The organism is Sphingomonas sp. AC522, assembly GCF_979258125.1.
In genome coordinates, this window is the sequence record NZ_OZ409836.1 from 612,484 (window position 1) to 665,901 (window position 53,418).

General features: G+C 64.4%; 61 protein-coding genes and 1 pseudogene (2 of these 62 cut by a window edge). 29 read left to right on the plus strand and 33 right to left on the minus strand.

The window, feature by feature from the left end:
• A protein-coding gene (gene msrA, locus ACZZZM_RS03095; RefSeq protein WP_463593647.1) for a peptide-methionine (S)-S-oxide reductase MsrA crosses the window boundary here: on the plus strand, positions 1-305 show its end. Its footprint begins 352 nt before the window's first position; 305 of the gene's 657 nt are visible here — the last part of the coding sequence; its start codon lies beyond the left edge, outside the window; it ends in the stop codon at positions 303-305.
• Here the strand turns inward: msrA and ACZZZM_RS03100 are convergent.
• A complete protein-coding gene (locus ACZZZM_RS03100; protein WP_463593648.1) occupies positions 302-703 on the minus strand; it encodes a DUF1489 family protein in 402 nt (133 codons plus the stop codon). The two genes, msrA and ACZZZM_RS03100, sit on opposite strands and share 4 nt — an antisense overlap.
• Positions 704-734: 31 nt before the next feature.
• Positions 735-2,138 carry a magnesium transporter gene (gene mgtE, locus ACZZZM_RS03105; protein WP_463596365.1) on the minus strand — a complete coding sequence of 468 codons (1,404 nt, stop codon included), beginning with the start codon at positions 2,136-2,138 and terminating at the stop codon, positions 735-737.
• 109 nt (positions 2,139-2,247) lie between these two features.
• Between mgtE and ACZZZM_RS03110 the strand changes: the two genes are divergently transcribed.
• On the plus strand, positions 2,248-2,700 hold the full coding sequence (locus ACZZZM_RS03110; protein WP_463593649.1) for a peptidylprolyl isomerase: 453 nt from the start codon (positions 2,248-2,250) through the stop codon (positions 2,698-2,700).
• Positions 2,701-2,739: 39 nt separating this feature from the next.
• Here ACZZZM_RS03110 and ACZZZM_RS03115 read toward each other — a convergent pair whose 3' ends face one another.
• Complete coding sequence (locus ACZZZM_RS03115; RefSeq protein WP_463593650.1) at positions 2,740-3,129, minus strand: MAPEG family protein; 390 nt, start codon at positions 3,127-3,129, stop codon at positions 2,740-2,742.
• 190 nt (positions 3,130-3,319) lie between these two features.
• Between ACZZZM_RS03115 and rpmF the strand changes: the two genes are divergently transcribed.
• From rpmF to ACZZZM_RS03140, 5 genes are all read left to right on the plus strand, one after another.
• Entirely contained in the window at positions 3,320-3,499 is a 180-nt protein-coding gene (gene rpmF / locus ACZZZM_RS03120; RefSeq protein WP_463593651.1) for a 50S ribosomal protein L32, read from the plus strand.
• Positions 3,500-3,524: 25 nt separating this feature from the next.
• Positions 3,525-4,556, plus strand: a complete 1,032-nt coding sequence (plsX, locus tag ACZZZM_RS03125) for a phosphate acyltransferase PlsX (RefSeq protein ID WP_463593652.1) — start codon at positions 3,525-3,527, stop codon at positions 4,554-4,556.
• Positions 4,553-5,521 carry a beta-ketoacyl-ACP synthase III gene (locus ACZZZM_RS03130; RefSeq protein ID WP_463593653.1) on the plus strand — a complete coding sequence of 323 codons (969 nt, stop codon included), beginning with the start codon at positions 4,553-4,555 and terminating at the stop codon, positions 5,519-5,521. The genes plsX and ACZZZM_RS03130 overlap by 4 nt, the downstream gene beginning before the upstream one ends.
• Positions 5,522-5,634: 113 nt before the next feature.
• Complete coding sequence (locus ACZZZM_RS03135; protein ID WP_463593654.1) at positions 5,635-5,934, plus strand: integration host factor subunit alpha; 300 nt, start codon at positions 5,635-5,637, stop codon at positions 5,932-5,934.
• Between the two features lie 8 nt (positions 5,935-5,942).
• Positions 5,943-6,287 carry a MerR family transcriptional regulator gene (locus tag ACZZZM_RS03140; protein WP_463593655.1) on the plus strand — a complete coding sequence of 115 codons (345 nt, stop codon included), beginning with the start codon at positions 5,943-5,945 and terminating at the stop codon, positions 6,285-6,287.
• Here the strand turns inward: ACZZZM_RS03140 and ACZZZM_RS03145 are convergent.
• Together ACZZZM_RS03145 and ACZZZM_RS03150 are read right to left on the minus strand one after the other, a co-directional pair.
• Complete coding sequence (locus ACZZZM_RS03145; protein ID WP_463593656.1) at positions 6,284-6,823, minus strand: SixA phosphatase family protein; 540 nt, start codon at positions 6,821-6,823, stop codon at positions 6,284-6,286. The two genes, ACZZZM_RS03140 and ACZZZM_RS03145, sit on opposite strands and share 4 nt — an antisense overlap.
• On the minus strand, positions 6,820-9,537 hold the full coding sequence (locus ACZZZM_RS03150) for an ATP-dependent DNA helicase (protein ID WP_463593657.1): 2,718 nt from the start codon (positions 9,535-9,537) through the stop codon (positions 6,820-6,822). The genes ACZZZM_RS03145 and ACZZZM_RS03150 overlap by 4 nt, the downstream gene beginning before the upstream one ends.
• A gap of 547 nt (positions 9,538-10,084) precedes the next feature.
• Here ACZZZM_RS03150 and ACZZZM_RS03155 point away from each other — a divergent pair.
• The 3 genes from ACZZZM_RS03155 to ACZZZM_RS03165 are packed head-to-tail and all read left to right on the plus strand — an operon-like array spanning position 10,085 to position 13,364.
• Positions 10,085-11,674, plus strand: a complete 1,590-nt coding sequence (locus ACZZZM_RS03155) for a lysine--tRNA ligase (RefSeq protein WP_463593658.1) — start codon at positions 10,085-10,087, stop codon at positions 11,672-11,674.
• Positions 11,671-12,801 carry a Na+/H+ antiporter NhaA gene (gene nhaA, locus ACZZZM_RS03160; RefSeq protein ID WP_463593659.1) on the plus strand — a complete coding sequence of 377 codons (1,131 nt, stop codon included), beginning with the start codon at positions 11,671-11,673 and terminating at the stop codon, positions 12,799-12,801. Before ACZZZM_RS03155 ends, nhaA begins: the two co-directional genes overlap by 4 nt.
• Positions 12,798-13,364: a demethoxyubiquinone hydroxylase family protein gene (locus ACZZZM_RS03165; RefSeq protein WP_463593660.1), complete on the plus strand. Its 567-nt coding sequence runs from the start codon at positions 12,798-12,800 to the stop codon at positions 13,362-13,364. Before nhaA ends, ACZZZM_RS03165 begins: the two co-directional genes overlap by 4 nt.
• 50 nt (positions 13,365-13,414) lie before the next feature.
• Here the strand turns inward: ACZZZM_RS03165 and ACZZZM_RS03170 are convergent, their stop codons facing one another.
• Genes ACZZZM_RS03170 through sucC form a run of 3 tightly spaced genes read right to left on the minus strand, consistent with a single transcriptional unit; the run spans position 13,415 to position 16,336 of the window.
• Positions 13,415-14,344, minus strand: coding sequence for an electron transfer flavoprotein subunit alpha/FixB family protein (locus tag ACZZZM_RS03170; RefSeq protein ID WP_463593661.1), 930 nt, complete (start codon positions 14,342-14,344; stop codon positions 13,415-13,417).
• Positions 14,341-15,093 (minus strand): electron transfer flavoprotein subunit beta/FixA family protein, encoded by a 753-nt coding sequence (locus tag ACZZZM_RS03175; RefSeq protein WP_463593662.1) that lies wholly within the window; start codon positions 15,091-15,093, stop codon positions 14,341-14,343. The genes ACZZZM_RS03170 and ACZZZM_RS03175 overlap by 4 nt, the downstream gene beginning before the upstream one ends.
• A gap of 43 nt (positions 15,094-15,136) precedes the next feature.
• Positions 15,137-16,336, minus strand: coding sequence for an ADP-forming succinate--CoA ligase subunit beta (gene sucC, locus ACZZZM_RS03180; protein WP_463593663.1), 1,200 nt, complete (start codon positions 16,334-16,336; stop codon positions 15,137-15,139).
• A gap of 118 nt (positions 16,337-16,454) precedes the next feature.
• Here sucC and ACZZZM_RS03185 point away from each other — a divergent pair, with 118 nt between their 5' ends.
• The 4 genes from ACZZZM_RS03185 (at position 16,455) to ACZZZM_RS03200 (ending at position 20,058) form a co-directional block, all read left to right on the plus strand.
• Positions 16,455-16,910 carry a hypothetical protein gene (locus ACZZZM_RS03185; RefSeq protein WP_463593664.1) on the plus strand — a complete coding sequence of 152 codons (456 nt, stop codon included), beginning with the start codon at positions 16,455-16,457 and terminating at the stop codon, positions 16,908-16,910.
• Between the two features lies 1 nt (position 16,911).
• Entirely contained in the window at positions 16,912-17,412 is a 501-nt protein-coding gene (locus tag ACZZZM_RS03190; RefSeq protein ID WP_463593665.1) for a sterol desaturase family protein, read from the plus strand.
• 33 nt (positions 17,413-17,445) lie between these two features.
• Positions 17,446-17,841 (plus strand): peptide-methionine (R)-S-oxide reductase MsrB, encoded by a 396-nt coding sequence (gene msrB / locus ACZZZM_RS03195; protein ID WP_463593666.1) that lies wholly within the window; start codon positions 17,446-17,448, stop codon positions 17,839-17,841.
• Between the two features lie 204 nt (positions 17,842-18,045).
• Positions 18,046-20,058 carry a transglycosylase domain-containing protein gene (locus ACZZZM_RS03200; RefSeq protein ID WP_463596366.1) on the plus strand — a complete coding sequence of 671 codons (2,013 nt, stop codon included), beginning with the start codon at positions 18,046-18,048 and terminating at the stop codon, positions 20,056-20,058.
• Here ACZZZM_RS03200 and ACZZZM_RS03205 read toward each other — a convergent pair.
• From ACZZZM_RS03205 to ACZZZM_RS03215, 3 genes are read right to left on the minus strand one after another with little or no spacing between them, the layout of a single operon-like run.
• Positions 20,037-20,708 carry a M48 family metallopeptidase gene (locus ACZZZM_RS03205; RefSeq protein WP_463593667.1) on the minus strand — a complete coding sequence of 224 codons (672 nt, stop codon included), beginning with the start codon at positions 20,706-20,708 and terminating at the stop codon, positions 20,037-20,039. The genes ACZZZM_RS03200 and ACZZZM_RS03205 overlap by 22 nt on opposite strands.
• Complete coding sequence (locus ACZZZM_RS03210) at positions 20,705-21,151, minus strand: YcgN family cysteine cluster protein (protein ID WP_463596367.1); 447 nt, start codon at positions 21,149-21,151, stop codon at positions 20,705-20,707. The genes ACZZZM_RS03205 and ACZZZM_RS03210 overlap by 4 nt, the downstream gene beginning before the upstream one ends.
• On the minus strand, positions 21,139-21,717 hold the full coding sequence (locus ACZZZM_RS03215) for an SCO family protein (RefSeq protein ID WP_463593668.1): 579 nt from the start codon (positions 21,715-21,717) through the stop codon (positions 21,139-21,141). Before ACZZZM_RS03215 ends, ACZZZM_RS03210 begins: the two co-directional genes overlap by 13 nt.
• Before the next feature lie 81 nt (positions 21,718-21,798).
• Between ACZZZM_RS03215 and ACZZZM_RS03220 the strand changes: the two genes are divergently transcribed.
• Positions 21,799-22,401, plus strand: a complete 603-nt coding sequence (locus tag ACZZZM_RS03220; protein WP_463593669.1) for an ankyrin repeat domain-containing protein — start codon at positions 21,799-21,801, stop codon at positions 22,399-22,401.
• Here ACZZZM_RS03220 and ACZZZM_RS03225 read toward each other — a convergent pair.
• From ACZZZM_RS03225 to ACZZZM_RS03275, 11 genes are all read right to left on the minus strand, one after another.
• Complete coding sequence (locus tag ACZZZM_RS03225) at positions 22,398-22,859, minus strand: MmcB family DNA repair protein (RefSeq protein ID WP_463593670.1); 462 nt, start codon at positions 22,857-22,859, stop codon at positions 22,398-22,400. The two genes, ACZZZM_RS03220 and ACZZZM_RS03225, sit on opposite strands and share 4 nt — an antisense overlap.
• Before the next feature lie 72 nt (positions 22,860-22,931).
• On the minus strand, positions 22,932-23,579 hold the full coding sequence (locus ACZZZM_RS03230) for a cell wall hydrolase (protein ID WP_463593671.1): 648 nt from the start codon (positions 23,577-23,579) through the stop codon (positions 22,932-22,934).
• A gap of 153 nt (positions 23,580-23,732) precedes the next feature.
• Complete coding sequence (locus tag ACZZZM_RS03235) at positions 23,733-24,071, minus strand: DUF1491 family protein (RefSeq protein WP_463593672.1); 339 nt, start codon at positions 24,069-24,071, stop codon at positions 23,733-23,735.
• Complete coding sequence (locus ACZZZM_RS03240; protein ID WP_463596368.1) at positions 24,071-24,532, minus strand: PaaI family thioesterase; 462 nt, start codon at positions 24,530-24,532, stop codon at positions 24,071-24,073. Before ACZZZM_RS03240 ends, ACZZZM_RS03235 begins: the two co-directional genes overlap by 1 nt.
• Positions 24,525-24,992 carry a PTS sugar transporter subunit IIA gene (locus ACZZZM_RS03245; protein WP_463593673.1) on the minus strand — a complete coding sequence of 156 codons (468 nt, stop codon included), beginning with the start codon at positions 24,990-24,992 and terminating at the stop codon, positions 24,525-24,527. The genes ACZZZM_RS03240 and ACZZZM_RS03245 overlap by 8 nt, the downstream gene beginning before the upstream one ends.
• A gap of 20 nt (positions 24,993-25,012) precedes the next feature.
• The gene (gene hpf / locus ACZZZM_RS03250; RefSeq protein WP_463593674.1) at positions 25,013-25,600 is read right to left on the minus strand and encodes a ribosome hibernation-promoting factor, HPF/YfiA family; all 588 of its coding nucleotides are present in this window, start codon (positions 25,598-25,600) and stop codon (positions 25,013-25,015) included.
• A 52-nt stretch (positions 25,601-25,652) separates the two neighbouring features.
• Positions 25,653-26,345 (minus strand): DNA polymerase III subunit epsilon, encoded by a 693-nt coding sequence (dnaQ, locus tag ACZZZM_RS03255; protein WP_463593675.1) that lies wholly within the window; start codon positions 26,343-26,345, stop codon positions 25,653-25,655.
• Positions 26,346-26,352: 7 nt separating this feature from the next.
• The gene (gene coaE, locus ACZZZM_RS03260) at positions 26,353-26,946 is read right to left on the minus strand and encodes a dephospho-CoA kinase (protein ID WP_463593676.1); all 594 of its coding nucleotides are present in this window, start codon (positions 26,944-26,946) and stop codon (positions 26,353-26,355) included.
• Positions 26,943-27,746: a shikimate dehydrogenase gene (gene aroE, locus ACZZZM_RS03265; RefSeq protein WP_463593678.1), complete on the minus strand. Its 804-nt coding sequence runs from the start codon at positions 27,744-27,746 to the stop codon at positions 26,943-26,945. Before aroE ends, coaE begins: the two co-directional genes overlap by 4 nt.
• Entirely contained in the window at positions 27,743-28,339 is a 597-nt protein-coding gene (locus ACZZZM_RS03270; RefSeq protein ID WP_463593679.1) for a Maf family protein, read from the minus strand. Before ACZZZM_RS03270 ends, aroE begins: the two co-directional genes overlap by 4 nt.
• Positions 28,336-29,157 (minus strand): pyruvate, water dikinase regulatory protein, encoded by an 822-nt coding sequence (locus tag ACZZZM_RS03275; RefSeq protein ID WP_463593680.1) that lies wholly within the window; start codon positions 29,155-29,157, stop codon positions 28,336-28,338. The genes ACZZZM_RS03270 and ACZZZM_RS03275 overlap by 4 nt, the downstream gene beginning before the upstream one ends.
• Positions 29,158-29,485: 328 nt before the next feature.
• Between ACZZZM_RS03275 and hemE the strand changes: the two genes are divergently transcribed.
• The 4 genes from hemE to ACZZZM_RS03295 all read left to right on the plus strand — a co-directional run bounded on the left by hemE (position 29,486) and on the right by ACZZZM_RS03295 (position 33,101).
• Positions 29,486-30,484: a uroporphyrinogen decarboxylase gene (hemE, locus tag ACZZZM_RS03280; protein WP_463596369.1), complete on the plus strand. Its 999-nt coding sequence runs from the start codon at positions 29,486-29,488 to the stop codon at positions 30,482-30,484.
• On the plus strand, positions 30,481-30,933 hold the full coding sequence (locus ACZZZM_RS03285) for a CopD family protein (RefSeq protein WP_463593681.1): 453 nt from the start codon (positions 30,481-30,483) through the stop codon (positions 30,931-30,933). Before hemE ends, ACZZZM_RS03285 begins: the two co-directional genes overlap by 4 nt.
• Positions 30,934-31,069: 136 nt before the next feature.
• The gene (rho, locus tag ACZZZM_RS03290) at positions 31,070-32,326 is read left to right on the plus strand and encodes a transcription termination factor Rho (protein WP_463593682.1); all 1,257 of its coding nucleotides are present in this window, start codon (positions 31,070-31,072) and stop codon (positions 32,324-32,326) included.
• Positions 32,327-32,396: 70 nt separating this feature from the next.
• Positions 32,397-33,101 (plus strand): YjbE family putative metal transport protein, encoded by a 705-nt coding sequence (locus ACZZZM_RS03295; RefSeq protein ID WP_463593683.1) that lies wholly within the window; start codon positions 32,397-32,399, stop codon positions 33,099-33,101.
• Here ACZZZM_RS03295 and ACZZZM_RS03300 read toward each other — a convergent pair.
• Both ACZZZM_RS03300 and ACZZZM_RS03305 read right to left on the minus strand, forming a co-directional pair.
• Positions 33,098-33,805 carry a dienelactone hydrolase family protein gene (locus ACZZZM_RS03300; protein WP_463593684.1) on the minus strand — a complete coding sequence of 236 codons (708 nt, stop codon included), beginning with the start codon at positions 33,803-33,805 and terminating at the stop codon, positions 33,098-33,100. The genes ACZZZM_RS03295 and ACZZZM_RS03300 overlap by 4 nt on opposite strands.
• Positions 33,802-34,287 (minus strand): methylated-DNA--[protein]-cysteine S-methyltransferase, encoded by a 486-nt coding sequence (locus ACZZZM_RS03305; protein WP_463593685.1) that lies wholly within the window; start codon positions 34,285-34,287, stop codon positions 33,802-33,804. Before ACZZZM_RS03305 ends, ACZZZM_RS03300 begins: the two co-directional genes overlap by 4 nt.
• Positions 34,288-34,333: 46 nt before the next feature.
• On the opposite strand from ACZZZM_RS03305, the gene ACZZZM_RS03310 reads away from it, so the two are divergent.
• The 6 genes and pseudogenes from ACZZZM_RS03310 to ACZZZM_RS03335 all read left to right on the plus strand — a co-directional run bounded on the left by ACZZZM_RS03310 (position 34,334) and on the right by ACZZZM_RS03335 (position 40,043).
• A complete protein-coding gene (locus ACZZZM_RS03310; protein ID WP_463593686.1) occupies positions 34,334-34,567 on the plus strand; it encodes a DUF6489 family protein in 234 nt (77 codons plus the stop codon).
• The gene (gene mnmE / locus ACZZZM_RS03315; RefSeq protein ID WP_463593687.1) at positions 34,564-35,856 is read left to right on the plus strand and encodes a tRNA uridine-5-carboxymethylaminomethyl(34) synthesis GTPase MnmE; all 1,293 of its coding nucleotides are present in this window, start codon (positions 34,564-34,566) and stop codon (positions 35,854-35,856) included. The genes ACZZZM_RS03310 and mnmE overlap by 4 nt, the downstream gene beginning before the upstream one ends.
• 55 nt (positions 35,857-35,911) lie before the next feature.
• Complete coding sequence (mnmG, locus tag ACZZZM_RS03320) at positions 35,912-37,744, plus strand: tRNA uridine-5-carboxymethylaminomethyl(34) synthesis enzyme MnmG (RefSeq protein ID WP_463593688.1); 1,833 nt, start codon at positions 35,912-35,914, stop codon at positions 37,742-37,744.
• Positions 37,741-38,364: a 16S rRNA (guanine(527)-N(7))-methyltransferase RsmG gene (locus ACZZZM_RS03325; RefSeq protein ID WP_463593689.1), complete on the plus strand. Its 624-nt coding sequence runs from the start codon at positions 37,741-37,743 to the stop codon at positions 38,362-38,364. Before mnmG ends, ACZZZM_RS03325 begins: the two co-directional genes overlap by 4 nt.
• A pseudogene (locus ACZZZM_RS03330) lies at positions 38,361-39,144 on the plus strand (ParA family protein). Before ACZZZM_RS03325 ends, ACZZZM_RS03330 begins: the two are co-directional and overlap by 4 nt.
• Positions 39,141-40,043, plus strand: coding sequence for a ParB/RepB/Spo0J family partition protein (locus tag ACZZZM_RS03335; protein WP_463593690.1), 903 nt, complete (start codon positions 39,141-39,143; stop codon positions 40,041-40,043). Before ACZZZM_RS03330 ends, ACZZZM_RS03335 begins: the two are co-directional and overlap by 4 nt.
• Here ACZZZM_RS03335 and holA read toward each other — a convergent pair.
• The 4 genes from holA to ACZZZM_RS03355 are packed head-to-tail and all read right to left on the minus strand — an operon-like array spanning position 40,040 to position 44,549.
• On the minus strand, positions 40,040-41,056 hold the full coding sequence (holA, locus tag ACZZZM_RS03340) for a DNA polymerase III subunit delta (protein WP_463593691.1): 1,017 nt from the start codon (positions 41,054-41,056) through the stop codon (positions 40,040-40,042). The genes ACZZZM_RS03335 and holA overlap by 4 nt on opposite strands.
• Positions 41,053-41,559 (minus strand): LPS assembly lipoprotein LptE, encoded by a 507-nt coding sequence (gene lptE / locus ACZZZM_RS03345; protein ID WP_463593692.1) that lies wholly within the window; start codon positions 41,557-41,559, stop codon positions 41,053-41,055. Before lptE ends, holA begins: the two co-directional genes overlap by 4 nt.
• Entirely contained in the window at positions 41,556-44,069 is a 2,514-nt protein-coding gene (gene leuS, locus ACZZZM_RS03350; protein ID WP_463593693.1) for a leucine--tRNA ligase, read from the minus strand. The genes lptE and leuS overlap by 4 nt, the downstream gene beginning before the upstream one ends.
• Positions 44,070-44,117: 48 nt before the next feature.
• Entirely contained in the window at positions 44,118-44,549 is a 432-nt protein-coding gene (locus ACZZZM_RS03355) for a DUF3576 domain-containing protein (protein ID WP_463593694.1), read from the minus strand.
• 185 nt (positions 44,550-44,734) lie between these two features.
• Between ACZZZM_RS03355 and ACZZZM_RS03360 the strand changes: the two genes are divergently transcribed.
• Entirely contained in the window at positions 44,735-45,457 is a 723-nt protein-coding gene (locus tag ACZZZM_RS03360) for a hypothetical protein (protein WP_463593695.1), read from the plus strand.
• Between the two features lie 13 nt (positions 45,458-45,470).
• On the opposite strand, the gene ACZZZM_RS03365 is transcribed toward ACZZZM_RS03360, so the two are convergent.
• Positions 45,471-45,995, minus strand: a complete 525-nt coding sequence (locus ACZZZM_RS03365) for a thiamine phosphate synthase (RefSeq protein WP_463593696.1) — start codon at positions 45,993-45,995, stop codon at positions 45,471-45,473.
• Between the two features lie 22 nt (positions 45,996-46,017).
• On the opposite strand from ACZZZM_RS03365, the gene ACZZZM_RS03370 reads away from it, so the two are divergent.
• Both ACZZZM_RS03370 and ACZZZM_RS03375 read left to right on the plus strand, forming a co-directional pair.
• The gene (locus ACZZZM_RS03370) at positions 46,018-46,686 is read left to right on the plus strand and encodes a YggS family pyridoxal phosphate-dependent enzyme (RefSeq protein ID WP_463593697.1); all 669 of its coding nucleotides are present in this window, start codon (positions 46,018-46,020) and stop codon (positions 46,684-46,686) included.
• Positions 46,683-47,345 (plus strand): HAD family hydrolase, encoded by a 663-nt coding sequence (locus ACZZZM_RS03375; protein ID WP_463593698.1) that lies wholly within the window; start codon positions 46,683-46,685, stop codon positions 47,343-47,345. Before ACZZZM_RS03370 ends, ACZZZM_RS03375 begins: the two co-directional genes overlap by 4 nt.
• On the opposite strand, the gene ribA is transcribed toward ACZZZM_RS03375, so the two are convergent.
• The 4 genes from ribA to ACZZZM_RS03395 all read right to left on the minus strand — a co-directional run bounded on the left by ribA (position 47,342) and on the right by ACZZZM_RS03395 (position 52,397).
• Positions 47,342-48,388, minus strand: a complete 1,047-nt coding sequence (gene ribA / locus ACZZZM_RS03380; protein ID WP_463593699.1) for a GTP cyclohydrolase II — start codon at positions 48,386-48,388, stop codon at positions 47,342-47,344. The genes ACZZZM_RS03375 and ribA overlap by 4 nt on opposite strands.
• A complete protein-coding gene (locus ACZZZM_RS03385) occupies positions 48,385-49,167 on the minus strand; it encodes an exodeoxyribonuclease III (RefSeq protein WP_463593700.1) in 783 nt (260 codons plus the stop codon). Before ACZZZM_RS03385 ends, ribA begins: the two co-directional genes overlap by 4 nt.
• Positions 49,168-49,390: 223 nt before the next feature.
• The gene (locus ACZZZM_RS03390; RefSeq protein WP_463593701.1) at positions 49,391-50,002 is read right to left on the minus strand and encodes a LolA family protein; all 612 of its coding nucleotides are present in this window, start codon (positions 50,000-50,002) and stop codon (positions 49,391-49,393) included.
• A gap of 82 nt (positions 50,003-50,084) precedes the next feature.
• Positions 50,085-52,397, minus strand: coding sequence for an FtsK/SpoIIIE family DNA translocase (locus ACZZZM_RS03395; RefSeq protein WP_463593702.1), 2,313 nt, complete (start codon positions 52,395-52,397; stop codon positions 50,085-50,087).
• Positions 52,398-52,515: 118 nt separating this feature from the next.
• Here ACZZZM_RS03395 and ACZZZM_RS03400 point away from each other — a divergent pair, with 118 nt between their 5' ends.
• Positions 52,516-53,418, plus strand: partial view of a UbiH/UbiF/VisC/COQ6 family ubiquinone biosynthesis hydroxylase gene (locus ACZZZM_RS03400; protein ID WP_463593703.1) — the 5' portion only. The gene runs 327 nt beyond the window's last position; the window shows 903 of its 1,230 coding nt (coding positions 1-903); the start codon lies at positions 52,516-52,518; the stop codon falls past the right edge of the window.

The following is a 53,418-nucleotide window of genomic DNA, read 5'->3' on the forward strand; positions in this document are numbered from 1 at the left end:
CGGTCGCGCACGATCCGACCCAGCTCAATCGCCAGGGCCCCGACACCGGCCCCAGCTATCGCTCGGCGATCTTTCCTCAGGATGCTGCGCAGCGCCGCGTGGCGACCGCCTATATCGCCCAGCTTGGCCGGGCGAAGTCGTTCGCGCGCCCGATCGCGACCAAGCTGGAAACCGGGCAGTTCTTCACCGCCGAAGCCTATCACCAGGACTTTTTCTGGCGGAACCCGAGCCACCCCTACATCGTGCGCTGGGACAAGCCGAAGGTCTCGGCTTTCCGAAATGCGTATCCGCAGCTGGTGAACTAAACCAACCCCATCGCCGCCAACTCGCCCAGCAACGCCGGCGGCAATTCCTCGGCGCCATCGCCGCCTTCGCCCAAGTCGACCGGCGCATTCTCCCCTTCGAGGTATCGCCAGCCCTGGTGCGCGCGCTTGGGGAGAGGGTGGACCAGCACCAATCTCGGCTCGAGATAGATTGCCACGCGCCCGTCCTCGGCCTCGCCGAAGCCGGTGATCGGGGAGCGGCCGATCAGCTGGTGCTTGATGATCCAGAACAGCGAGCCGCCTTGGATCTCTTCATGGCGCTTGGGCAGATAGCGCGTCGTCAGGAAGGCGGGCTGGTGCGCGGCCTTGAGGGCGAGACGCTCGGTGAGATAATTGATGCTGTCGCAGCCATAGGCGACTTTGGTGAGATGCAGAGGCACGGCTTTTATCTGGGTGCGCGTACCGCCGGGATCAACCGACAAGACCGCTCATGCTGGCGAGCCCAAGGAATACAAGGAAGCCCATCGAATCGGTGGTCATCGTAACGAACACCGAGGATGCCACGGCCGGATCGGCATCGAACCGGTCCAGCGTCAGCGGCACGATCACCCCGGCGAGCCCGGCAATGATGATGTTGGCAAGCATCGCGACCGCGATCACCGCGCCCAGTTCGGGGTGGCCATAGAACAGCCCCACTGCCGTACCGATCACGATTGCGATGGTCAGTCCGTTGAGCAGGGCGATCGAAATCTCCCGGCGGATTGCGCGCCAGGTGTTCGATTGGGTCAGCTGATTCATCGCCAGTGCGCGAACGGTCACAGCCATGGTCTGGGTGCCGGCATTGCCACCGACACCGGCAACGATCGGCATCAAAGCGGCGAGCGCGACCATCTTGCTGATCGTGCCTTCGAACATCGTGATAATCGTCGCCGCGACCAACGCCGTGCCGAGATTGGCGATCAGCCAGCGGACCCGCGCCTTGTAGCTGGCGAGCACCGATTCATTGATGTCGCCTTCGCCCGCGCCCGACAGACGCAGGATATCCTCGCCGGCCTCTTCCGAAATGATGTGGACCACGTCATCGACCGTAATCACACCAACGAGCCGCCCGTTGGGATCGACCACCGCCGCCGAGATCAGCGCATATTTCTGGAAGCGCAGCGCCACTTCTTCTTGGTCCATGTCGACCGGGATCAAGGTCTGCTCGCGCTTCATGACGTCGGCGATCTTGACTACACGCGGCGTGCGCAGGATCCACGACAAGGCGCAGGTGCCGACGGGCTTGTGCGTCGGATCGACGACGAAGATTTCCCAGAAGTCGGTCGGAAGCTCTTCCTCGCCACGCAGGAAATCGAGCACATCACCGACAGACCAATGTTCGGGCACCGCGATCAGCTCGCGCTGCATCAGGCGGCCAGCGGTTTCTTCGGGGTAGGATAGAGCTTCCTCGATCGCGGCACGGTCATCGGGATCGAGTGCCTTGAGAACCTCACGCTGGTCCTCAGGCTCCATGTCTTCGATGATCGCTACGGCGTCATCGGTATCGAGCTCGGAAGCGAGATCGGCGACCTGGGTCGCAGTAAGCGCATCGATGAGCACTTCGCGGACGTGCTCGTTCATCTCGGCGAGGACGTCGCCATCGATCAGGTCTGCGATCGCCGCCACCAGCGCGGGACGATCTTCCGCCGGCGTTAGCTCGACCAGATCGGCGATATCCGCGGGATGGAGCGGCTCGACGCGGGCGTGCGCGGTCTCGAAATCGCCGGCCTCGACAGCCTCGAGCACGGCACTGACGAAGGCGGGCCGCAGCCGATCGTCTTCGTCCAGCTCGCTTTCGGGCGCAGTGGTCACGTCGTGAAGTTCGGTCTCGCTTATCGTCCGACCTCCCTTGTCATGGCCCGTCCCGCCGCTGCCACCTGAACCCATGATTTGCAAGTCGGGTCGGGCACGCTTAGGTGCGCGGCGACATCACGGGAGTAACAACGTGTCCGAATTCACCAAGCTCAACCTTACGCTCGACACTGGCGAGGTCGAGATCAAGCTTCGCCCCGATCTGGCGCCTGCGCATGTCGAGCGCGTTGGCACGCTGGCCAATGAAGGCTTTTACGATGGCGTGATCTTCCACCGCGTTATCGATGGTTTCATGGCGCAGGGCGGCGATCCCACCGGCACCGGCATGTCGGGTTCGGACAAGCCCAACCTCAAAGCCGAGTTCAGCCGCGAGCCGCATGCGCGCGGCGTCTGCTCGATGGCCCGGACGATGGATCCCAACACTGCCAATTCGCAGTTCTTCATCTGCCTTGATGATGCAGGCTTCCTCGATGGCCAGTACACCGTCTGGGGCGAAGTCACCTCGGGCATGGACGCAGTCGATGCACTCCCCAAGGGGGAGCCGCCGCGCAATCCCGGCAAGATCGTCAAGGCCCGCGCGGAGTAATAGCCTCTTGGCCCCTCCCGCACGGGAGGGGCTTCGAGTTCAGATCACGCGATAAGCGAGCAGCGCCGCATAGACTGCGAGCCCGATCATCGTCAGCATCGTCGTCGCGGTGCCCGCGGCGCGGCCGAAGGTGAAGCCGTCCATGCCGAATGCATGGAGCACGCGGCCAACGATATAGATCAGCGCGACCGCCCACAGATACAGGCTCTCCCCACGCGCCAGCTCGACCAGAGCGAGCAGGATCAGCACGATCGGCGTGTATTCGGCGAAATTGAGCTGGGCACGCATCCGCGCGATCAGGCGGAGATTGCCGCCATCGCCCACCGAGATCTTCTCGGCGGCGCGGACCTGGCCGACGCGCAGCCCCAGCCAGAAATTGATGAGCGCGGCAGCCGCGGCGGTAGTGAGCGTGACGGGCAGCAAGATCATGATTTCGGGTTCCCCTTTGAGATCACCACCCTACACAGCCTTGCAAGCGCGGCAAGAATCGCTATAGGCGCGGCTCGCTTCGTGACCAGTCCGCCGGTCCGGCAAGCGTGAGGCCATCCTCTCGCTTGCGGGCTAGTCCATGCGGGCGTATCGCGTGTTTGACTGATTTGTTTCGTGAAAAGGTGCCGAAATGGCCGTCCCCAAGAGAAAGACCTCGCCCTCCAAGCGCGGCATGCGCCGGTCGCACGACTCGCTGACCGTTGCGGCATTCCAGGAATGCCCGAACTGTGGCGAGCTGCGCCGTCCGCACAATCTGTGCACCGGCTGCGGTCATTATAATGGTCGTGAGATCATCTCGGCCGAGGGCTGAATCACGCTGAACGGGGCTGTCCGGCATGACTAATCCCTCGCGAATCGCCGTCGATGCGATGGGCGGAGACGAGGGGACCGCCGTCATGCTGGCGGGCGTCGCACGTGCACGCCGCCGGTTCGAGGGGATGGAATTCATCCTTGTCGGCGACGAAGCCCAGATCCGCGAGGGTCTGAAGGACCATCCGAATCTGACCGCCGCGTCGGAAATCGTCCATGCCCCCGGAGTGGTTGCATCGGACGAAAAGCCCGGCGTGGCCCTTCGTCGTGCCAAGACGACATCGATGGGAATGGCGATCGACCTAGTCAAACAGGGCCGCGCCGGCGCTGCGGTTTCCTCGGGGAATACTGGCGCGCTGATGGCGATGGCCAAGCTGTCGCTTCGCACCATGCCCGGGATCGACCGCCCGGCGCTCGCGGCTCTCATGCCCAGCCTCGGCGAAAATGACACGGTGATGCTCGATCTGGGCGCCAACACCGAAGTCGATGCGCGCAATCTGGTCCAGTTCGCCGTGATGGGCGCAGCCTATGCGCGCACTGCGCTCGATCTCGCCAATCCCCGCGTCGCCCTGCTCAACATCGGCACCGAGGAAATGAAGGGCACCGAGAATATCCGCGACGCCGCTGCGATATTGCGCGAAGCCGACCATCTCCGGCTCGATTTCCGTGGGTTCATCGAAGGCAACAAGCTTTCGCGCGGCGATGTCGATGTGATCGTGTGCGACGGCTTTTCCGGGAATATCGCATTGAAGACCGTCGAGGGCACTGCGCGGTTCGTCGCGGACCTCCTCAAGCGCGCTTTCTCGAGCTCGACTCGCTCGAAGATCGGCTTCCTGATCTCGCGCCCGGCCACCGAATTGCTGCGCCACCATCTCGATCCGAACAACCATAACGGCGCGGTCTTTCTCGGCCTCAACGGCATCGTCGTGAAAAGCCATGGCAGCGCCAACGAGATCGGCGTGGACACCGCGATCGGCTTTGCAGCGAAGATGCTGCGCGACGATCTCAGCCGCCGCATTGCCGAAGATCTCGGGAATTTCGAAGCGAAGGCAGCATGATCCGCTCGGTAATCATCGGAACCGGCTCGCAACTCCCGGCGCGCCGCGTATCTAACGCCGAACTGGCCGAGCAGGTCGACACGACCGACGAATGGATCGTCGAACGCACCGGCATCCGTTTCCGCCACATTGCAGCGCCCGAAGAGACCACCGCAACCCTCGCGACTCAGGCATGCCGTGCGGCGCTGGCCTCGGCCGGTATCGAGGCGGACAGCATCGACCTGATCGTGCTCGCCACTGCGACGCCCGACCAGACCTTCCCGGCCAGCGCCACCAAGGTCCAGGCGGCATTGGGCATCAACGACTGCGTCGCGTTCGACGTGGCCGCGGTGTGCTCGGGCTTCCTCTATGCCCTCCAGGTTGCCGACTCGATGATCCGAGCGGGCGCACACAAGCGCGCGTTGGTGATCGGCGCCGAGACCTTCAGCCGCATCCTCGACTGGGAAGACCGCACCACCTGCGTACTGTTCGGCGACGGGGCGGGCGCAGTCGTGCTCGACGCGCAGGAGAGCGACGACGCCGGCGGCCGCGGCATTCTGGCGACGCGGCTGCACGCGGACGGGCGGCACAACGAACTGCTGTTCGTCGATGGCGGCGCTTCGACCACCGGCACGATCGGCAAGCTGCGCATGAAGGGCCGTGAAGTCTTCCGCCACGCCGTGGTCAATCTGGCCGCCGTGATGACCGAATCGCTTGCTGCCGCAGGACTAGAATCGACCGAAGTCGATTGGGTCGTGCCGCACCAGGCGAACGCCCGCATTCTCGACGCGACTGCCCGCAAGCTGGGCCTCGCACCCGAGAAGGTGATCGTCACGGTTGATCAGCATGCCAACACATCCGCCGCCTCGGTGCCGCTCGCGCTCGACACTGCGGTTAAGGACGGACGCATCAAACAAGGCGATCTGATCGTGCTCGAGGCGATGGGCGGGGGCTTTACCTGGGGTGCTGCAGTCGTCAGATTCTGATTTCCTGCAGAAAAACGCAATTATTATTTCATTAGCGTAATGTTCCCGTTTGCCGGGTGCAGACAATCTGCTAGCAGCATCGATGTAGATCAATATTTAGGGGACGCGCCACGATGTCAGCCGCGGGTACGCTGACCAGGGCCGATCTGGCAGAATCGCTTCATCGCGAAGTTGGTCTCTCGCGCGCAGACGCTGCGCGGCTCGTCGAACAGATCCTGACGCACATGTGCGAAGGCCTTTCAAAGGGCGAAAACGTCAAGATTTCGGGCTTTGGCAGCTTCATCCTTCGCGACAAGGGTGAGCGAGTCGGGCGTAATCCCAAGACCGGCGTCGAAGTGCCGATCGCCCCGCGGCGGGTCCTCACTTTCCGCGCCAGCCAGATGATGCGCGACCGCATCGTCTCGGCGGGCTGAGAATCGCCATGCCGGCGTCCGAAAAGGCCGCTGGCGCGCTTCGCACCATCGGCGAGCTGGCCCAGGAAATCGGCCGCCCCCAGCATATCCTGCGTTATTGGGAAACGCGTTTCCCGCAATTGCGCCCGCTCACCCGCGCCGGAAACCGCCGCTATTACCGGCCCGACGACGTCGAATTGGTCCGGCGGATCCACGATTTGCTCTCGAACCAGGGCTACACCATCCGCGGGGTTCAGAAGCTCCTCGTCGAGGAGAAGGGCAGCCGCATCGCTGCCAGAAGTGGCAGCAAGGCCGAGGAGTTCCGCGCCATCCGCGACGCACTGGTCCGCGCATTGGATGAAGACGCCGGCTAGAGCGTGTCGGGACCCAGGCTCGGATCGAGATCGCGCGGGCGGACGAAGCGGTCCAGTTTGCCCTTGCCCGCCGCCACCTTGTCCCAGCTATCTACATCGAAGCGCATCACCACCAGGCTGGCGGTCGGAAACTTGACTTCGACATCGTCGCGCGCCGGATTGCGATCGTCGGGGACGAGCAGCAGCACGAGCTCCTCCAGCCCAGGATTATGCCCCGATATCAGCACGCTATCCGCGCCATCAGGAAGCTCATGGACCAAATCGAGCAGTGTCGCGGCGGAGGCAAGATAGAGCCGCTGATCCCAGGCCGGCGCCAGGTCGCTGCCATAGCCGGTGCCCACATGCGCGAGGGTTTCCTTGACGCGAACTGCAGGAGACGCGGTCGCCGAATCGAATTCCAGCCCGAGCGAGCGCATGTGGCGCCCCATCATCGCCGCGGCGCGCTGACCTTTGGGATTGAGCGGACGATCGAAATCGCGAGAGACCGGATCGTCCCAACCCGATTTGGCGTGCCGCAGCAGCGTGAGCGTCTTCATGCGTCCCCAAGAGCAACCGGTGCCCCGGCCTCATGCCGCAAGCGCCGGTCTAATGAAAGTCGAACCCGCTCGACTGCTTCATCCAGCGTGACGCGCGACACGGGCGTGCCGGGCGGGAAGGCATCGAGCAGGCGCGAGGGGCTGGCGGCGGAAAGAAGCACGAAGGTGCCGCGATCGTCGGCGCGGCGAATCAGCCGGCCGAACGCCTGGGCCAGCCGCGCGCGCACGATCCGATCGTCAAATGCCGTGCCCCCGCCCGCCAGGCGTCGCGCCGAATGGAGTACGGTCGGCTTGGGCCAGGGCACACCCTCCATCACCACGAGTCGCAGCGAATGGCCGGGGACATCGACGCCGTCGCGCAGCGCATCGGTGCCCATCAGCGAGGTGCGCGGATCATCGCGGAAGATGTCGACTAGCGTTCCCGTGTCGATCGGATCGACATGCTGGGCGAGCAAGGGCAGTCCCTCACGCGCCAGTCGATCAGCGATGCGGGCATGGACTGCGCGGAGCCGGCGAATCGCAGTGAACAGCCCGAGCGTGCCGCCCTCGGCGGCGACGATCAGCCGCGCATAGGCATTGGCGAGCGCGGGCAGGTCACCACGCTTCACATCGGTGACGATCAGCACTTCGGCCTGCGCCTGATAATCGAAGGGACTGACCGCTTCGAAGCGCTGCGCGGCGCGCTGAAGGTGCGATGCCCCGGTGCGCGCTTCGGCGACGTCCCAATCGCCGCCGGCGCGCAAAGTCGCCGAAGTGATCAGCGCGCCATGCGCCGGCTCGAGCACTGTTTTGGCAAAGGGCTTGCTCGGATCGAGCCAATGCCGGTGCAGCCCGACATCATACTCGCGACCCTCGACCCGATCGACCGCGAGCCAATCGACATATTCCGGATCGGCGGGCCCGCCGATTCGCGCAATCAGCGCCAGCCAGGCGCCGACGGTATCGGTGCGCCAGCCCAGCGAGGCGATCGCGCCTTCGATTCGCGCGCGGGCGGGGCCGTCCATCCAATCGGGTGCTTCGGCGAGTACCGCCTCGAGCCGGCGGCCGAGCGTGACCAGCGGCCGCATCAATGCGTCGAGCGCGAGCGCCGCGGGCGCGGCCGCCTCGACTAAAGCCGGATCGGGCTCGGCCAATTCGGTTTCGAGCCCGTATCCAGCATCGCCCGAACCATTGGTGTCGCGTGCATAGACCAGCCCGCGCACAGCGCCGAGCAAGCGCTCGACGGGGCCGAAGGGATCGCCTTCGTTCAGCCGCTGGAGCCAGCCGTCGCTGGGCAGCGCATGTGCCGCCTCGACAGCCTCGCCGATCGCGCGGCCGCCTTCCTCGTCATAGCTTGCGACATCGGAGAGCCGCGCCGCCAATCCGCGTCGACGGCCGCGGGACCCCGATTCGGGGCCGGTGACCCAACGGCGGATCTCGATCGCTTCCTGTCCGGTAAGCGCCGCCGAAAACATCGCATCGGCGGCGTCGAACAGATGATGTCCCTCGTCGAACACATAGCGAGTCGGGCGGTTCGCGGCTTCGCGGCCGCGGGCGGCGTTGACCATCACCAAAGCGTGATTGGCGATGACGATATCGGCTTCTGCGCTGTTGCGGGCGGCGCGCTCGATGAAGCATTTCCGGTAATGCGGGCAGCCGGCATAGATGCATTCGCCGCGCCGATCGGTGAGCGCCGTCGAGCCGTTGCGGCGGAACAAAGTCGGCAACCACCCGGGCAAGTCGCCGCCAATCATGTCGCCATCCTGGGTATACGCCGCCCAGCGCGCGACCAACTGGGCGAGGATCGCCGCGCGGCCGGCAAAGCCGCCCTGGAGCGCGTCTTCCAAATTGAGCAGGCAGACGTAATTCTCGCGGCCCTTTCGCGTGACGATCCGCTGCTTGCGAGTCGCTTCGTCGCCAAACAGCTTCTCGCCCTCATGCGCGAGTTGACGCTGCAGCGCCTTGGTGAAGGTCGAGACCCATACGGCGCCCTCGGCCTCACGCGCCCAGAGCGAGGCAGGGGCGAGATAGCCCAGCGTTTTGCCGATACCCGTGCCCGCTTCGGCGAGAACCAGATTGGGCGAGTCGCGCATATCGCGCGGGGCGAAGGCACCTGCGGCGGCGGCGGCGTAATCGCGCTGGCCCTGCCGCCGCTCGGCGCCCGACCCGGTGAGCGTGGCCAATCGCTCGGCAATTTGCGACTCGTGGAGAGTGACGGTGCGTGGTGCCGGCCTGGGCGCGCGCTCTTCCCATTCGGGGAGCCTGGAGAACAGCCAGCGTTCGGCTTCCACCGGCTTGGTGACGATGTGGCTGACGACAGGCGCCCAGGGCCAGCGCAGGCGGAAGAGCGATTGGACGCTGTTCCACGCGCCTTCGCGCTCGGCCCAGTCACCCTGGGGAATCGCCAGCAGCTTTTGTGCCGCGTCGCGGAGGAAGGCTGCGATCTGGGCATCGTCGGCGGGCGGCTCGAGCCCCGCGGCGCGCGCCAGCCCCTTTGGTGTCGGCACCATGAAACGCGCGGGGCGGAGAAACGCGAAGAGCTCAAGCAAATCGAGCCCGTTCAATTCGGGATGGCCGAGCCGCTGCCCGACCAGCGGCGCATTGAGCAGGATCACCGGCGTATCCGCCGCGATCCGGATCGCGTCGCCGCGACTGACGGCGCGGGTCTCCTCGGCGGTGGCGATCCATACGCCGCCATGGCTGGCGTGGAGCGCGGGATAAGGGAGCGGCGTCATCACCGCGATTCGTACCCTGTTCGTTCCACTGCGTCAGCCGGTTTCTTGATGAAGTTTAGGGTTTTGAGGGGGTTTTGCCCGGATGCACCTGCGAAGCGCCCACAAGGCGTCTGCGAGGCGGCAGCGACGCGCCAACCGCGCGACACTGACGCGTCACCCGCGCGCCAGTTTGTCGACAAAAAGCGACTCCGGCGGGCCGGGAACGCGCCACCTGGACCGCGATTTGCGCTTCGGGCGGATGCAGCGAGTCGAAGGGAGGCTGACAGGGTCACCGCCAGTCTATGCGAAACGATTTCCTACATTGGAAGGGGCTGCTTCACTCTTGGAAGCAGCCCCCGGCGTGTCAGCAGCCGCAATCGCTGCAGGTGCAACGCAAGCAGGTGCAGCGAGTCGCGGTTGTGGCTTGATGGGTTTCAATCATGGTCTTTCTCCTGAATGCCCGAGAGTGGGCAAAAGCGCTTATGGCTTCCGTACCGAGGTACGGAGTCAAGCGGCTTTCCCGCAAAAGCTGGCGAGGCACGCTGCTCTCGGTTAGACGCGCGGCATCATGACCGACATGCAAGCTCTCCGCGCCGCCGCACTCGAATCCAAGGCCTGGCCTTACGAAGAGGCGCGCAAGCTGGTGAAACGCTATCCCGAGGGGAAGCCCGCCAAAGACGGAAAAGCGTCGCCGATGCTGTTCGAGACCGGCTATGGCCCGTCGGGGCTGCCGCATATCGGCACCTTCCAGGAAGTGCTGCGCACGACGATGGTGCGCAAGGCCTATGAGGAGATGACCGGGCTGCCGACGCGGTTGATCGCGTTCAGCGACGACATGGACGGCCTCCGCAAGGTGCCCGACAATGTGCCGAACAAGGAGATGCTGACGACGCATCTCGGCAAGCCGCTGAGCCGCATTCCCGATCCATTCGGCACGCATGACAGCTTCGCGGCGCACAACAATGCGATGCTGCGCGAATTCCTCGATCGCTTCGGCTTCGAATATGAGTTCGCGTCCTCGACCGAATATTATGCGAGCGGGCGCTTCGACGAGAAATTGCGTGAAGTGCTGCGCAATTACGACGCGATCATGAGCGTGATGCTGCCGACGCTGCGCGCCGAGCGCCAGGCAACCTATTCGCCGGTGCTGCCGGTGAGCCCGACGAGCGGCGTGGTTCTGCAGGTGCCGGTCGAAGTCGTGGACGCCGAAGCGGGGACCATCCGCTTTATCGATGACGGCGAAACCGTCGAGCAGTCGATCTTTGGTGGGAAGGCCAAGCTGCAGTGGAAGCCCGATTGGGGGATGCGCTGGGCGGCACTGGGCGTCGATTACGAGATGTATGGCAAGGATCTGATCGATTCGGGCGTGCTCGGCGGCCGGATCGCGCAAGTCTTGGGCGGGCGGAAGCCGGAGGGGCTGATCTACGAGCTGTTCCTCGACGCCAAGGGCGAGAAGATTTCCAAGTCAAAGGGCAATGGCCTGTCGATCGAACAATGGCTGACCTATGGCCCCGACGAATCGCTCGCTTTCTACATCTATCGCGAGCCCAAAAAGGCCAAGGCGCTGCACCTTGGGCTGATCCCGCGCGCGATCGACGATTATTGGCAGTTCCGCGGCAATTACCCGGCGCAGGAAGTGACACAGCAGCTCGGCAATCCGGTGCATCACATCCATAATGGCCCGCCGCCCACCGAGGCGCTGCCGGTGACCTTTGGGCTGCTGCTCAATCTGGTCGGCGTGATGGGCGAGGCGAGCAAGGCCCAGGTCTGGGGTTATCTGGCCAATTATGTGCCCGATGCGACTCCCGAGGCCTATCCGGCGCTCGACGACCTGATCGGCTATGCGCTGGCTTATGTGCGCGATGTGGCGGACAAGCCCGTGCGCCGGGCACCGGAGGGCGTCGAGGCCGATGCACTCCGCGATCTCGATGCGCAGCTTGCAGGGCTGGGAGCCGACGCTTCGGCCGAGGACTTGCAGAACGCAGTCTACGAGATCGGCAAGGAGCGCTTTGGCAAGGAACGCTTACGTGACTGGTTCAAGGCGCTCTACGAGACCCTGCTCGGATCCGAACAGGGGCCGCGGATGGGCAGTTTCATTGCACTCTATGGCGTGGCGAACAGCCGCAAGCTGATTGCCGAGGCGCTGGCGCGAGCATGAAGCGTCTTCGCGCTTCGCTGCAGGATTTCATCGCGAGCGAAGCGGCGGGCGGAATCGTGCTGATGACGGCATCGGCCCTCGCGCTGGTTGTCGCCAATTCGCCATGGTCGCATCTTTATGCAGAACTGATCCACGTGAAACTGGGGCCGCTCAGTACTCAGCACTGGATCAACGATGCGCTGATGGCGGTGTTCTTCCTGCTCGTGGGACTCGAGATCAAGAGCGAGTTCGCCGGGGGCCGGCTGGCGACGTGGCAGCAGCGGCGCCTGCCGGTGGTTGCCGCAGTGGCAGGGATGATTGTACCGGCTCTGGTCTATCTGGCAGTCACCAGCGGCACGCCGGGTCTGACGCGCGGATGGGCGATTCCCGCGGCGACCGACATCGCCTTCGCAATGGCGCTGATGGCGTTGCTCGGCAGCCGGGCTCCGGCCTCGCTCAAGCTGTTCCTCACCACCGTCGCGATCGTCGACGATATGGGCGCGGTGGCGATTATCGCGTTGGTCTATACGGCACATCTCGACTGGCTCTCGCTCGCGGTGGCGGGCGGGCTGCTGCTGGCGATGGCGGGGCTGAACCGCGGCGGCGTGGTGCGGCTGTGGCCCTATCTGCTGCTGGCAGCCTTGCTCTGGCTGTTCGTGTTCCGCTCGGGCGTGCACGCCACCGTCGCAGGCGTGCTCGCGGCGATGGCGATACCGGCGGCGGCGGGCGAGCGGCTCGAGCATGCGCTCAATCCCTGGGTGGCGTTCGCGGTTCTGCCGCTGTTTGGCTTCGCCAATGCCGGGGTTTCGTTTGCGGGACTGTCCCCCGCGGTGCTGCTCGCGCCGCTGCCGCTTGGCATCGCGCTGGGGCTGTTCCTCGGCAAGCAAGGCGGGATCTTCGCTGCTGTGTGGGTGGCCGCCAGGACCCGTTTCGCATCTCCGCCCGAAGGTGCAAGCTGGGCACAGCTCTATGGCACTGCGCTGCTCGCCGGCATCGGCTTCACGATGAGCTTATTCATCGGCGGACTGGCATTTCCGGGGCGGCCTGAGCTTGCTGATCAGGTGAAGATCGGGGTGTTGGCGGGTTCGGTGTTGTCGGCGCTGGCGGGCTACGCCGTGCTGCGGTTCGCGCGGGTGCGAGTGGGATGACGAACAAGTCGGCGTCGATTACGCGCGATATCTTGCGCGTTGATCATGCCGGGGAACATGGCGCGATTCGGATCTATCGCGCGCAGATCGCCAAGGCCCGGCGCATCGCTCCTGACCTGCTGCCTTTACTGGAAGGCGCGCTCGCGGATGAAGTACGTCACTGCGCGATGTTTGAAAGTGCTCTTCACACGCGCAACGAGCGGCCATGCAACATGCTGCCACTATGGGGGGTCGGCGGCGCGTTGCTCGGAGCCGTGACGGCGATGTTCGGGCGTGAGGCAATACTGGTGTGCACCCAGGCAGTGGAGCGCACGGTCCACCGACACATGACGGAACAGGTCGCGTGGCTGACGTTGCACGATGCCCCGCTCGCAGACGCAATCGCGGCAATCCGCGAAGAAGAGATCGCCCATCTGGATGGCGCCAATACCGCGCGCACCGGTCCTCCGACCGTATTCTTGCGAGCTCTCGACAAGATCGTGACGAGCGCTACCGAATTGCTCGTCTGGGTTTCCACCTATGGCGCGTCGTCGCGGCTGCACCGCAAGTTGCGCAGCGATTGAGCAAAAAAAGGGCGGCCGTTTCCGACCGCCCCTTCTGATTTCAGCATGGCTCAGAGCTTCTCGGTCAGCTCCGGCACCAGCTTGAACAAGTCGCCGACCAGGCCGATGTCGGCGACCTGGAAGATCGGGGCGTCCTCGTCCTTGTTGATCGCGATGATCGTCTTGGAGTCTTTCATCCCCGCGAGATGCTGGATCGCGCCGGAGATGCCGACGGCGATATAGACTTCGGGGGCAACGATCTTGCCGGTCTGGCCGACCTGATAATCGTTGGGGACATAGCCGGCATCGACCGCAGCGCGCGAGGCGCCGACCGCGGCGCCGAGCTTGTCGGCGAGCGGCTCGATGAGCGCGTGGAAGTTCTCGCCATTCTGCAGCGCGCGGCCGCCCGAGACGATCACCTTGGCGGCAGTCAGCTCGGGGCGCGTCGATTCGGCGATCTCGGCCGAGACGAACTTCGAGATGCCCGCATCGCTGGCGCCGCCAACGGCCTCGACCGTGCCGCTGCCGCCGGTCATCGCCGCCTTGGCGAAGGCCGTGCCGCGGACAGTGATCACCTTCTTGGCGTCGCTCGATTGCACCGTGGCGATCGCATTGCCGGCATAGATCGGACGCGTGAAGGTGTCGGCGCTCTCGACCGAGAGGATATCCGAGATCTGCATCACATCGAGCAGGGCGGCGACGCGCGGCGCGATGTTCTTGCCGTTGCTGGTCGCTGGGAAGAGGACCGCGTCATGATCGGCCATCAGGCTGACGATCAGCGGCGCGACATTCTCAGCGAGCGCATGACCCAGCGATGCGTCGTCGGCCAGATGGACCTTGCCCACGCCGGCAATGCCCGCTGCGGCATCGGCCACAGAGGCGCAACCGCTGCCCGCGACGATCAGATGGACTTCGCCAAGCTGCGAGGCAGCAGTGACGACGGCGAGCGTCGCGTCCTTGACCGAGGAATTGTCGTGCTCGACCCAAACCAGCGTCTTCATTTCGCTACTCCCAGGGCCTTGAGTTTCTCGACCAGCTCATCGACCGAGGCGACCTTGACGCCGGCAGTGCGCTTGGCGGGCTCGACCACCTTGAGCGTGGTCAGCCGCGGCGAGACATCGACGCCGTAATCGGCGATGGTCTTCTTGGCGATCGGCTTGGACTTGGCCTTCATGATGTTAGGCAAGGTCGCATAGCGCGGCTCGTTGAGGCGCAGATCGGTCGTGACGATCGCGGGAGCCTTGAGGTCCACGGTCTCAAGGCCGCCATCGACTTCGCGGGTGACCATGATGCGGTCGCCAGCGACTTCGACCTTGGAGGCGAAGGTGCCCTGCGGCCAGCCGAGCAGTGCCGCAAGCATCTGGCCGGTCTGGTTGCTGTCGTCGTCGATCGCCTGCTTGCCGAGGATCACAAGACCCGGCTGCTCTTCGTCGCAGACTGCCTTGAGCAGCTTAGCGACGGCAAGCGGTTCGACTTCATCGTCGGTCGCGATCAGGATGCCGCGGTCGCAGCCCATGGCGCGGGCAGTGAGCAGCACGTCGGTCTCGGCCTTGGCCACGCCGATCGTCACGACGACAACTTCGGTTGCCGCGCCCTTTTCCTTGAGGCGCACGGCTTCCTCGATCGCGATCTCGTCGAACGGGTTCATGCTCATCTTGACGTTCGCCAAGTCGACGCCCGTCCCGTCCGCTTTCACGCGGGGCTTCACGTTATAGTCAAGCACGCGCTTGACCGGCACCAAGACCTTCATGCCACTCTCCTATGCTCCGAACCGTTCCTGGGGAGGAAAAGGTTCAGGCCGCCTGTTTTACTTCGGCGACGATCTTCTTCGCGGCATCCCCGAGATCGTTCGCTGCCACGATCGGTAGGCCCGAATTGGCGAGGATGTCCTTGCCCTGCTGGACATTGGTGCCTTCAAGGCGAACGACCAGAGGAACCGACAGATTCACTTCCTTGGCCGCGGCGACGATCCCTTCGGCGATGATGTCGCAGCGCATGATCCCGCCGAAGATGTTGACGAGGATGCCCTTCACTGCCGGATCGCTGAGGATGATCTTGAACGCCGCGGTCACCTTCTCCTTGTTGGCGCCACCGCCGACGTCGAGGAAGTTGGCCGGGAACATGCCGTTGAGCTTGATGATGTCCATCGTCGCCATCGCCAGGCCGGCGCCGTTGACCATGCAGCCGATATCGCCATCGAGCTTGATATAGGCGAGGTCGTGCTTCGAGGCTTCGAGCTCCATCGGATCCTCTTCGGTCTCGTCGCGCAGCTCCATCAGATCCTTGTGGCGGAACATGGCATTGCCGTCGAACGCGACCTTGGCGTCGAGCACCAGCAGCTTGTTATCGTCGGTGACTGCGAGCGGATTGATTTCGATCTGCTCGGCATCGGTGCCGAGGAAGGCGTCGTAAAGCTTCGAGGCGACATTGGCCGCCTGCTTGGCGAGGTCACCCGTCAGCTCGAGCGCAGCGGCGACGGCGCGGCCATGGTGCGGCATGAAACCGGTGGCGGCGTCGATGTCGATCGAGTGGATCTTTTCGGGCGTGTCGTGCGCGACCGCTTCGATGTCCATGCCCCCCTCGGTCGAAGCGACCATCGAAATGCGGCCGGTGGCGCGGTTGACGAGCAATGCCAGGTAGAATTCCTTGGCAATGTCGACGCCGTCGGTGACGTAGAGGCGGTTGACCTGCTTGCCGGCATCGCCGGTCTGGATCGTCACAAGGGTGTTGCCGAGCATGTCCTGCGCCGCTGCGCGGACTTCGTCCGCCGTGCGCGCCAGGCGGACGCCGCCCTTGGCGTCGGGACCCAATTCCTTGAACTTGCCCTTGCCGCGGCCGCCGGCGTGGATCTGTGCCTTCACGACATAAAGCGGACCGGGCAACTTGGCGGAGGCTTCAACTGCTTCCTCGACGCTGAGGGCGGCAAAGCCCGCTGGAACCGGAACGCCGAACTTGGCGAGCAATTCCTTGGCCTGATATTCGTGGATGTTCATTGGGAGCTAGTCCTGACTTTTCGAAGATCGGGAATGTGGCATGCCTAAAGCACAGCCGCACAAGCGAATCCACCCCTTCGGCCTCGCAGGTGCAGCAAAGCTCAGCTATACACGATCCATGCGTAATGCCGCCGCCGTCATCCTATCCCTCGCCGCCATGATCGCCATTCCCGCTGCGCGTGGATCGCCGGTGCCCTGTCACCCGGAGAATGCCCGAGTCGCGATCATGTCCACGCCCGAGACCGCCGGCGGCCGGCCGCTCAGATTGACTCTGGTGTTCGCCAGCGATCCCGGGCTCGGCCGCTTGCTCGCAGGCATGACTGCGCGCGAATATTTCGCCGCGCAGGCCCGGCTCAAGCAGCAATTCCGGCGCGGATTCGAAGTCACGGATTGGGAGGTTGAGCCCGGCAAGCAGGTCGCCGGCCGGAAGATCCGCGTGCCGTGCAGTCTTGTCTCGGCGTTGCTCTTCGCGAGTTATCCGGGAGGGGGCGCATATCGGCGATCACTCGGGCGCGCGCCGCGGGGAACAGTGATGCTCGGCACCAATGGTTTCGCATGGGTGGCAGACCGCTAGCATGCATCCCATCTCGGCTATCCTGCTGTTTCTTGGCACCATCCTGGCGATGGAGGGCTTTGCTTACGCCGCGCATCGCTGGATCATGCATGGCCCGGGCTGGTTCCTGCATGCCAGCCATCACCGGGCGCGGAGCGGCAATTGGGAACTCAACGATCTTTACGCGGTGATCTTCGCGGTCCCGTCGATCGTGCTGCTCTATGGTGGGGTCCAGCTCGGCTGGTGGCCGGGCTTTACCTGGATCGGAGCAGGAATCGCCGGCTATGGTGCGATCTATTTCGGCTTTCATGACGTCATCGTCCACCAGCGCTTGCCGCACCGTTATGTCGCCCGCTCACGCTATATGAAGCGCATTGTCCAGGCGCATCGGCTGCACCATGCAGTCGAGAGCAAACACGGCACGGTGAGCTTCGGCTTTCTCTGGGCGCCGCCTGCCGATGTGCTCAAGCAACAGCTCAAGACCAGCGGCGGCTTAACCCGGATCAGTACCAAGGCGGATTGACGCAGGGCGGGGGGATGCACACATGCTTGGACCATGGAGCATCTCAACCTGTCCGAATCCGAGTGGCGCAAGCGGCTCACCCCCGAGCAATATGTCGTCCTGCGCGAAGCAGGCACCGAGCGCGCCTTTGCCGGGCGCTTCACCGACAACAAGGCAGACGGCGTTTATGTGTGTGCGGGCTGCAAGCTCGAGCTGTTCGACAGCGCCGACAAGTTCGATTCGGGATCGGGCTGGCCGAGCTTCACTCAGCCGGTCGCGCCGGAGAATATCGTCGAGCATGCCGATACCAGCCATGGGATGCGCCGCGTCGAAGTGCGCTGCGCCAAGTGCGACGGGCATCAGGGCCATGTCTTTCCCGATGGTCCCCCGCCCACGGGCCTGCGCTATTGCATCAATTCGGTGAGCATGGACTTCCGTTCACGCGACTGAAACCGATCAGGCGCTAGCGCGGGGCCTTCCGGCTCGTGATCCTTGTGGGCCGCCAGATTAGGGCTTAATCCCCCCGCCGTGGCCTCAAACCTTCCCGTCATCGTCCGTAACAAGCCCTGGTGGCGCGATCCTGCCAAATGGAAGCGGATCGGCTTCTGGGCTGCGATCGGTGGCGCCGCTCTCGGCGTGCTCGTCGCGCTGGGCATGCTCATCGCGATCTTCTCGACCCGGGCATCGCTGCCGAGCTTCGACGAGCTCAAATCCTCACCCAACGGCCAGATGATCCGGGTCCATGCCGCAGACGGCACGGTGCTGGTTTCGATGGGGCCGAGCTATGGCGAATGGGTCAGTTACGACCAGATTCCCGAAGTGATGAAGGACGCGATCGTCGCCGTCGAGGACCGGCGCTTCGAATCGCATTGGGGCGTCGATCTGTGGGGCCTGGGCCGCGCCGTGCGCACCGGCATCGCCAATCGCGGATCGGGCCGCCGCCTGCAGGGCGCATCGACGATCACCCAGCAGGTCGCGCGGACCATCTTCCTGTCGAACAAATATGATCTCGGCCGCAAGGTCCGCGAGGCGGTGCTGGCGCTGGCGATGGAGCGCAAATTCTCGAAGGAGCAGATCCTCGAGCTCTATCTCAACAAGGTCTATTTCGGCGGCGGCGCCTATGGAATCGACGCTGCGAGCCGCAAGTTCTTCGGTCATCCGGCGAACACGCTGAGCCTCGCCGAAGCCGCGGTGATCGCGGGGCTGGTCAAGGCGCCTTCGCATTATTCGCCGACCGCGGATGCCGAGGCCGCAGTCCAGCGCGCGAGCGTGGTGCTCGACGTCATGGCGGAGACCGGCAAGATCAGCCGCGCCACGGCCGAGGCCACCGATCCGAGCACGGTCAAGCTTGCACCCGAGCCCAAGCAGAACAGCGTGCGCTATTTCACCGATTGGGCGCTGCCCCAATTGGAAGTGCTGATCGACGAGACCGAGGCCCCGCTGGAGGTGTGGACGACGCTCGATCTCGGCATGCAGCGCAGCGCCGACGATGCCATCCGCCGCAATGCGCCGGCCGGAGCGCAGGGCGCATTGGTGAGCCTCGATCGCGACGGCGCGGTACGGGCGATGGTCGGCGGCAAGGATTATGTCGCCTCGATCTACAATCGCGCCACCCAGGCGACGCGCCAGCCGGGATCGGCGTTCAAGCTGTTCGTCTATCTCTCGGCGCTGGAGGCCGGGCATCGTCCGGACGACATGGTCGTCGACGAGCCGGTGACGATCAACGGCTGGACTCCGCGCAACAATTCGCGGCGCAATTCGGGCGAGATGAGCCTGCGCTCGGCCTTTGCCTATTCGATCAACACGATCGCCGCCAAGCTCGGCCAAGAAGTCGGCTTCGGTACCGTTGCCAGCATGGCGCGGCGCTTCGGGATCACGACGCCGGTGAACACCCTGCCATCAATGGTGCTCGGCACTTCGGACGTGCGGCTGATCGATATGACTCGCGCCTTTGCCTCGGTGGCGAGCAAGGGGGTCGCGGTCACGCCCTATGGCATCACCCGCGTCACTGCGAACGGCGCTGTGATTTACCAGCACGAGGTCGATACCAGCCACGTCCTCGTAGCGCCTTATGTGGCGGCGCAGATGACCGACCTGCTGCAGACCGCGGTCAATACCGGCACGGCCAGGGCAGCGCAGATCGGCCGCCCGGTCGCGGGCAAGACCGGCACGACAACTTCGAACAAGGATGGCTGGTTCGTCGGCTTCTCCTCGGGGCTGACCACCGGGGTATGGATGGGCCGCGACGATGCCCGTGTGGTTCCCGGACTTCAGGGCGGCACTGCGCCTGCCCGGGCATTCTCGGCCTTTATGTCGAAGGCCGTGGCGGGGCGCGCAGTCGAGGAATTCGATACCAAGGTGACGCTGCCTGAATGGCAGATCGAGCCCGAGGACAATGCCTATTACGAAGCGCCCGACAATGGCTTGTTCGTCGATGAGGATGGCAATCCGCTGCCGCAGGACGAGGCGCCCGACCCGACCCGCGAAGCAGACCGGCTCGATCAGGACTGGCTCGATCGGATGACGGGCAATGCGCCCCCGCCCGGCAACCCCCAGCCCGCACCGACCCGCGCGCCGCCGCCGCGCCAGCAATCGATTCCGGGGCCGTCAGGTGGCGGACGCGAAGAGCCTCCGCGGGGTGGGAATCAGGAACGCCCGATCCAGTGAAGCGCGGCGCCATTGCGGCGCAGCCAATTGCGCTGTGGCGCGGGATCGGCTTCGAACAACTGCTCGACCAGCCGGTGAAATGCCGGCGAATGATTCATATGGACGCGGTGCGCGACTTCGTGGGCGACGGTGGCACGGCGGACCAGGCTGGGCGCCAGGATCAGCCGCCAGCTATAGCGGATTACCCCAGACGATGCGCAGCTGCCCCAGCGGCCCTTGGCGTCGCCGATCCCGACCTTGGTGACGGTGACGCCGGCGCGCTCGGCATATTCGGCAGTCTCGTCGCTCAGGATGCGCAGCGCCTCGGCCTTCAACCAGCGCTCGACCCGGCGCTCGAGCCCCTCGCGCGGGCCGCCGCAGAGCAGTCGGTCGCCATCGAGCCGGGGCAGGCGCCCGGTGGTGGTCGGCCAGACGATTTCGACTTGGTCATCCTCCAGCGGGATACGCGCGCCCGGTTCGAATGGCCGGGATTGGGGCAGGCTGGCGCGCTGCTTGGCGATCCACGCTGATTGTTCCTCGGCCCAGGCCAGCGCCTTGCGCAGCGATGCGCGCGTCGGGAGTGTCAGCCGCACTGCACCCGAGCGAGGATCGACGGCGAGCCGCATCCGGCGCGAGCGCGCGTTGCGAACCACCTCGACCTCCTGGGTCACAGCTCCCTATCCACCAGATGATGCTCGAAATCGCCGGCATCGTCCTCGCTGATCGTCCAGCCGCGAGTCGATTGCCCGGCGGCGTGGACCGATTCGGGGTCTCCCGAGACCAGATAATGCCAGTTGGGGAGCGGCTCGTTATTGGCGCGCAGGCGATAGGCGCAGGTACTCGGCAACCACTCGATCCCCCCGACATTGTTCACATTGAGCCGCACGCATTCGGAGACATAAGCGTGGCGGTGCTTGTAATCGCTACACCGTCCCATGCGCCGATCGAGCAGGCGGCACGCGACATTGGTGGCGTGGAGCTCGCCGGTATCCTCGTCTTCGAGCTTGTGGACACAGCATTTCCCGCACCCGTCGCACAGGGCCTCCCATTGTGCGCGATCGAGTTTGGCTAGCGGCGTATCTTCCCAGAAGCGCCCGCTGCTCACCGGACCCAGTGCTTCACTTGCTCGGCGATCGCGGCCGCGTCCTTTTCGAGCGGCAACGACGTGATCGGCTTGCCTTCGGCGTCCATCAGATAGGCGATCTGAGTGTGTCCGATCAGATAGGATTCGCCCGCCGGCTCTTTGCGAAACGCGACGGCATAATCCTTTGCCGCCTTTGTAACGGCGTCGAGGCTACCGGTGAGCCCTGTGAAGCGCGGATGGAATTGCTCGACGAACTGCTTGAGCACTGCGGGCGTGTCGCGTTCGGGATCGAGCGAGATCATGATCGGCGCGACCTTGGCGGCAATCCGGGGGTCGCTCTTGTCGAGCAGCTTCATTGCTTGACCGATCTTGAGCATGTCGGTTGGGCAGATGTCCGGGCAGAAGGTATAGCCGAAATAGACGATCCGCCATTTGCCGGCGAAATCGGTGTCGCGCTTCGGCGCGCCGTTCTGATCGGTGAGTGCGAAGGGGCCGCCGATGCGGGCGCCGGCCAGCGGCGGCTCTTCGGCAGGGCTGCTGCACGCCGCCAGCGCCAGCAGCGCCGCTGCGGCAACAGAGTGAAATATCCTATTCATGGCGCCGCTAGCCATGATCTGGTAGAGGCGCGCTGGCAAGTTCGATGCGATCAAGTTTCTCGGCAAGGGTTTGGGCTCAAGATGATTTCACGCACATTCGGCGCTGCAGCCGCCGCCGCTTTGCTGTTCGGCGCAGCGCCCGCCGCCGCCCAGCAAATGTCCGACAGCTACCAGTTCCTGGAGGCCATCCGGAAACCCGATGGCACCAAGGTTACGCAATATCTGCAGGACAAGACGCTGCGGATCGTCAACACCAAGGATCGCTCGACCGGCGAGGCCGCGATCCATATCGTCACGCGGCGCAATGACGCCACCTATCTGCGTTTCCTGCTCCAGCAGAGCGACATCAATCCCAATCTGGGCGACAGTCGCGGCAACACCGCATTGATCATTGCCGCCGAGCGCGGCTGGACCGAAGGCGTCTCGATCCTGCTCAAATACAAGGCGAATGTGAATTTGGCGAATGCGAGCGGGGAGACGCCGCTGATCCGCGCCGTCCAGGTGCATGACGTCGAGGCCGTGGTCGAATTGTTGGCGGCGGGTGCTGATCCCGACCGAACCGATAATGTCACCGGCAAGTCCGCGCGGGATTATGCCGCCGAAGAGAAGCGCTATGCCCGGATCGCCAAGCTGCTCGCCGAAGCGCCGAAGGTCCAGCGCGGCAGCTCAGGTCCCAAGCTCTAGAAGATCTGCCCGGCCTCGGGATCGAGCAGGTTGATCACCCGGCGCGCGGCGCGGCGAGCAAAGGCCAACGTGCATTTCTTGCGGGTGGAAGCGGCGAGCGGCACCGTCGCCGCCTCGCGCATCACGGCGGCATCATAGCGATCGGCAACGATGATTCCGGCGCGCTGGGGCAGGAAGCATTCCTGCTCCAGGGGACGCAAATCGAATCCTTCGGGGACCGCCCAGAAGAAGCGGTCGCAATGCGCGAGATAATCGTTCCATTTGCAATCGCCGAGCAGGTCTGCGCGCGACACCTTGATCTCGACGATGACGATGTTGCCCTGGCGATCGATCGCCATCAGATCAGCCCGCCGCCCGCCATCAAGCGGCACTTCGGCGATCGCCACGCAATCATGGGCGAGCAGCATGCGCGTCACGCCACGCGCGACATCGCCTGCGATCAGCGGAAGCTCGGACATCAAAACAGCCGGGGAGTTCATCCCCGGCTGTTAGAACATTCTGGGAACGCAGGCTAGAGGCCCGCGAGTCGCTCAGCGATAGAAGACGTGATTGCCAATGGTGCCGACGCGCGCGCGCTTCCAGCCGGGACTGACATAGCGGGCATGGAAATAGAGCGCATTGGCGGCAGGCGAATCCCACAAATCCTTCTGCGCGACCTGGGCCACTGCCAGCGCCTTGCGCCACTGGGCATTGGCCGGCGGGGTGGGGAGCTGACCGCCACGGACGAAGGAGAACTGGCCACGCTGCTTGATCACTGAGCAGACCGAGCGCGGGAAGCGGCCCGAAGTCGTGCGGTTGAGGATCACTTCGGCAACTGCCAGCTGGCCGGCCAAGGGCTCACCCTTGGCTTCGTAATAGACGCCGACTGCCAGGCAGTTGAGCTCGCTGTTCAGATCGGCGGGCGCGTCCTGCGCTGCAACCGCTGCCGAAAGCGTAGCGAAATCATCGTCTTGTTCGGGCTCGGGGAGAGGCTGCACGATTTCCGCGGAGCGCGGGATCGCGGCCACACTGGCCTCGGGCATGGGAACCACATGGTGGTCCTGGGGGTTATTGGCTTGAACCGGCACGTCCTGACCATTTGCTTGGGTCAGGCTCGGATCGAGCGTCGCGGCGTTCGCAAATGCGCCAGCGCAAAAAGTCACAGCCGCGATAACCGCGGCGCGTGGCAAAAACTTCATTTTCAATCGACATCATGCGGTTGGCGCGCGGCACGGCCCCCTTTTTATACGGGCCGCCGGGCTACCCCCCGACTGCGTAACCGTTCGATCTCTGACTTCGATCGGCACAACGCGTTTCAAGTGCGTGCCCTTTCTCTTCGCACCTGCACAATGTCAACTATACCCCATCGTTTCAGCGACGAATCGTTCTGCCGATGCGATATCCAGTTCTATAACCCATAAATCGCAATCGCGTGCGCGGCGGCGGCGCCAATAATCGGTGACCTCGCCTTCATCCGCGAATTCGGCAGGACCCGAGCGTATCAGCGCCGGCGCACCGTTTGGCCCCATTCCGCGCTCGAAGAATCGAGGGTTGGCGCCGCGCTCGATGGTTAACACCAGGATGCCCCCCGCGCTCGGATCGCCCTTGGCCAGCACCATCGCCGATCCGCCGGCCTGTTCGGCGGCGCGGATCAGTGCGCTCGCCATCACCCCTGCGGCCAGGCGGGCCATCACTCCGCCCGATACCCAGGCAGTCCTGCCAAGGCGATCCGCGAGCGCATGAACGTGCCGGTGCCGCGCGCGGCTTCCTCGCCGGTCGAGTCAATCAGCCGCGCTTCGGCGACGAACACCCGGCGCTGCCCGCTGACCCACCGCCCTTCGGCCACCATCGGACCCTCGGTAAGGGGCTTGGTGAAGAGCAGGTTGAACGCCGTCGTCAGCAGGAAACGATCGGTGACCAGGCTGTTCGCCGCGTAAAAGGCTGCGTCGTCGAGCATCTTGAAGTAGCTCGTGCCGTGCGCCGCGCCCGCGGCATGATAATAGCGGCTGTCGAGCATGAAACGGATCCGCGCGACTCCGCCTTCGGGAATTTCGAGCACCGAATCGAACAGGCGATTGATCGGCGCGGCCGCATAAAGCGATTCGAGCGCGCGGAAATGCGCCTCGGCGCCGGTCGGAGCGGTTTCAGGCAGCGTCGCGCGCCTCTACGCCGGTAAGCAGCGCATAGAGCGCGTCGTTCGATCCGGCTCCGCGCAGCTTGGCGGCGAAGCTGCGATCGCGCAGCTTGCGCGATACGCAGGCCAGCGCCTTGAGATGATCGGCCCCGGCGCCTTCGGGCGAGAGCAGCATGAACACCAGGTCCACGGGAAGATCGTCGACCGCGGCGAAATCGACGGCCTTGGGCAGCCGCGCGAAGATACCGCAGACGCGCTTCAATCCGCCAAGCTTGCCATGGGGGATGGCGATGCCGCCGCCAAAACCGGTCGAGCCGAGCTTTTCACGCTCGGCCAGACGTGTCGTGACCAGGGCGGCGTCGAGCCCATAGGCCCGCGCCGCCGCAATCCCCAGCTGCTGGAACAATGCTTTCTTGTTGGCAGCGCTCATGCCGGCGACAACCGCCTCCGGCACGAGCAAATCGCTGAGTTCGGTCATGTCCCCGCCCGAATGCCCGATCAGGCCGACGCGCGGTTCGGCTCGACCCAGCCAATGGTCCCGTCACCGCGGCGATAGACCATGTTGTGCGCGCCGGTGCCGCTATTCTTGAACAGCAGCGCATTGGTGTGGCGCAGATCGAGCATCATCACGGCGTCCGACACTGTGGCCTCGGGCACATCGACGCGAGTTTCGGCCACGATCAGCGGCGATTCTGCGACTTCCTCCGCCTCGGGCTCTTCGCGGAACAGCGTGTAGCCGGCATTGTCATAGGCGCCGTTCTCGGCAAACGCCGTGACTTCGCCGTTCTGGCGGTCCTTGAGCCGGCGCGTATAGCGGCGCAGCTGCTTGTCGATCCGATCGGCCGCACCGTTGAATGCGCCATTGGCTTCCTGCCCGTCATTCGAGGCTTTGAGCACCAGCCCCTGCATCACGTGCATCACGATATTGCAGTTGAAGCCGTGATCGTGCGGTCCCTTGCCAAAGGTCGCGTGCGCCGAGATCGAGCGCGAGAAATATTTGTCGGCGATGGCCTGTAGCCGATCGGTGACTTGCGTCTTGAGCGCATCGCCTGTGTCGACCTGGTGACCAGAAACCCGGATATCCATCAATTACCTCCGCCGTTGCGAGGGCGCGACCTAGGTACGCTGCCGTTGCCCGTCAACCGGACGCGGCCGTGCCCCAGAGCGGCTCCTCCATCCCAGAGAGAAAGGCTGCGTGGCGCGCAAGTTCCGTACTCGACGCAGCAAAAAGGCGGGCCGGGCGCACATGCACCCGAGTCGAATGCTCCGCGGGGGTCTCGCGCATCACCGGCGCATCGACCGCGAGGCCCAAAGTGATCTGCCGCCCGCCGGTCAGCTCGACATAGACCTGGGCGAGCAATTGCGCGTCGAGCAGGGCGCCGTGCAGCGTGCGCTGGCTAAGATCGATGCCGTAACGCGAGCAGAGCGCATCGAGACTGTGCTTAGCGCCGGGGTGCCGCGAGCGTGCGATCGTCAGCGTGTCGATCATCCGCTCGGGGCCGCAATGCGGACGCCCACACAGCTTGAGCTCGCCGTTCAGGAAGCTGAAATCGAACCCGGCATTGTGCGCCACCAGCGGACAATCGCCGAGAAATTCGAGCAGATCCTCGACCACTTCATGGAAGGCTGGCTTGTCCGAGAGAAAGCGGTCGCTCAGGCCATGGACGTTAAAAGCCTCGATCGGCATCGGCCGGCCGGGGTTCACATAGGCATGGAAGGTCCGCCCGGTCATGACGCGATTGTGCAACTCGACACAGCCGATCTCGACCAGCCGGTCGCCACCCGGGAAGCTGAGGCCCGTGGTTTCGGTATCGAACACGATTTCGCGCATGCCCTGCTTATCCTCCTCGCGGCTCCGCTAGGCAAGCGATCAGGGCATCTATTTGCGCCCGGGTTTCAACCAGGGGCACGCCGGTATGAATCACGAAATCGGCGCGCGCGCGTTTTTCCGCATCGGGCAATTGCTTGGCGAGGATAGCTTCGAAGCGCGCCTCGCTCATCCCGGGGCGGGCGAGCACGCGCGCATGCTGAATTTCGGCAGGCGCGGAGACCACGGCGATCTTGTCTACGCTCTCCCAGCCTCCGGCCTCGAAGAGCAGGGGTATGTCCAGCACCACCAAATGGGCATCGGCGTGCAGCTTGAGAAACGCTGCCCGCGACTCGGCGACTGCGGGATGCACCAGCGCCTCCAGCCGGGCGAACGCTTCTTTGTTCCCGATCACTGCCTCGCCGAGCGCCGTGCGGTTGACGCCCTGTGGTCCGGTCGTGTCGGGAAACGCCGCCTCGATCGCCCTCACCAGTGCCCCGCCCGGCCCCTGCAGTTTGTGAACCTCAGCATCGGCATCGAATACCGGCACGCCGGCATCCGCAAACATCGCCGCCACCGTCGATTTGCCCATCCCGATCGAGCCGGTGAGGCCAAGGACAATCATGACGTCAGCAGCGCCCGCAGCTCCTCGTCGCGGTCGCGTGGTGGCTCGGCGCTAAAGAACAATTCGAACGCCAGCGCCGCCTGGCCTATCAGCATGTCGAGCCCGTCTACGGTATCGAGTTCGCGGTTGCGCGCCTGGGCGAGCAGTTCGGTCTCGAGCGGAGCATAGACGATGTCATAGACCACCGCGTCCTCGGGGAGCGGCGACAGATCCACGTCGAGCGGCGGCTGGCCCTGCATGCCGAGCGCGCTGGCATTGACCACCAGCCCGGCGGGCGGCAGCGGCGATCCGAGCGGCACCGCATCGCCTTTGAGCCCGAAGCTCGACAGCAAGGCCGCGGCCTTGAGCACATTGCGATTCATCACCGTCACCCGGCCCACGCCGAGCTTCGACAGCGCGAACAATATCGCCCGCGCCGCACCGCCGGCGCCGATCACCACAGCATGCGCGCCTTCGAGATCGAGCCCCGCGATCGGTGCATAGAACCCGCCGGCATCGGTGTTGGTCCCGATCAGGGCATCGCCGTCACGCACCACGGTGTTGATCGCGCCGATCGATTGGCGGACTCCGCCGCGATCCTCGACCAGTTCGAGCGCCGTCTGCTTGTGCGGGATCGTGATGTTGCAGCCGCGCCACTCAGGATCGGCGCGGCGCGAGTCGAAATAGGCGGCGAGATCCTCGGGCTTCACATGCGCCGCGCGATATTCCGCGTCGATGCCTAGCGCCTTCAACCAGAAGCCGTGGATCGCCGGCGATTTGGATTGCACGATCGGATCGCCGATCACTTCGGCATAGTTCATGACGTCAAAATCCCTCGCGTGCGGCAATAATCGAGCACCGGCAGCAACGGCATGCCGAGGATCGTGAAGTGGCTCCCCTCAACCCTGCTGAACAATTGCACGCCCGGACCTTCGATGCGGAAACAACCGACACAGCCGGCAATGGCCGGCCACTCCTGATCGAGATACTCGGCGATGAACGCTTCCGAGAGCGAGCGGACGTGCAGTTTCGCGCGATCGACGAAGCGCCACACTGGCTGGCCGTTCTCGGCGATCACTGCGGCGCTATAGAGTTCATGGACAGTGCCGGACATGCGGCGGAGATGCTCGGCGGCCTCGGCACGGCTCTCGGGCTTGTCGAGCAGGCTGCCATCGGCAAGCGCGACCAGCGAATCGCCGCCCAGCACCAATGCTCCCGGCGCCATTCGCGAGACCTTCAATGCCTTGAGCTCGGCCAGCGCATCGGCAAGATCGCGCGGGGATGTGCCCGCAGCTAGCAGCGACTCCTTTGCCGAAGCCTCATCGACTTGCGCTGCAACGGCTTCGTAAACCACCCCCGCGGCATCGAGCATCGCCCGGCGCGAGGCGCTTTGCGAGGCAAGCACCAGTCTCATTCGGCACTCTTGGCCAGCGTGCGCTCGTTGCAGAGCTGGATGATCGCCGCCGCAGTCTCCTCGATCGATCGGCGCGTCACGTCGATCACCGGCCAACTATTGTCGGCAAACATCCGGCGCGCATAAGCGAGCTCGCGCTGCACCGAATCCTGATCGACATAGCTCGTCTCGGTCGCCTCGTTGAGCGACAGCAGCCGATTGCGCCGGATCGCGACCAAGCGATCGGCGCTGGTCGTCAGGCCCACGACGAGCGGATGCTTCAGGCGGTAGAGCGCCTCGGGCGGTGGCGATTCCACCACGATCGGAATGTTCGCGGTCTTGAATCCGCGATTGGCCAGGTAGATCGAAGTCGGCGTCTTGGATGAGCGCGATACGCCCGCAAGAACGATATCCGCCTCTTCCCAATTCTCCCAGCCGATCCCGTCATCGTGGGCAATGGTGAACTGGATCGCGTCGACTCGCGCAAAATAGGCCGCATCGAGCATGTGCTGGCGCCCCGGCCGCGCCTTGGCTTCCTGGCCGAGCAGGTTCGACAGCGCATGGCTTACCGGATCGAGCGGGGCGATCGCCGGCAGACCCATTGCGCGGCAGCGGCTCTCGAGCGTGCGCCGCGTCTCGCTATTGACCAGCGTGAAGATCACCAGTCCGGGATTCTGCGCGATCTCTGCCAGGATACGCTCGAGATGCGCCTCGCTGCGCACCATCGGCCAGAAATGGCGCTGCGGCTCGACATCGTCGAACTGGGCAAGCGCCGCCTTGGCGATATTCTCCAGCGTCTCGCCGGTCGAATCGGAGAGCAGATGGAGGTGCAGCTTCATGCGGCTGTGGGGCGATCTGTGGGTAACATCACGTACAGCCGCTAGCGCAACCGAGCGCATAACTGAAGCGCGCGGAATCGTCCGCACGACGAGTGATTCGTCCACAACGGCGTCCCCAGGCGCGTGTTCCGGTCCACAGGCTGTGGAAACCGGGGAGCGTTCCTGCGAATCCGAGGGAGTCCGCGGGGCCGCGTGAGTCAAATTGTTGGCAAGCGCTGGGCGAACGCATAAGCCCCGGCTTCCACGCCCCTACTGCTTACAACAATCTATAGATTCTCTTCTTTATAGTAATAGGAATCCGGTTCTGACTCGGTCTGCCCCCAAGCCACTGCTCGAAACGCTCAAGGGTGTTCGGCAGGAGATCCCGCCGGTTTGGCTGATGCGCCAGGCGGGGCGCTATCTGCCTGAATATCGCGCGCTCCGGGCGGAAAAGGGCGGGTTCCTGGCGCTGGTCAATGACAGCGAGGCGGCCGCCGAAGTGACGCTCCAGCCAATCCGCCGCTTCGGCATGGACGGCGCGATCCTGTTTTCGGACATATTGATGGTGCCGCTCGCTCTGGGCCAGGACCTCTGGTTCGAGACCGGCGAAGGCCCGCGCCTCGCGCCCAAGCTGGTCGCACGCGAAGTGCTCGATGGCCTTGTTTCCAATCTGTCTGCGCTGGATCCGGTCTATGAAACGGTACGCCGCGTGAAGGCGGCGCTTGATCCTTCGGTGACCTTGCTTGGCTTCGCGGGCAGCCCCTGGACCGTGGCAACCTATATGATCGCGGGCCAGGGCAGCCGCGAACAGGCCGAGGCGCGGCGACTGGCTTATGCCGATCCGCAATTGATGCAGGCGCTGGTCGATCGCATCACCGATTGCACGATCATCTATCTGCAGGGCCAGATCGACGCGGGGGTCGAGGCGATCCAATTGTTCGACAGCTGGTCGGGCAGCCTGTCTCCCGCCCAGTTCGAGCAATGGGTGATCGCGCCCAACGCCCGGATCGCCGCGGCGTTCAAGGGCAAGGTTCCGGTGATCGGTTTCCCGAAAGGCGCCGGTGGCAAGCTCGCGGCCTATGCCTATGAAACGGGAGTGGATGCGATCGGGCTCGACGAAACCGTGGATCCAGTTTGGGCAGACGCCAATTTGCCCAAGGACCTTCCGGTCCAGGGTAATCTCGATCCGCTCGCATTGATTGCCGGGGGCGCCACGCTCGACAGCGCGATCGACCGCATCCTTGCCGCGTTCGCCGAGCGTCCGCATGTCTTCAATCTCGGCCACGGCATCCAGCAGGACACCCCCATCGACCGCGTCGAGCATCTGTTGAAGAGGATTCGCGGATGAGCGGGTTCCTCGGCGGCGCCTATCTGTGGGTGAAGGCCGCGCACATCATCTTCGTAATCTTCTGGATGGCCGGCCTTTTCCTGCTGCCGCGCTATCTGGTCCACCATCAGGAGGCGCTGGGAAACCCGCAGGCGGCCGATTGGGTGCGTCGTGAGGAATTGCTCCGCCGGATGATCCTCACCCCCTCCATCCTCATCGTATGGCTTCTGGGGCTGATGCTTGCAGCGAACCTCGGACTGTTCGACGGCGGCGAGGGGCTTGGATGGCTCCACGCCAAGCTGCTTATCGTCCTCGGGCTTTCCGGCTTCCACGGCTGGGCGGTCGGCTATTCGAAGAAGCTGGCGCGCGGCGAAGGCGCCATTGCCTCGCGCACGCTGCGCATGGTCGGCGAAATCCCAGCACTTGCAGTCGTCGCAATCGTGATCCTGGCCGTCGTAAAGCCCTTCTGAACCGGTTGACTTGGCAAAGGCGCGCTCCTAATTCGCTAGGCGTGGACCGGTTTCACCGGTTCATTCCTTTCAGCATCGATTAGTCCCGCGCATCCGCGCCGACCGACGCTCTTCCCCCCAAAATCCGGACGCTCTCATGCATCTCAAAGAACTCAAGAAAAAGGCGCCGGCAGAGCTGGTCGGCATGGCCGAGGAGCTCGGCGTCGAAAGCGCCTCGACGCTCCGCAAGCAGGATCTGCTGTTCGCGATCCTCAAGATTCAGGCCGATAATGGCGACCAGATCATGGGCGAAGGCACGATCGAAGTGCTGCCCGACGGTTTCGGCTTCCTGCGCAGCCCCCAGGCGAACTATCTTGCCGGCCCCGACGATATCTATGTCTCGCCCAATCAGGTCCGCAAATTCGGCCTGCGTACCGGCGATACGGTCGAAGGCGAGATCCGCGGTCCCAAGGACGGCGAGCGATATTTCGCACTGACCAAATTGGTCTCGGTCAATTTCGACGACCCCGACGCCGTCCGGCACCGGGTCAATTTCGACAATCTCACGCCGCTTTATCCCGAGAGCAAGCTGACGCTCGATACGCTCGATCCGACGGTCAAGGACAAGTCGGCCCGCGTGATCGACATCGTCAGCCCCCAGGGCAAGGGCCAGCGTACGCTGATCGTCGCCCCGCCGCGGGTCGGCAAGACGGTGATGCTCCAGAATATCGCCCGCGCGATCACCGAGAACCATCCGGAAGTCTTCCTGCTCGTCCTGCTGATCGATGAGCGGCCCGAGGAAGTCACCGACATGCAGCGCTCGGTGAAGGGCGAAGTCGTCTCCTCGACCTTCGATGAGCCGGCCACGCGCCACGTGCAAGTCGCTGAAATGGTTATCGAAAAGGCCAAGCGCCTGGTCGAGCACAAGAAGGATGTCGTCATCCTGCTCGACTCGATCACCCGTCTCGGCCGCGCCTACAACACCGTGGTCCCGAGCTCGGGCAAGGTGCTGACCGGCGGCGTCGACGCGAACGCCTTGCAGCGGCCTAAGCGCTTCTTCGGCGCCGCGCGCAACATCGAGGAAGGCGGCTCGCTTTCGATCATCGCCACCGCGCTGATCGACACCGGCAGCCGCATGGACGAAGTCATCTTCGAAGAGTTCAAGGGCACCGGCAATTCGGAAATCGTCCTCGACCGCAAGGTGGCGGACAAGCGCATCTTCCCGGCGCTCGACGTCGGCAAGTCGGGCACCCGCAAGGAAGAGCTGCTGGTCGACAAGACCAAGCTCTCCAAGATGTGGGTGCTCCGCCGCATCCTCATGCAGATGGGCACGATCGACGCGATGGAGTTCCTTCTCGACAAGATGAAGGACTCAAAGACCAACGAGGATTTCTTTGACAGCATGAACAGCTGAGAGCGGCCTCCCAGCTCGTCCGACGCGACACGGGCTTTGCTCGTGTCGCCGAGCGCGCTAGGGCACCCGCATGATCGAGCTCGTCACCATCGCCGAACCCATGTCGCTCACGTGGCTGTGGAGCCATATTGTCACCGACTTCGCCAATATTGGCTCGACCTCGGCGCTGACTGCCTTCGGCACAGTCGTGCTGCTCGATATCGCGCTGGCCGGCGACAATGCGATCATCGTCGGTGCGCTTGCGGCGGGACTACCTGCCGAGCAGCGCAAGAAGGTTATCGCAATCGGCATTCTTGCCGCTTTGCTGCTGCGCATCGTCTTCGCGGTTGCCGTCCTTTACGGCCTTGAGCGCTTCAAGGAATATGGCCTGGTGCTGGGCGGCGGCCTCCTGCTGCTATGGGTCGCCTGGAAGATGTACCGCGAGCTAAAGCCCGCCGGCCAGTCGCCGGGATCGCCCGAAGTCGAAGGCGACGAGACCTCGGGCCTCAGGCCCGCCAAGAGCTTCGCCGCCGCCGCCTGGGCAGTCGCGGTCGCCGATGTGTCGATGAGCCTCGACAATGTCCTCGCGGTTGCAGGTGCAGCGCGCGAGCATCCCGGCATCATGGTGATCGGGCTGATCCTCTCGGTCGCGCTGATGGGCATCGCCGCCAACATCATCGCCAAATATATCGAGCGTTACCGCTGGATCGCCTGGGTTGGCCTAGTTATCATCCTCTACGTCGCTGGTAAGATGATATACGAAGGCTGGCACGACATGGCCCCGCTTTTCGCTTAGGCGCCCGCTTCGGCCAGCGTCTCTGCAAAGAATTCCGCCGTGCGCTTGTCGGCGAGCTGCGCGGCTGCTTCCGAGCGGCGGTTGCCCATCTCGGCCGCGAAGCCATGGTCTTCACCCGGATAGTCGAAGATCCGCACCCGTGGGTGATCGTCCAGCCCTTCGTGCATCTTGGCCTGGATATCGGGAGTGACGAAATGGTCCGCGCCCGCAATGTGGAGCAGCACCCGAGTGGCGATGCCGTGCTTCTCACCCAACAAATTGTCGATCCCGACGCCATAATAGCCGACGCTGGCATCGGCATCGGTGCGGCATGCTGTCATGAACGCGAGCCTTCCGCCCAGACAATATCCCACCACTCCAACCTTGCGCGCACCGCTTTCGGCCCGTGCGGCGCGGATGGTAGCTTCGATGTCGCGGACGCCGGCATCCTGGTCGAACTTGCCCATCAGCTCAAGCGCTGCCTGGAATTGCTCCGGCACGTCGGGGTCGAGTTCGACCCCAGGCTCCAGCGGCCAGAACAGATCCGGCGCGATCGCGAGGTAGCCCGCCGCTGCCCACTCGTCGCATTTTTTCCGGATCCCCGGATTCACTCCGAAGATTTCCTGGATCACGACAATCGCGGCGCGCGGCGTGTCTTCGGGTTCCGCCACATATGCCTGGAAGCTGTCGCTGCCATCGATCGTGGCGATGCGCATCATGCTCATAACAGGGTCTTTCCGGAATGACGGCGCTCGTGATCGAGCAGCCAGGATTTGGTCTTGGGGCCATCGCCCGCTGAGTAGCGCTCGGGCGCCCCGCCCGACGACAGTACCCGGTGGCACGGCACCACGATGGGGAAGGGATTGCGTGAGCAGAGCTGGCCAATCGCGCGCGAGGCCGAGCTCAGTCGGGCGGCGAGCACGCCATAGGTCACCGTCTCGCCATAGCCGAGGTCGATCAGCCCCTGGCGGAGCGCGAGCCCCCGTGGGGTAGCGGGCGGAGCGAGCGCCAAGTCGAATCGTTGGATTGCGCCTTCAAACCAAGCCTCGAGCTGCTCGGCGGCGGCGATCACTGCCGGGCTGTCCGCCCGCCGCGGTGTCTCGCGCTCGGTGAGAATATTGATCGCGTGCAAGGCCTCGGCGTCGCCGACGATACGCACCGAACCGATGGGCGTTGTCAGAACAGCCGTGTCGCGGGCATAGATCATCCAACAAGCCTAGCAGCCGGGCGGCTGCACGCAATGGAGACGCGTCATGAAGATCAACGTCGAAGTCGACTGCACGCCAGAGGAGGCGCGACGCTTCATGGGCCTGCCCGATCTCACACCGGTGCACGACGTCTATGTTAAGATGATGACCGATGCCGTTGAAAATCAAACGAATCCCGAAGCATTTCAGCAGCTCATGCAGAGCTGGTCGCCAATGGGCGAGGCCGGCATGAACTTCTGGCGGGGGCTGTTCGAAGCCGGAGCCAAGCCGGGCAAGTGACCGATACGATCTTTGCTGTCTCCAGCGGTGCGCCTCCCGCGGCGATTGCGATCGTGCGGCTGAGCGGGGCGGGGGCGTTCGATGCCGTCCGGCAGCTCGCGGGACATGTACCCCCGCCTCGGATTGCGACGCTGCGGGCGCTCCGCGATCCTACCAATGGGGAGCTGCTCGACCGTGCGCTGGTGCTTGTCTTCCCGGGTCCGGGTAGTGCCACTGGCGAGGACCTGGCGGAACTGCATCTTCATGGCGGGCGGGCCGTCGTCCGAGCACTCGAAGCGGCACTCGCTGCCCTGCCTGGCTTCCGCGCTGCCGACCCTGGCGAGTTCACACGCCGCGCGCTCGACAATGGCAGGATCGACCTGAGCGAAGCCGAAGGGCTGGGCGACTTGCTCATGGCCGAGACTGAAGGCCAGCGGCGTGTCGCGATGCGATCGGCCGAAGGTGCCGTACGCCGCGCGGTCGAGGGATGGGCCGCGCGTGCTTTGATACTATCCGCCCAAGTCGAGGCGCTGCTCGATCATAGCGACGAAGACGACGTTGGCAGCGGACCCGATCCGCTGCCTTCGATCCGGACCGCTGCCACTGCACTGGCCGTGGATATTGGCGCCGTCGCCGCCCGTCCGCCCGTCGAACGGTTGCGCGATGGATTGCGCGTGGTGTTGGCCGGTCCGCCCAATGCCGGCAAGTCGACTTTGCTCAATGCACTGACCGAGCGCGACGCGGCGATCGTTTCGCCAATCGCGGGCACAACGCGGGATCGGATCGAGGCGCCGGTCGTCCGCGGCGGCGTCGCTTATCTGTTGACCGACACTGCGGGAATTACCCACACTCCGGGCGATGCGATCGAGGCGATCGGCGTGACGCGCGCGCAAGAGGCTCTCGCGTCCGCCGATATTCTGCTCTGGCTTGGGGATGAGGCGCCGCCACAGCATCCAGCCACGCTACGGGTGCATGCCCGCGCGGACGAGCCGGGGCGCGAAAGCGGCGGCCAAAGCGATATTGCGATTTCGGCAAAGACCGGGCTTGGCGTGCCCCAATTGTGGGACGCAATGTTGGCCATGTCTTCAACCCTGCTGCCGCCACCAGATCTTGTTGCACTCAACGAGCGGCAGCGGAACCTGACCCTGTCCGCTGTAGATGCGCTGGCTGCGGCTGCTCATGAGAGTGATTTGTTGCTAATGGCCGAGGGTCTTCGTGCTGCGTTGCGAGCGTTCGACGCGATCACCGGCCAAGCGGGTGTCGAGGCGATGCTTGACGCGCTGTTTGGCCGTTTCTGCATTGGTAAATAGCTGTTCCACGTGAAACAGTTTTGACGTGGGCGCGCACAAACAGTAGCGCGGCTATATGCAATTCGACGTCATCGTCATCGGCGGGGGGCATGCCGGCACCGAGGCTGCGGCCGCGTCCGCTCGCCGCGGGGCTCGCACGGCGCTGCTCAGCTTTGATCTCAGGAAGCTCGGGGCAATGTCCTGCAACCCGGCGATCGGGGGACTCGGCAAGGGCCATCTCGTCCGCGAGGTTGATGCATTCGATGGTCTGATTGCCCGCGCCGCTGACGCCGCCGGTATTCATTATCGCATGCTCAATCGCTCGAAGGGAACAGCGGTACAGGGCCCGCGCGTCCAGGCCGACCGCCAGCGTTACGCCGCGGCGATCCAGGCGATGTTGGCGAGCCAGCCGAATCTGACACTGGTCGAAGGAGAGGCGGAAGCGCTGGCGCTGGAAGGCGGGGCTGCAGCCGGCGTAGTCCTGGGCGACGGCACCGTTCTGAAGGCACGCGCAGTGGTGATCGCCACGGGTACCTTTCTCGGGGGCCGCATCTTCCGAGGGGAGGAGCGCGAAGCTGGCGGGCGCGTAGGGGAGGCATCCGCGACGCGACTTGCCGAGCAGCTCCGCGCGCTCTCCCTCCCAATGGCGCGGCTCAAGACTGGGACGCCGCCTCGGCTAGATGGGCGGACGATCGATTGGGCGCGCATCGAGCAGCAGCCTTCGGACACGGACCCGTGGACGATGTCGCCTGCCACGCCAAACCGCCTTTTGCCCCAACTCCATTGCGGAATCACGCGCACCAATGCGGAAACGCATGGGGCGATCCGCGCGGGGCTGGATCGCTCTCCGCTGTTCAGCGGTGCGATCGATGCGCAGGGACCACGATATTGCCCTTCGATCGAGGACAAGATCCATCGCTTTGGCGACCGTGACGGTCATCAGATATTTCTCGAGCCGGAAGGCCTGAATACTCATCTGATCTACCCGAACGGAATGTCGACTTCGCTTCCGGTCGACATCCAGACAAGGATGGTCAAGTCGATCGCTGGGCTGGAACGTGCTGAGATCGTCACTCCGGGCTATGCGGTCGAATATGATTATATCGATCCGCGTGCGCTGAATGCCACTCTCGGTTTGCCGGATATCCCTGGGTTCTATTGCGCAGGGCAGATTAATGGCACCACCGGCTATGAGGAAGCAGCGGGGCAAGGGCTGATCGCGGGTATCAACGCGGCCGCGCATGCGTGCAGAAGCGAGTCACTGATCCTGGACCGGGCCACCAGCTATCTCGGCGTCATGGTCGATGATCTTGTGCTCCAAGGCGTCACCGAGCCATATCGGATGCTAACCGCCCGCGCCGAATTCCGCCTGCGCCTCCGCGCTGATAACGCCGAGACCCGGCTTGGCCCAATCGCCGAGCATCTCGGCTGCCTGGGCAATGATGCCCTGTCGCGGCTGGAGCTGCGCTCGAAAGAGCGCGAGAAAATCCAACGAGCCTTTGCCATATCTCTGACCTCGAGCCAGCTTCACGCGCGGGGAGCTCCAGTGGGTCAGGACGGCGCGCGTCGGTCAGCGCGCGAATGGTTACGTTTTCCTAAAGTCGAACTCAGCCATGTCGGAGTGGAATGGCATGGAGACCCGGCAATGCTCGCAGAGTTCGTAGAAGATGCGCGCTACGCGCCTTATCTCGAACGCCAGGAGACGGAGGTCGCTGCGCTGCGCAGCAATGACAATGTGCAGCTGTGTGCAGACCTGGACTACACCCAAATCCAAGGTCTCTCTAATGAGATGGTCGAGCGCCTCTCGGCGTCTCGCCCGGACACATTGGGGGCGGCCTCACGCATCCGCGGAATCACTCCGGCCGCTCTGTCCGCCATTTTGCTTCATGCCAGAAGGCGCGCTGCGTGACCGAGGATGAGGCTAGAGGCTGGATTAGTTCTAATTTCGGCGCTTCACGTGAAACACTGCTGAGGCGCTTTGAAACCATCCTGCGTGATGAGGCGACGCGCCAGAACCTCATTTCGTCCGCGTCATTTGATCAATTATGGGCGCGCCATTTTGTCGACTCAGCCCAATTGATTGCCGCGGCGGCTGGGGCCGGGGAGGGCAATTGGGTCGATGTGGGCACTGGTGCGGGCATGCCGGGCCTTATTGTGGCAATGCTGACGGATCGACCAGTGGTCTTGATCGAGCCTCGCGCGAAACGAGCTGACTTCCTGTACCGCGCGGCGGCGCTGCTAGAAATTGGCAACCACGTTACGGTTGAGCAGCGCAGCATCGAAACTTACCGGTCGGTAAAGCCTGCGGCGATTGTCAGTGCTCGGGCCGTCGCAGAAATCTCCAAGCTGATTGGATCCACAGTTCATTGCACAGATTCCTCCACAGTCTGGTTGCTGCCCAAGGGCCGATCCGCGCAATCGGAGATGGAAGCGGCGCGTGCGAAATGGCAAGGTTCGTTCCACGTGGAACCAAGCATTACGCAGGCCGATTCTGGCATTGTGATTGCGCGAGGGGTGCGGCCAAGATGATCGTCATCGCAATCGCGAACCAGAAGGGCGGAGTGGGCAAGACCACGACAGCGATCAATGTCGGCACCGCCTTGGCCGCCACTGGCAAGCGCGTACTGCTTCTCGATCTCGATCCCCAGGGCAATGCCTCCACCGGCTTAGGCATATCGCGCGCGGAGCGCGAGCATTCGACCTATGATCTGCTGGTTACCGACTCGAAGTCTTGAGGACGTCGCGAGCGCTACCAAGGTGCCCGGCCTTGATATCGTCCCCGCAACTCAGGATCTGTCGGGTGCCGAGATCGAGTTGATCGAATTCGAAGCGCGCACACATCGGCTTGATGCCGCGATAAGCCGGCATAAGGCAGAGCACTGGGACGTGGTGCTGATCGATTGCCCGCCTTCACTTGGTCTCCTGACGATCAATGCGATGGTCGCCGCGCACGCGTTGCTTGTACCGCTGCAATGTGAGTTTTTCGCACTGGAGGGCCTGAGCCAGTTGCTCAACACGGTCGAGCGGATCCGCAGCCGGTTTAACCCTGGCCTGTCGATCCTCGGCGTCGCGCTGACCATGTACGATCGCCGCAACCGGCTGACCGATCAAGTCTCCGACGACGTTCGCGCCGTACTCGGCCGCGTGGTGTTCGATACGGTGATCCCCCGCAACGTCCGCCTGTCCGAAGCCCCAAGCCACGGCTTGCCAGCTTTGATCTACGATCATCGCTGCGCGGGCTCGGAAGCCTATATTGCCCTCGCACGCGAAGTGATCGATCGCCTGCCCAAGCTCAAGAAGGCCGCATGACCGAGACCCGCAATACCGAGCCCGCGCGTAAACCCCGCCCCGGCCTCGGCCGCGGCCTTTCTTCGCTGCTGGGGGACAATGTTCCGGAAGCATCGATATCGGGGTCCGGCGAGGGATCTGGTGCTGGCGGCCTTCGCATGCTTCCAGTCAGCGCGCTGGTTCCTCATCCTGATCAGCCACGCCGTCACTTCGATGAGACGGCGCTTGAGGATTTGGCACTTTCGATCCAGTCGCGCGGGCTGATTCAACCTATCGTCGTGCGTCCGGTCGGGCACAATTATCAGATCGTCGCCGGCGAGCGCCGCTGGCGCGCAGCACAGCGTGCCCGGCTCCATGAAGTGCCCGTCATCGTCCGCGAGCTTGACGATGCCGAGACCATGGAAATTGCGCTGGTCGAGAATATCCAGCGCCAGGATCTCAATGCCATCGAAGAGGCGGAGGCTTATCACCGGCTGATCGGCGAATTCGGCCATACCCAGGAAGCGTTGGGCAAGCTTGTCCACAAATCGCGCAGTCACATCGCCAATTTGCTGCGATTGCTGGATCTTCCGGCCGGCGTCCGCGAGATGGTGATTACCGGCTCGATCGAAATGGGCCATGCCCGCGCGCTCATTGGTGCGCCCGATGCAGAACGCCTAGCGCGTCAGGTCGCCGACAAGGGGCTGTCGGTTCGCGAAACCGAAAAGCTCGCACGCGCCGCCAAGCCCGCATCGAAGCGCAAGGGCGATGCCGCGATCCGCGACGCGGACATCATGGCGCTGGAGCATCAGCTGGGCGACGTGCTTGGCCTCAACGTCCGCATCGCGCACGGCGCCAAGGGCGGTACGCTTACGCTCAATTATTCGACGCTCGATCAACTCGACATGCTTTGCCAGCGCCTGAGCGGCGAGCGGATCTAGCCTCGCGCTCGTGCCGCAGCGCGGGCAATCGCAGCGGATTCAGCCTCAGCCAGCACCTCGCCGACCGTGCCCGGACGCATGATCGCGCGCTCGGTTTCGCGTACGCGATCGACAGCGCGGGCGAGCTGAGAGCCGTTCCAGCGGCGCAAGGCCCGGCCCATCGAGTCGTGATCTCGGAAGAAAACTCGATGCTTTTCAAGTACTTCCTTGACTGACAACCCCTTGTCGAGATCGATGCGCATCTCCGCCAAGTTGACCAAGCGCTTTCCGAGCTGGCGCATCAGCGGCACGCCGATGCCGTCGCCCAGCCGCGCGAGCTCCACCCCAATATCGGCGACGCGACCATCCAGCACTGCGCTGATCGCACCGCCCAGATCGGCCTCGCCCAGATCCGCGCCGATCGCATCCAACGCAGCGCCGTCCGCGTCGCGCGGACGGTCCAGTGCCGCATCGAGATAGAGGGCAAGCTTCTCGATCTCGCGGGCAAGAATCGCACGATCGCCGCCGCATGCCGCGGCTAATCGCTGCGGAACGTCGCCGGTGAGGCGCAGGCCGTGCTCCCGCGCGACCGTGGCGGCGAGCTTGGTCGCCTCGATCCCTTCCGGCACATAACAGCCATGCGCGAGCGCCGCGGGCGCGGAGATCGCCAGCTTGACCAATTTACCGCTCGCCTTGAGCCCCGGCGCCATCGCCACTACCGGATTGCCCGCGCGCTCGGCCCCGAGCAGCAACGAGATCGCTTCGCTTGCCCCTTCGTCCGCGCCCATCAATCGAATGTACCGCACCCCGCCGAATAGGGACATCGAAGCCGCTTCGTCGGCGAGCCGCCCGGGTTGGTCGCGCAAGGCCTTCATATCGAGGTCGACGCGTTCCACGTCGGGGCCCAGCGCGCGCGCCAGCCGCTCGGCCAGATCCGCCGCACCGGCTTCGTCCGGGCCGTGGAGCAAATAGAGCCGTGTGGCCGGGTTGGGCTTGTCAACTGCAGCGCGGATCTGCGCCGCGCTCGCCTTCATTGCGTCAGGCCGGCGGCGCTGGCCTGGGCAAATCGTGCGACGCGGGCGATGATCTGGTCGGCGACGATCCCGGAAAGACGCTCGAGTGCGCTGTTTTCGGCGGCTATGGTTGCATATTCACTGCCGACCACGTCGATGCCGGCGTCGGAGCCAGCGGTCGAATCGAGCACCACTGCGCCGTTGCTGAGATCGACCAGCTGATAGCGCGCGCGCAGCGTTCGGCGCTCGCGTGCGACCGAATCGTCGCGCCGCACGCCGAGGCCGGCGATCTGATCGTCGAGCTTGATCTCAAGCCGATAGCGCGCAGCGGTGCCGTGGCCCGTATCGAGCCGATCCTTGAGCGCATTGGCGACCAGCCAGCCCGATTTGCCTTCGATCGGGGCGATTTCGATCGCGGCGAGGGTGGATTGAACCGGCCCGGCGGCGCCGCCACCATAAAGCGGGCGCAGCCCGCCGCAGCCCGAAAGCGCCAGAGCGGCGGCGAGGATCGCGAAATGCCTCACAGGACGATGTTCACCAGACGGTCGGGCACGACGATCACCTTTTTCGGCGTATTGCTTTCGAGCACACGAACGATCTTGTCGGAGGCAAGTGCCGCCGCCTCGACCAGATCCTTCGCTGCACCCTTGGGCATTACCAGCGTATCGCGCAGCTTGCCATTCACCTGAACGGCGATCGTCACTTCGTCATCGACGAGCAGTGCAGGGTCGGCCTCGGGCCAGGCCGCGTCGGCGATCAGGCCCTCTCCGCCTATACGCACCCAGGCCTCTTCGGCCAGATGCGGGATCATCGGGCTGACCAGCCGCACCAGCGTGCGCGCAGCCTCATCGCGGTCGGGCGAGGGGGGCGACTTCTCGATCGCGCCGACCAGCGTGAACAGCTTGGCGACTGCCTTGTTGAAGTGCAGCGCCTCGATATCGGCGGCGACGCCGGTGATCGTACGATGGAGCAGCTTCCGGAGCTCCTTATTCTCGACGCCCCCGGTGGCGGGCTCGGCATCGACCACGCGCCACACGCGCTGGACGAAGCGCCAAGCGCCCTCGATGCCGTTCTCGCTCCACTCCAGATCGCGCTCGGGCGGCGAATCGGAAAGCATGAACCAGCGCACTGCGTCGGCGCCGTATTGATCGACGATCGGCTCGGGATCGACGGTGTTCTTCTTCGACTTCGACATCTTCTCGATGCGGCCGATTTCCACGGTTTCCCCAGTGCCGACGACTTTGCCGTCCTGCACTTCCTCAGGTGCCAGCCAGCGCCCATCGGGTGCTTTGTAGGTTTCGTGCGTCACCATCCCCTGGGTGAACAGCCCGCCGAACGGCTCGGCGACGTCAAGCCGGCCGAGATGCGCCAGCGCGCGCGTCCAGAACCGCGCATAGAGCAAGTGCAGGATCGCATGCTCCACGCCGCCGATATACTGACCGACCGGCAGCCACTGTTCGGCTATCGCCCTGTCAAACGGCTGGTCCTTGGGCTGGCTGGCGAAGCGGATGAAATACCAGCTGGAATCCACGAAAGTGTCGAGCGTATCGGTCTCGCGCCGGGCAGGCTTGGCGCAAATCGGGCAATCGACATGCTTCCAGGTCGGATGGCGATCGAGCGGATTGCCAGGGATATCGAAGCTCACATCCTCGGGCAGCACGATCGGCAAGGATCCGCGCGGGGCCGGGACGACGCCGCAGCCTTCGCAATGGATGATCGGGATCGGCGTGCCCCAGTAACGCTGGCGCGAGACGCCCCAATCACGCAGCCGCCATACGGTCTGGCCCTTGCCCCAGCCGCCCTCTTCCGCACGGCTGATAACGGCGCGCTTGGCGTCGGCCACGTCCATCCCGTCGAGAAAGTGCGAATTCACCAGCGTGCCCGGGCCGGTATAGGCCGCGGCATCAGCGAAATCGGACTCGTTCTTGTCGCCTTCAGAGACCACGCGGCGAATCGGCAACGCATATTTGGTCGCGAATTCGAAATCGCGCTGATCATGCGCCGGCACGCCGAACACGGCGCCGGTGCCATAATCCATCAACACGAAATTGGCGATGTAGACCGGCAATTCCCAAGCAGGATCAAAGGGATGCGCCGCACGGATGCCAGTATCCAGCCCAAGCTTCTCCTGCGTCTCCAACTCGGCCGCAGTGGTGCCGCCCTGCTTGCAGCGCTCGATGAACGCCTGAATGTCGGGCGAATCCGCCGCCAGCTTCTGCGCAATCGGATGGTCCGCGGCGATCGCGACGAAGCTCGATCCGAAGATCGTATCGGGCCGCGTCGTGAAGACCTCGACTTCGCCGGCGCCAGAGTCATTGGCGCTCAGCGCGAACTTGAACTGCAGCCCTTCGGACTTGCCGATCCAATTCTCCTGCATCAGCTTGACCTTGTCGGGCCAATGCTCGAGCGCCTGGACGCCGGTCAGCAGATCGTCCGCAAATTGGGTGATCTTGAGGAACCACTGGCTGAGCTTGCGCCGCTCGATGGTCGCGCCCGAACGCCAGCCCTTGCCGTCGATCACCTGCTCGTTGGCGAGCACGGTCATGTCGACCGGGTCCCAATTGACCGCCGATTCCTTGCGATAGACGAGCCCGGCCTCGAGGAAATCGAGGAACAGCGCCTGTTCGTGCCCATAATATTCGGGTTCGCAGGTCGCCAGCTCGCGGGACCAGTCGAGCGCGAAGCCGAGCCGCTTCAGCTGCGCCTTCATCGTCGCGATATTGGCGCGGGTCCAGCTGCCGGGATGGACCTTCTTTTCCATCGCCGCATTCTCTGCGGGCATGCCGAAGGCGTCCCAGCCCATCGGATGCAGCACTTCATGCCCCGTCATCCGGCGGAAGCGCGCAAGCACGTCGCCCATCGTGTAATTGCGGACGTGGCCCATATGGATCTTCCCCGAAGGATAGGGAAACATCTCGAGCACATAGCTTTTGGGCTTGGGCGAATCGTCGCGCGCGGCGAAGGTGTTGCGGTCTTCCCACGCCTTCTGCCACGCCGCGTCCGCCTTGAGCGGGTTGAATCGCGACGCGGTCATGGTCTTCCTCTTAAGGGCTTGGGCGCCGGGCTCGCCGGCGCCTCGTGATTAGTTGGCGATCGCCGCGCGGCGAAGGTCGCGGGCGCGGGTGAGGATGATGTCCTCAAGCTTCTGCACCGTCGCTGCCTGCACCGGAGCCGCGACCCATGCGCCGCTGGTGTTGACCTCGCGAAGCGCTGCCACGCGCAGGGCATCGGCGCGGAGATCCTGATCGAGGATCGTCACGGTCACCTTCATCCGCTCGTTCGGCGTATTTGGGTTCACATACCAATCGGTCACGATCACGCCGCCGTTCGAATCGGTCTGGAGCAGCGGCATGAAGCTCAGCGTGTCCAGCGTCGCGCGCCACAGATAGGAATTGACGCCGATCGTAGTCACCTGGCTTGCGGCGAGATCTGCCTTGGGGCGGTCCTTGCCGCCGCACGCGGAAATCGAAAGAGCAAGCGATCCGAGGATCGCAGCGCGCAACAGGCGGTTCATCGACACATTCCTAAAGGCAAGATGGTTCGTCGCAGAGCATCTATAGTGCCGCTTGTGGCGGTAGCAAGGCGGCACGAATGGCCGCGAATCTGTGTGTGTGATGCAACAGTCCGAGTAAATTTGCACGAGCGGTGGAACCTCGCTTCCGAATCATGGTACGGACCCCTAGCTACAAAGGGATGGTAATGCGTCTGACACGCTGGATGACGGGACTTGGGATCGGGGTGCTCTGCACCGCCGGTGCTCTCGTCGCGCCCGGCCTGCAGGCGCAGAGCCGCGCCGATCGTGGCATCGCGACCCGCACGCCGTCCTCGGTACGCGCGGGAATCGACACTTTCACGCCTGCCGCAGCAGACCCCAAGCTTGCCGCGATCCTCGCGCGCTCGGGCATGTCTGACAGCGCTTTCCGGTTCACCCCGTCCGATACGCGCCGTAACGCCGGCCGCGCCGTAACGGTGGCGGTTCGTGCCCGTTCGACTCGCAATGTCGGTAGCGCGACTCAGGTCGCCGCGGCGACCACGCCCTCGCTCAGCCTGGCGCCCGTCGCCTATAATCTCGGCGTATCGGTGGGCTGGAAGCGCTTTGCCGTTTCGGGCGACGTCGCCAAGGTCGATCTGGTCACCCAGCCCGGTGGCAGCGAGCGTGCCGACATCGGCGTGAGCTATACCGGCAAGCGCGCTTCGGGCCGCCTCCAGGCGACCAGCGAGCGCAACGTCACCAGCGCACCGGTGCTGACTGGCGATCCGTCAAGCTATTCCTATGATCTCGGCGGCGCCTATTCGGTCACGCGCAATCTCGCCGTGACTGCAGGTGTTCGCTACAAGAGCGAAGACCAGCGCCTGCCGCGCCGCACCGACAATCGCCGCGATAGCCAGGCGGTTTATGTGGGCACTGCCTTCCGCTTCTAACGCGGACTAGCGCCTAGTCGTGCGCCCAGGCATCGATCGCCGCCCATCCGTGAAAGTTCAGCCCTTTGAGGCTTTTCGCGCGCGCGGCATTCATGCCGCCCAGCGCAATCGCGGGCATATTGAGCCCACGCACGAGCAGGCCCGCACGCACTCGTCCCAGCGTTCGCGCGCCTGGATGCGAAGCCGTAGAGAACATTGGGGATACGAAGACGATATCGGCACCTTTCCGCATTGCTCTGACGGCCTGTGCCGCATCGTGCACTGCCCAGCTCTTGATGCCCTTGCCCCGAACATTGTGCGTGCCAGCTTCGCCCGGCAGCGGATCTGATCCTGCGCGCAGCACCAGCAATCCGCGTCGGCGGGCGACCGTCACCACTTTCCGAAACAGCGCGATGCGTTCGGACCGCCCCAGCGAATAATGGCGGAACACCACGCCGCTCCCCCGCGGCAAGCGCTCCAATGCCATCCATAGCCGGTCGCCCATCCGCTCGTCGGTCATCAGCCAGAGCTTGGGCATCGGGGGGTGGCGGCGGCGCATGCGCCTGCCTATAGCGCGCGCCATGCCCTTAGACGACGCTCGAGAACGCCTGGCGCAAGTTCAGGACCGCATCGCCCGCGCCGCGCGCCTCGCCAGCCGCAAGCCCCACGCAGTGACGCTGGTCGCGGTCTCCAAGACGCACGATGCCGAGGCGATTCGGCCGCTGATCGAGGCCGGGCAGCGCGTCTTCGGTGAGAACCGCGTGCAGGAAGCCCAGGGCAAATGGCCGGCGCTCCGCGAGGCAACGCCGGACATCGAGCTTCACCTGATAGGCCAGCTCCAATCGAACAAGGCCGAGGACGCCGTCGCCCTGTTCCACGCGATCCACGCGGTCGACCGGCCGTCGCTGGTCGCTGCACTGGCTCGGGCAATGGACAAGATCGGCAAGCGCCCCGCTTGCTTCATCCAGGTCAATATTGGCTCGGAAGAGCAGAAGGGCGGCTGCGCGATCGACGCGCTCCCGGAGCTTCTTGCGCAGGCGCGAGATGCCGGCCTGCCGCTCGCCGGGCTGATGTGCATCCCGCCGGCGGACGTGGATGCCGCCCCTTATTTCGCGTTGCTCGCGAAGATCGCCCGCGATTCCGGTCTCGAAGGCCTCAGCATGGGCATGTCCGGCGATTTCGAAACCGCAGTGACGATTGGCGCGACGCATGTCCGCGTCGGCACCGCCTTGTTCGGGGGGCGTGTATGAAGTTCGATGCAATCCTTTTCGATTTCGATGGGGTGCTGATCGAAAGCGAATATGCCGGAAACAAGCAGATCGCCGAGTTCCTGACCGCGGCCGGCCATCCGACCACGACCGAGCAGAGCATGGCCAATTTCATGGGCTATAACGGCACCGAGTTCCGCCGCCGCCTTGAAGCCTGGATCGGCGGGCCCTTGCCCGATCATTGGGATCGCGAGCGGCTCGCCGAGGACGATCGCGTAATGGCTGAAGGCATTGGCGAAGTCGCCGGTGCGGTGGCGTTCGTCCGGAGCCTGCCTGCAGACCTGCCCCGCGCAGTGGTCTCATCGAGCTCGACGCGCTGGCTCCACCGCCACCTCGAGCATCTCGACCTGACCGGGGCATTTCGCAGCCATGTCTATTCGGGCGCCGAGCATGTCGAGCGCGGCAAGCCCGAGCCCGATCTCTATCTCTTCGCCGCGGCCCGACTGGGCGTGCCCATCGAGCGCTGCGTGATTCTCGAGGATTCGCCCGTCGGCGCGACCGGCGCGGTCGCATCGGGCGCAACCGTGATTGGGCTGTGCGCGGGCAGCCATTGCGGCATCGGCCACGCCGATCGTCTGCGCGCTCTCGGCGTCCAACATATCGCGCACGATTTCGACGAGGTCGCCCGGCTGATCGCCTAGAGCTGGTGCCCGGTGCGGTCGCGCTTGGTGGCGAGGTAGCGTTCGTTGTGCGGATTGGGGGGCAGATGGTGCGCGACGCGCTCGGCCACCTTCACTCCGGCGGTTTCTAGCGCGGCGACCTTGTCGGGATTGTTAGTGAGCAATCGGATCTTGCGCTGGCCGAGTAGGGTCAGCATCCGCGCGGCGACCGCGAAGTTGCGCGAATCGACAGCGAAGCCCAGCCGCACATTGGCGTCGACCGTATCGAAGCCCTGGTCCTGCAGCGCGTAGGCGCGAAGCTTGTTGATCAACCCGATTCCGCGCCCTTCCTGGCGCAGATAGAGCAGGATTCCCCAGCCCGCCGCTTCGATCTCGCGGATGGCTGCGTGCAGTTGCGGCCCGCAATCGCACTTCAGACTGCCGAGCACGTCGCCGGTCAGGCATTCGCTGTGCAGGCGCACCAGCGGCAGCCGGCCGTTGGGCGCGCCGATCAGCAGCGCGACATGCTCGCCCGGCATCTCGTCGGTGCGGAACGCCACAATCTCGGTGTCTTCGGCACCTGCTACCGGCAGATGCGCGCGCGCGACAATGCGCAGCCGGTCGGCATCCTCATGCGCTTCGATATCCGCGGGCGTGATCCGCTCCTCGGCCCCCGCCGCGCGGACGAAGAATGCCGGAAGCAGCCCTGCGATGCGCGCCAGCCGCAATGCCGCCGCGGCGAGCTGGGGGTGCTCGATAGCGATCGCGCGGAACGGTCCCTTGAGCGGCGTGGCGAGATCGAGCTGCGGATCGGCCAGCGCAGTGGCGGTGTCGAAATCGAGCCAGGGCACGCGCTCGATCAGCACGGGCCCGTCGGGACTGGCGGCCTCGGCCTGATTGGCGAGCTTGAGCGTCGCCGCACGCCCGGCGGAAAACAGCAAAGGCGCCTTCTGCTCCGGGTCGAAAGCGCGCAGCCGCTCGGCATCTGCGGTCTCGACGGCGAGCAATGCCAGTTCGCCGATCGCTATCGGCCACCCCCGCCGCAGCGCATCGACTGCGCGAGCCACGGCGCGCGGATCGCTCAAAAGGCGAACTCGGTGACGAGTGGGACATGGTCCGAGGGCTTGAGCCAGCTCCGGCACGGCTCGCACACTTTGTGACTGACCGCCTTGTCGGCAACTTCGCGGCTCGCCCACATGTGATCGAGCCGCCGCCCGCGATCATTGGCGGTCCAGTCCTTCGAACGGTAGCTCCACCACGTGAAGCAACGCTCCGGCGCGGGAATGAAGCGCCGCCCGAGATCGACCCACTCATGCGCCGCCTGCAGCCGACCGAGCGTCTCGACTTCGATCGGGGTATGGCTGACCACGTTCAGCAATTGCTTGTGGCTCCAGACGTCGCATTCGAGCGGCGCCACGTTGAAATCCCCGGTCAGGATCGTCGGCACTTTCAGGTTGGCCGCCCAATCGATCATCCGTTCGAGGAAATCGAGCTTCTGCCCGAACTTCGGATTTACCTCGCGGTTCGGCTCGTCGCCACCCGCAGGCACATAGACATTCTCCAGCCGCACCCCATTGGGCAGCCGCACCCCGACATGCCGCGCCTCGCGATTTGCCTGCCAGTCGAAGCGGTCATCCTCCACTACGGGGATGCGGGACAGGATCGCCACCCCATGGTGCATCTTCTGACCGTGCTTGATGATGTGATCATAGCCGAGTGTGCGAAACGGCTTTTCAGGGAAGTCCCCGTCGATCACCTTGGTTTCCTGGAGACATAGGATATCGGGTGCTTCCTCGCGGAGGAATTGCTCGACGATCTCGATGCGGAAGCGGACCGAATTGATGTTCCAGGAGGCGATCTTCATCGCCTGCGATGTAAGGGGGTAAGCCCGATACGGAAAGGCCCCCGCTCCGGGGGCAATGGAGCGAGGGCCGACCTAGCGTTCGTCACGCAGGCAGGATGTGGTGAGTGTCCGGGCAACAGGGGGAAAATCCCGGTTCAAGCTCCACATCCGCACCCTCTTTTTAGGGTCGGCAACCTGTCGCCAACATGAACGGACTTAAGAATCACTCGCAGTTCGTCGCATGTCAGCGCGATTTGGGCCCCTTGGGACGCGGGTCGTTCCAGCGGAATTCACCGTCCGCGACGGCTGTATTGAAGCGCTGGTTCGAAAGGCGGATCGTGGTGCGATTGTTCTGCGAATCGAGCGCGACCCAACCCTGAAGCATCAGCCCCGAAGGTGCTGCCGCGCTCTTCTGAAAGATCATCGTGATCCGGCCATATTCAGGATGCGCCTTGTCATGCACTTCGATCGAGATGACGCGCGGATCGCCGGTCGGCTTCAGCTTGGCGAATTTGGCGATGTCCCGCTTGGGGTCGAGCAAAACCGCCAGCGGCGAATTGCCGATCGGCCAGCGATCGACCTGGCGGACCTGATAATCGATGAAATAGAGGCTCTTGCCGTCCGCGACGATCAGCTGCGGCACGCCCTTCTGATATTGGAAGCGGATCTTGCCGGGCCGCTTGAGCGTCATCGTCCCGGTCAGCGTGCGGCCGTTGCGGTCGGTCTGGGCAAACGCCGCAGTCATGCTCGATACGCCCTGCAGATGCTGCTGGACCTGCGTCATTTCGGGCTCGGCGGCCGAGACCAGCACCGGGGCGGCAAGCGCCAGGCTGAAGGCGAGGGGTCGTGCAAACACGAATATTCTCCAAAAAGCTTGGGAGGCCGCTAGCCGCGGCGGCTTGAATAGGCCCTGAACCCCTTTGAGGACGGTTCGATCCTCACACCGCGCGCCCCTCGGTGTCCATCAGCACTTCGCGGCGGCCGACATGGTCGGGGCGCGAGACGAGCCCCTCGCGTTCCATCCGCTCGATCAGCCGCGCCGCCGAATTATAGCCGACGCGGAGCTGGCGCTGGAGCCACGAGGTCGACGCCTTCTGGCTTTCGGCGACCAATTGCACGGCGCGGCGATAGAGCTGTTCCTCGGGCGAATCGTCGCCTTCGGGCGCGCCGTCGAGGCTGAAGCCGCCATCCTCAGGCTCTTCGGTGACCGCAGTGATGTAATCGGGTTCGCCCTGCGAGCGCCAGAAATCGGCGACTGCCATGACTTCGTCGTCGCTGACGAACGGTCCGTGAACGCGCGCCAACTGCTTGCCGCCGGGCATGTAGAGCATGTCGCCCTTGCCGAGCAGCTGCTCAGCGCCCTGCTCGCCCAGAATCGTGCGCGAATCGATCTTCGATGTGACATGGAAGCTGATCCGGGTCGGCAGATTGGCCTTGATCACGCCGGTGATGACGTCGACCGAAGGGCGCTGCGTCGCCATGATCAAGTGAATGCCCGCCGCCCGCGCTTTCTGCGCGAGGCGCTGGATCAGGAATTCGACTTCCTTGCCCGCGGTCATCATCAGATCGGCAAGCTCGTCTACCACCACCACGATCTGCGGCAGCGGCTGCAGGTCGAGCGTCTCTTCCTCATAGATCGGCTTGCCGGTGTCGGCATCCCAGCCGGTCTGGACCTTGCGGCCGAGCTTCTGCCCCTTGGCCTTGGCCTGGCGGACCTTGTCGTTGAAGCTGGCAAGGCTGCGGACATTGGCCGAGGCCATCATCCGGTAGCGGTCCTCCATCTGCTCGACTGCCCATTTGAGCGCGCGGACCGCCTTTTGCGGCTCGGTCACCACGTCGGCGAGCAGATGCGGGATGTCCTTGTACATGCTCAGCTCAAGCATCTTGGGATCGATCATGATCATCCGGCACTGCTCGGGCGTCATCCGATAGAGCAGGGACAGGATCATGCAGTTGAGCCCGACCGACTTGCCCGACCCGGTGGTGCCGGCGACGAGCAGATGCGGCATCGGTGCGAGATCGGCGATCACCGGATCACCGGCGATGTTCTTACCGAGCACCAGCGGCAGGCTCGCGCCCTGATCCTCGAAGCTCTGGCTGCCGATCAGTTCGTGGAGATTGACCGATTCGCGGACTGCGTTGGGCAATTCGATGCCGATCACGCTACGCCCGGGGATGGTCGCGACGCGGGCGGAGATCGCAGACATGTTACGCGCGATATCGTCGGCTAGCTGGATCACCCGGCTCGCCTTGATGCCGCTCGCCGGCTCCAGTTCGTACATCGTCACGACGGGTCCGGGCCGGACCTCGACAATCTGTCCCTTGACGTTGAAATCGTCGAGCACGCTTTCGAGCAACCGCGCGTTGCGCTCCAGCGCGGCCTTGTCGATCGTGTTCCTGCCGATCACGCCAGCCTTGAGCAGATCGAGTCCAGGCAGCTTCCAGCTGTCCTTGAAATCCATGCTGGTCTGGGTAGGCGGCTTGGCCCTGGCAGGGGCGGGCATGACGCCGCGATCGGCGATGACCGGCCCGGGGCGCGTATCGGGGACGACCACCTTGCGCGGTTCGGAGATCGTCTGGGGGCGGTCGCGCTCCCGTTCCCGCTCGGGTTCGGGCGCCGCCAGCGCCAGTTTCTTGTCCGCGCCGATGCGCAGTTGCGGCAGGCTGAAGCCGCGTTCGGGAAGCGTGAAATCGAGCCGCTGCCACCAGATCCACAGTCCCAGCAGTCCGAAGATGACGCCAAGGCTGCGACCCGCCCACCAGGTCAGGCTCGGCTCGCCGGCAAAGCCGATCAGGAAATTGAACAGACCTGCGACGCTCAGCCCCGCGACGCCGCCCCAGCCGCCGGGAAGCGCAAGCACTGCATCGCTTGAGAAGAACGCCGCGGCGCTCGCCGCCAGCAGCGTGCCGAGCAAGGCGCCGCGCAGCATCCGCAGCCAATCTCCGACAGGGCGCCCCAGCCACAGCCGGTTGGTGACGATCAATCCGACGGGAGCGAGCAGGATTACCGGCAGGCCGAAGGTCGCGAGCAGGGCATCCGCGATCCATGCACCCAGCGGTCCGAGCAGGTTGAGCGTCGGCCCGCCCGACGCAGTGTTCAGCGACGGATCCTGCGAATGATAGGTGACGAGCGCCAGCACCGCCGCAATTACGGCGACGAACAGCAACGTCCCGCCTATCAATTCCATGCTCCGGCGTGCGCCAGCCTTCATCGTGTCGCGCAACAGCGACTTTTGTGCCCGGGACGCCATTCGCCCAGCCTCCAGTTTTCAGGGGTGCCCGGGAATCATCGCGCTTGCGGACTCCCGCGTCAAGGCGGACTTGTTTTGTACCGCTGGTCCCCGGCGCAGAACGTGCTAATCGCGGGCCATGGCCCAGGCACCAACACGCGCGGACGTTCTCATCCTCGGTGGCGGGCTGGTCGGCAGTGCGCTGGCCGTCGCGCTCGATGCGCATGGCCTCACGTCTATCGTTGTGGATCCTGCCGATGCCGCGGCGATCACCGCCGCCGGGTTCGATGGCCGCGCCTCGGCGATCGCCAGCGCGCCGATGCGGATGTTCGAGGCGATCGGGGTCGCCGATCGCCTGGCGGGCAAGGGCTGCCCGATCCAGGGCATCCGTGTCAGCGATGGACTCGCCCCCGGCAAGCTCGATTTCGTGCCGGCAGCAGGCGATGGGCCGCTTGGGCATATGTTCGAGAATCGAATGCTTCGCACTGTCTTGCTCGAAGCTGCTGCCGCTGCGCCTGGAGTCGATCTGCGGATGCGCACGCGCACGCTATCGGTCGATCGCGGCGAATTCGGAGTGACGGCACTGCTCGATTCGGGCGCGACCGTCTCCGCGCCGCTGCTGATCGCCGCCGAAGGCCGCAATTCGCCGACGCGCGAGGCCGCCGGGCTCAAGACAGCGCGCTGGAGCTATGATCACGCGGCAATGGTCGCGACGCTCGGCCATGAGCGGTCCCACGAGAATATCGCCTTCGAGATTTTCTATCCCGAAGGGCCCTTCGCGATCCTGCCCTTGCTCGACGACGAGAACGGCCATCGCTCGGCGGTCGTCTGGACCGTCAATGCCCGCGACGCGGCGGGAATGAACAAGATCTCGGATCGGGCCTATCTCGCCGAGGCGGAGAAGCGCATGGGCGGGTTCCTCGGTAAGCTAGGCCCGCTCTCGCAGCGCTTCAGCCACCCGCTCGGCTTTCACCATGCCGCCTGGATCACCTCTGACCGGCTGGCGCTGGTCGGCGACGCGGCGCATGGCATCCATCCGATC

Bases quoted from the DNA above. Each gene is read 5' to 3' on its own strand.
- ACZZZM_RS03115 (WP_463593650.1), bottom strand. From the start codon at position 3,129: ATGATCTTGCTGCCCGTCACGCTCACTACCGCCGCGGCTGCCGCGCTC.
- rpmF (WP_463593651.1), top strand. From the start codon at position 3,320: ATGGCCGTCCCCAAGAGAAAGACCTCGCCCTCCAAGCGCGGCATGCGC.
- plsX (WP_463593652.1), top strand. From the start codon at position 3,525: ATGACTAATCCCTCGCGAATCGCCGTCGATGCGATGGGCGGAGACGAG.
- ACZZZM_RS03130 (WP_463593653.1), top strand. From the start codon at position 4,553: ATGATCCGCTCGGTAATCATCGGAACCGGCTCGCAACTCCCGGCGCGC.
- ACZZZM_RS03135 (WP_463593654.1), top strand. From the start codon at position 5,635: ATGTCAGCCGCGGGTACGCTGACCAGGGCCGATCTGGCAGAATCGCTT.
- ACZZZM_RS03140 (WP_463593655.1), top strand. From the start codon at position 5,943: ATGCCGGCGTCCGAAAAGGCCGCTGGCGCGCTTCGCACCATCGGCGAG.
- ACZZZM_RS03145 (WP_463593656.1), bottom strand. From the start codon at position 6,823: ATGAAGACGCTCACGCTGCTGCGGCACGCCAAATCGGGTTGGGACGAT.
- ACZZZM_RS03150 (WP_463593657.1), bottom strand. From the start codon at position 9,537: ATGACGCCGCTCCCTTATCCCGCGCTCCACGCCAGCCATGGCGGCGTA.
- ACZZZM_RS03155 (WP_463593658.1), top strand. From the start codon at position 10,085: ATGACCGACATGCAAGCTCTCCGCGCCGCCGCACTCGAATCCAAGGCC.
- nhaA (WP_463593659.1), top strand. From the start codon at position 11,671: ATGAAGCGTCTTCGCGCTTCGCTGCAGGATTTCATCGCGAGCGAAGCG.
- ACZZZM_RS03165 (WP_463593660.1), top strand. From the start codon at position 12,798: ATGACGAACAAGTCGGCGTCGATTACGCGCGATATCTTGCGCGTTGAT.
- ACZZZM_RS03170 (WP_463593661.1), bottom strand. From the start codon at position 14,344: ATGAAGACGCTGGTTTGGGTCGAGCACGACAATTCCTCGGTCAAGGAC.
- ACZZZM_RS03175 (WP_463593662.1), bottom strand. From the start codon at position 15,093: ATGAAGGTCTTGGTGCCGGTCAAGCGCGTGCTTGACTATAACGTGAAG.
- sucC (WP_463593663.1), bottom strand. From the start codon at position 16,336: ATGAACATCCACGAATATCAGGCCAAGGAATTGCTCGCCAAGTTCGGC.
- ACZZZM_RS03185 (WP_463593664.1), top strand. From the start codon at position 16,455: ATGCGTAATGCCGCCGCCGTCATCCTATCCCTCGCCGCCATGATCGCC.
- ACZZZM_RS03190 (WP_463593665.1), top strand. From the start codon at position 16,912: ATGCATCCCATCTCGGCTATCCTGCTGTTTCTTGGCACCATCCTGGCG.
- msrB (WP_463593666.1), top strand. From the start codon at position 17,446: ATGGAGCATCTCAACCTGTCCGAATCCGAGTGGCGCAAGCGGCTCACC.
- ACZZZM_RS03200 (WP_463596366.1), top strand. From the start codon at position 18,046: ATGCTCATCGCGATCTTCTCGACCCGGGCATCGCTGCCGAGCTTCGAC.
- ACZZZM_RS03215 (WP_463593668.1), bottom strand. From the start codon at position 21,717: ATGAATAGGATATTTCACTCTGTTGCCGCAGCGGCGCTGCTGGCGCTG.
- ACZZZM_RS03220 (WP_463593669.1), top strand. From the start codon at position 21,799: ATGATTTCACGCACATTCGGCGCTGCAGCCGCCGCCGCTTTGCTGTTC.
- ACZZZM_RS03225 (WP_463593670.1), bottom strand. From the start codon at position 22,859: ATGTCCGAGCTTCCGCTGATCGCAGGCGATGTCGCGCGTGGCGTGACG.
- ACZZZM_RS03230 (WP_463593671.1), bottom strand. From the start codon at position 23,579: ATGAAGTTTTTGCCACGCGCCGCGGTTATCGCGGCTGTGACTTTTTGC.
- ACZZZM_RS03235 (WP_463593672.1), bottom strand. From the start codon at position 24,071: ATGGCCCGCCTGGCCGCAGGGGTGATGGCGAGCGCACTGATCCGCGCC.
- ACZZZM_RS03245 (WP_463593673.1), bottom strand. From the start codon at position 24,992: ATGACCGAACTCAGCGATTTGCTCGTGCCGGAGGCGGTTGTCGCCGGC.
- hpf (WP_463593674.1), bottom strand. From the start codon at position 25,600: ATGGATATCCGGGTTTCTGGTCACCAGGTCGACACAGGCGATGCGCTC.
- dnaQ (WP_463593675.1), bottom strand. From the start codon at position 26,345: ATGCGCGAAATCGTGTTCGATACCGAAACCACGGGCCTCAGCTTCCCG.
- coaE (WP_463593676.1), bottom strand. From the start codon at position 26,946: ATGATTGTCCTTGGCCTCACCGGCTCGATCGGGATGGGCAAATCGACG.
- aroE (WP_463593678.1), bottom strand. From the start codon at position 27,746: ATGAACTATGCCGAAGTGATCGGCGATCCGATCGTGCAATCCAAATCG.
- ACZZZM_RS03270 (WP_463593679.1), bottom strand. From the start codon at position 28,339: ATGAGACTGGTGCTTGCCTCGCAAAGCGCCTCGCGCCGGGCGATGCTC.
- ACZZZM_RS03275 (WP_463593680.1), bottom strand. From the start codon at position 29,157: ATGAAGCTGCACCTCCATCTGCTCTCCGATTCGACCGGCGAGACGCTG.
- ACZZZM_RS03285 (WP_463593681.1), top strand. From the start codon at position 30,481: ATGAGCGGGTTCCTCGGCGGCGCCTATCTGTGGGTGAAGGCCGCGCAC.
- rho (WP_463593682.1), top strand. From the start codon at position 31,070: ATGCATCTCAAAGAACTCAAGAAAAAGGCGCCGGCAGAGCTGGTCGGC.
- ACZZZM_RS03295 (WP_463593683.1), top strand. From the start codon at position 32,397: ATGATCGAGCTCGTCACCATCGCCGAACCCATGTCGCTCACGTGGCTG.
- ACZZZM_RS03300 (WP_463593684.1), bottom strand. From the start codon at position 33,805: ATGAGCATGATGCGCATCGCCACGATCGATGGCAGCGACAGCTTCCAG.
- ACZZZM_RS03305 (WP_463593685.1), bottom strand. From the start codon at position 34,287: ATGATCTATGCCCGCGACACGGCTGTTCTGACAACGCCCATCGGTTCG.
- ACZZZM_RS03310 (WP_463593686.1), top strand. From the start codon at position 34,334: ATGAAGATCAACGTCGAAGTCGACTGCACGCCAGAGGAGGCGCGACGC.
- mnmG (WP_463593688.1), top strand. From the start codon at position 35,912: ATGCAATTCGACGTCATCGTCATCGGCGGGGGGCATGCCGGCACCGAG.
- ACZZZM_RS03335 (WP_463593690.1), top strand. From the start codon at position 39,141: ATGACCGAGACCCGCAATACCGAGCCCGCGCGTAAACCCCGCCCCGGC.
- holA (WP_463593691.1), bottom strand. From the start codon at position 41,056: ATGAAGGCGAGCGCGGCGCAGATCCGCGCTGCAGTTGACAAGCCCAAC.
- leuS (WP_463593693.1), bottom strand. From the start codon at position 44,069: ATGACCGCGTCGCGATTCAACCCGCTCAAGGCGGACGCGGCGTGGCAG.
- ACZZZM_RS03355 (WP_463593694.1), bottom strand. From the start codon at position 44,549: ATGAACCGCCTGTTGCGCGCTGCGATCCTCGGATCGCTTGCTCTTTCG.
- ACZZZM_RS03360 (WP_463593695.1), top strand. From the start codon at position 44,735: ATGCGTCTGACACGCTGGATGACGGGACTTGGGATCGGGGTGCTCTGC.
- ACZZZM_RS03365 (WP_463593696.1), bottom strand. From the start codon at position 45,995: ATGCGCCGCCGCCACCCCCCGATGCCCAAGCTCTGGCTGATGACCGAC.
- ACZZZM_RS03370 (WP_463593697.1), top strand. From the start codon at position 46,018: ATGCCCTTAGACGACGCTCGAGAACGCCTGGCGCAAGTTCAGGACCGC.
- ACZZZM_RS03375 (WP_463593698.1), top strand. From the start codon at position 46,683: ATGAAGTTCGATGCAATCCTTTTCGATTTCGATGGGGTGCTGATCGAA.
- ACZZZM_RS03385 (WP_463593700.1), bottom strand. From the start codon at position 49,167: ATGAAGATCGCCTCCTGGAACATCAATTCGGTCCGCTTCCGCATCGAG.
- ACZZZM_RS03395 (WP_463593702.1), bottom strand. From the start codon at position 52,397: ATGGCGTCCCGGGCACAAAAGTCGCTGTTGCGCGACACGATGAAGGCT.